This window comes from Kitasatospora sp. NPDC048662 (assembly GCF_055587065.1).
Genome location: NZ_JBVJHA010000001.1, coordinates 395505 through 441277, shown reverse-complemented (window position 1 = coordinate 441277; position 45773 = coordinate 395505). Strand labels below are relative to the sequence as shown.

Genomic DNA, 45773 nt, shown 5'->3' with positions numbered 1-45773 from the left:
CATGAGCGTGCCGTCGGTGCTGGCGCTGGCAAGCATCTCGCGGTTCCCGACATGCACTGCACACAATGCGGTAACCCAGCCCGTATGGCCTTCCAATGTCAGATAGGAACGGCCTGTTGTCGGTTCCCAGATTCGTACTGCGCCGTCAGCACCGGCGCTGGCAAGCATCTCGCGGTTCCCGACATGCACTGCACACAATGCGGTAACCCAGCCCGTATGGCCTTCCAAAATTCGCAGTGCGTGCCCGGTGGCGGGATCCCACAGACGAAGTGTGCCCGCGCTTGTATCGCTATAAATGTAGGACTCAGAGTCGCCGCCGTCGGCAGTGGCGAGGAGACTGCGGCCCCCCGCCTGGATCGCGCAAAGCGCAACGACCGAGTCCGTGTGACCCTCTAGCGTGTGCTGGGGACGTCCTGTTGCGGGGTCCCATAGTCGTACGGTGCTGTCGGCGCTGGCGCTGGCAAGCATCTGGCGGTTCCCGACATGCACTGCACACAATGCCGTAACAGAGTCAGTGTGGCCTTCAAACACGGCGTTCTCGGGCGTTGGAGGCAGTGTGGACCATGCTGCTCGATATGGTGTGCGATAGTCTGCGGCTCGGTAAGATCCACCTAGCCTTTGCTGTGCTTCAGTCACGCTAAAGAGTGCTACACGCAGACTTGCCGTCGCGTTTAGCGCGCGTGGTGTGAGTCTCAGTAGCCGTGCTCGGGGCCGGGTATTGGCTGACGCATGGAGATCTGCTAGCGGAATTAGACGATGCAGGTCAGCATGAAGCAGGTAGCTGTCGTCACTCAGCAACTTATCCAGGCATCCCCCGCGGGCCGCGTGACCTGCCAATGACCGCAGTAGATAAGTCGGGCATTGGTTCCATCCGGTGGCTCGGCCCAGTGTCTGCAGTGCATCAAACAATGCACGCTCGTCGGTTATACGGGTGCGCTCGATTATTAGCGCTTCATTGAGTGCTTGGTGGAAGAGTCGATATGTATCGGTGCGTGCGTGGTCGCTGGTTTCAATAAGGAAATTTGCGGCCGGGCCGCGAGCAAAACTTCTTAGCTTTTGTTCGGGAATCTCGATACCGCTAATTGCGAAGATAGCAGTCTGCCACAGCGTGGACGAGAATCCCGGAGAATCGGCGTATGCAAGGGCAGTGAGAACGGCCTCTGCGGAAGCGCCGTCGATCGGTGGAAGGCGGCGAAGGTAATCGCGCAGGGTTGACTCAACGGTCGGGGTGAAGGAAACCTGCTCTGCAGTAATGGCTTCCCGGTCGTGCATCCCGTGGGTCCGTGCAACCAGGCCGGCGATCAGGAAATTACCATCTGCAATTTGGGCGATTCGGTTGGCGACTGGATGTGCAACTTGATCATCTGTGTAGGGGTTTCCTTGTCGCTCATCGCCAAAGAGCTGCAGTGTGGCCTGCGCATAAGCCGCGAGGTCGGCACGCTCGAAGTATTGAGGAGAGTCGAGATCCACGATGTAAGCGGCTGGCCCGAACGCTGCCACTAGTTCGCCGGCTTCATCGCGTCGGCGACTTCCTATGACTACTCGAACTCCGATGTCTGCGCAAGTCTCCGTCAATGGCTGAACGATTCGAGAAATGATGGTGCGTGCCTCTTCTGGGGTCGTAGCCTCATCGAGTGCGTCAATCACCACGTTGAATGTCCGGCCATTTTGCTTACTTAGTGCAGCGCGCAAATCCCCAGGAAGATCTTCTGGGCTTGAAGGAAGGGCCGCTGACGCGGCTCGTGCAATCTCAGTGGCTACTTCGAGAGCCGTTTTGCCCTTTGAGTGTACGGCGCATGCCACTGAGTCGATTGGGGCTCTGACGACAGCATCTTCAGGGGGAAGCGCCGCTGCGATACGCGCATCGGCGGTGGTCACAATTCGGCCGAGTACCGCAGACTTGCCTACACCGGGAGAGCCGGTGACTACCAGTGCACGGCGTTCTCCGTCCCGCGCAAACCAGTTCACAATTTCCGTAAGTGCTGCTGTGCGGCCGCGAAAACGAAACCCCCGCTCTGTGTCTATGCTCACGCCGCGGGCGCGCGGGCGCCAGTGTCGACCTGCTTCCGGGTCGCGTTCCAGCGTCCAGCCCCAAGAGGCCACTGCATCCTGGCCGGCATCCTCAACGCGCCATCGACTGGCAAGGGCTGACACCTTTTCGCTGTCGCCCAGGCAGCGGTCAATCCACGACAGCGAAAGCGCCGTTGCTGTATTGGTGGCGGGACTAGCCTTCCCGATCATTCCGACAATTGCCCCATATGAGGGGCACCACAGTCCGGCCCCGCTGTAGCCGGGCTCCACCGGAAAGCGAGATTCGGTGTCCAGGCGGAGTGCGCCGTAACCGAGTTCTTCGCCGACAGTGCCCAAGGAAGAGTTGCCTTCCCATGCCAACTGTTGGGGGAACCCGAATGACCACCAGCCGTGGCCGCGCAGGTCGCCTCGATCGGGACAGCGCAATTGGGCTACCAAGTCGTCAGGCACGGCCTGCTCAAGGTGGAGCATCGCGACATCGTCGTCCCTGGCCTGGGGAGGTACGACGACTTTAGTTACTCGGATCCGATCCTCGACCAGCTCCCAAGCATGCGGAAACGCTACCCAGAGCGTTCCCCCCTGCTCGAGAGTTCTGTCCACGACATGCTTGCACGTGAGGACACGGGTGGTGTCCACCACGAACCCGGACCCCTTGGGAGTTCGGTCGTCCGGACTGCTGTGAACTGCAGCAACCCACAATGACGAGTCAGGTGTCGGCCCACCCGGCTCAGCCAGCGTCATGAGGTTGCCGTAGCTCCGGGCGCCTCGTCACTTGAGCGCCAAGTGAGCGTAACTTCGAAGTTGGCTTCACTGGCTGCCTTGGCAACTAGCCAGTTTGCAGTCCCATTGACCTTGATGCCGAACTTAACCTCAACCTCGTCCGGCTTCATCTCAGTGACTTGGCCCAGGACGGCGCGTGCCGCATCCACCGCCGGTCTCACGGCCTCCCGGACTCGGCCAGCGATCTGGTCAGCACCCACCGGCTGGAAGTCGCCGGTCGACTCGATCTCGAACCGCACCACACTCGTGTCGTCCAGCTCGTACGACACCACCTGAGATGACAAGCTCGTATCCCCCTTCGGCTCGGGCTTAGCCTAGAGCGACCGATGCCCGCGCGTGTGTAGATCGGCGAAAGTCTGGGCCGCGATACGGGTCCCCCACGACCCACTCAACGTTGGGAAGCTTTGCTGCGCGCCTGCATGCCAACTCGCTCACCACGCGGCTGCTGATCATCCCGCGCCGGTCAGCTCGCTCGGGCGTCTTGACTGCGTGAGCGATGCGTGAGCGGATGGGGTGGCAGAAGCCGTCCGGAGCTGGATTATGAAACCCACCGCGTGGTGCTGACCTGCGGGTTCAGCGCCACACGGCATCAGGCGTCACGTACCGTCATGATCCGGGTTCGTCTTGTAAAGCGGGGGTCGTCGGTTCGAACCCGACAGGGGGCTCCCCGCGTCACCCCGGATGAGCTGCAGCTTTGGTCTTCTGGGGGCTTGATCACCGGCCTCGGACGACTCGTCCGGGGCCGTTTGCGTGAGCGGGGGGATGGCGCGCAGGGGGGTATCGCGTCGGCCTGCCCGCGTTCGGGGTGGTCGGTATGATGACTGGTATGGCAACGAAGAAGTACACGGTGACGCTGCCGGAGGAGCTGGCGGAGGAGATCCGCGCCGAGGTGGGGTCGGGCGGGTTCAGCCGGTACGTCGCGCAGGCCATAGAGCGTCAGCGCGAGCGAGACCACCTGCACGAGTTCGTCGGCTGGTGGGAGGGTGAGCACGGTGAGGTGACTGACGCGGAGCTGGCGCTCGCTGAGGCCGAAAGGCTCGCGCTGCAACGGCAGCACGCGGAGCGCAAGGCTCGTTCTGTGCCGCATCGCAAGGCGGGTTGATGTCCGAGCTCGTCTACCTGCTCGATAGTGAGGGCTTGTCTCAAGCCGTTCTCGGGCACCGCGCGATGGGTGCCCGGTTGAAGGATGCGGATCGCTCCGGCATCCGGGTCGTGACCACGTCGATGACGCTCATCGAGGCCTATCACGGGCGCGTCAAGAAGGCCGCCTGGACATGGACCCTCTCCAAGATCGCCATCGAGCCGGTGACCAGGGAGATCGCAGGGGAGGCGATCGAGCTGCTGGAGACCGCCGGTCTGCACGGGCACAAGTACGCCATCGACGCAGCTCTTGCCGCTGTGGCGCTGCGTCAGCGTGGCGATGTCACGATCTTCACATCCGACGAGGAGGACATGAGACTTCTCTGCGGAGATCGTGTCGTGGTCAGAGGGATCTGACGTCGGAGTGACCTGGATGCGGGCTGGGCGGGGGAGCGGCTGTCGGGCGGCTCTGTTGCGTGAGCGATGCGTGAGCGGACGGTGCGACAGCAAACCGGGGTGGGCTCGCCTGCCCAGGACTGCCGCACACGGGCGACCTGCGGGTTCACCACCACGTGGCAGCGAATGTCATGTGCCGTCAGAATTCGGGCGGTGCTTGTAAAGCGGGGGTCGTCGGTTCGAACCCGACAGGGGGCTCCAGGTACGGAGGTTGACGGAGGGCCGGTCGCCGGGAGGAATCCCGCGGCCGGCCCTTCGGGGTTGGTGGGGTCAGGCGCTTTCGGTGGCGGCGATCAGGGCGTGGATCTCGGCGATCTGTTTGACGTTGGCGTTGGCGAGGCTGGCCAGGGCGGTGTGCCAGGCGGCGACGGCTTCGCGGTGGCGGCCGAGATCGCGCAGGACGAGGCCGTGGATGTGTTCGGCGAGGCCGGTGCCGTAGCCCTCGGAGATGGAGGTGGTCCAGTCGAGGAGCTCGTGGCAGGCCGTCAGGGCTTCGGCGAGGCGGCCCTGTCGGCGGAGGGCGTCGATGCGGCCCTTCTGGGCTTCGAGGCGGAAGTCCCAGGGGGCGGTGCCGGGCGGGAAGGCGAGGGCGGCGTCGAAGTAGTGGATGGCCTCGTCGTGGGCATCGAGTCGGAGGTAGGCGTAGCCGATGTTGGCCAGGCCGGAGACTTCGGCCGCGGTCATGCCGACGCTGCGGCCGGCCTCGATGCTGCGGCGGTGGTAGGCGATGGCCAGGTGCGGGTCGGTGGCCTCGACCAGGTTGCCGAGGTTGCAGTAGACGGTGGCCGCGCCGGAGGCGTCGCCGTACTCCTCGGCGAGTCCGGCGACGTGTTCCAGGACGGCCCGGGCCTCTTCGGTGCGGCCCAGGGAGGAGAGCAGCGCGCCGCGGTTGGCGGCGGCGTTGCGTTCCCGGTGCCGGTCGCCGAGCTGCCGCCACAGCGTCTCGCTCTGCTCGATCAGGTCGAGCGCGGGCAGGTAGTGGCCGACGTCGAAGTGCGCGCCGGCCAGGTCGCCGAGTGCGTACGCTTCGGCGGGGGAGTCGCCCGCTTGCCTGGCCACCCGCAGGGCGGTGCGGTTGAGCTGGGCGAGTTCCGGGTGGCGGCCGCGGGTGCGGAGATAGGGGAAGAGCCCCCGCACCAGCGGGAGCAGGTGTCCGGCGGCCCACGCTTCGTCGGCCAGCCGGTCCACCAGGACCAGCAGGTTGCCGTACTCGGTGTCGCCGAAGGCCAGCGCGGCGTCCCGGTCGAGTTCCGCGCCGGGGGCGACGGCAGGCAGGTTTCGGTCCGGGTGCTTGGACGCGTCCAGGGCCAGCGTCACGGCGGACGCCGCGGCCAGGTACCAGTCGAGTGCGGCGCGGGTGAGCCGGATGCGCTGCTCGGGGTCGGCGGTGAGTTCGCGGGCGTAGTCGCGGACCAGGTCGTGCGGCACGTAGCGGTCGAGTCGCGGCTCGTCGAGCAGGGCGACCTCGGTGAGGCGGTCGAGGGCGGCGGCGGCCTGGGCGGGGGTGAGGCCGAGGACGCCGGCCAGCAGGGGGGCGGTGTATTCGGGCAGGTCGAGGGCGCCGACGGCGAGCAGGGCGTCGGCGGCGCGCCGGTCGGGCCGGCGGGTGGAGTCGCGCAGCGAGTCGTGGGTCAGGGCGAGCGACTGGCGGATGCTCAGGTCGTCGAGTTCGAGTTCGTCGAGGCGGTCCGTGCCTTCCTCCAGCCGGCCGACCAGGCCGCGGACCGGCAGGGTGCGGCGGGCGGCCAGCCGGGCGCCGACGATCCGCAGGGCGAGCGGGAGACGGCCGCACAGGTGGACCAGCCGGGCCAGGTCGGCCTGTTCGATGGCGACCACGGCGCGGTCGGCGGTGGCGCGGCCCGCGGTGCGTTCGACCAGGGCGATGCTCTCGCGTTCGGAGAGGGTGTCCAGGCGCAGGTGGAGGGCGCCGTCCAGGGCGAGCATCGGGGTGCGGCCGGTGATCAGTACGGCGCAGCCAGGCCCGGCCGGTAGCAGGGGCCGGACCTGGGTGAGGTCGGCGGCGTCGTCCAGCAGCAGCAGGGTGCGGGTGCCGGAGAGGGTGGTGCGCAGCAGCGCGGCGGCGGTGTCCGGGTCCTCGGGCAGCGCGGAGGATTCGATGCCGAGGCCGCGCAGCAGGGCGGTGAGCGCGGGCAGGGCGCCCAGTGGGGTCAGGCCGGGGGTGGCGCCGCGCAGGTTCAGGAACAGCTGCCCGTCCGGGAATTCCTCGCGCAGCGCGTTGGCGCAGGCCAGGGCGAGGGCGGACTTGCCGACGCCGGCCATGCCGCTCAGGACGGCCACGGCGGGCCGGCCGGTGCGGGTCAGCAGGGCGCTGCGCAGGGTGGCGAGCTGGTCCTCGCGGCCGAGGAAGTGCGCGGGCGGGGAGGGGAGTTGGGCCGGTCTCGGGCGGCTTCCGGAGGGCTCGGCGGCCGGGGCCTGCGGGTCGGCGAGGATGCGCCGGTGCACCTCCTGGACGGCGGGGCCGGGCTCGATGCCCAGTTCGTCGACCAGGGTGCGGCGCAGCCGCTGGTACACGGCGAGGGCCTGGGCGCGCCGTCCGGTCTGGTCGAGGGCCTGCATGAGCTGGCCGTGGAAGGCCTCGCGCAGCGGGAGTTCGCCGACCAGGCCGGTGAGTTCGGCGATCAGGCCGTGCGGGCGGCCCTGGCGCAGTTCGGCGTCGAAGCGCCACTCCAGGGCCTGCAGTCGCTTCTCGCGCCACTGTTCGAGTTGGGCGGCGTGGTCGGCGGCCGGTTCCGGGACGTCGGCGAGCGGTTCGCCGCGCCACAGGTCCAGGGCGGCGGCGGTTTCGGCCAGGACTTGCGGGAGGTCCCCGGCCTGGTGGGCGGTGTGGGCCCGGTGTACCGCCCGTTCGAAGCGGAGGGTGTCCAGTTCGTCCTCGGCGACGTCCAGCCGGTAGCCGCCGGGGACGGCCCGCAGGCGTTGTCCGGGTTCGTCGCCGAGTGCGCGGCGCAGCCGGGCGACCAGGTTGCGGAGCGAGGCTTCGGCGGTGGCGGGGGCGTGGGCGCCCCACAGGGTGTCGATCAGGCGATCGAGCGAGACCGGCCGGTTGGCGTGCAGCAGCAGGACGGCGAGCAGGGCGCGGGCCTTGGGGCCGCGGACCGGGCAGTCCTGCCCGCCGTCCTGCGCCAGCAGACTGCCGAGCAATCCGAACCGCACCCGTGTGCTCCCCGTGCCGCGTGCAGGTCCCGCCGGCTGCCCACCGGTGCACGTGAGGGAGATGTTAGCTGCCGGTTATCGGCCCACCGCAGGCTGTTCTCATCGGAACGCGACCGGGACGAGGTACTCGGACCGACGACCGAGTCGTGGACCGTCCACCCGCCGGCGGCCGGCCCACGGGCCCGCCGTTCTCCTGGCTGTACCGAGCTGCTCCGGTACGGCACGGGGGTTGACGGAAGGGGGTGGCACGGCGGCAGGGGGGCCGTCGTGCTTGGGGGGCTTCGAAGCGGTACCCGCGGGGGGGGCGGGTACCGCTCCGACGCGCGTTCAGGACAGGAGCAGCGGCATGTCCCAGTCGTGCGGGGTGCCGCCGGAGGCGTAGGAGTCCAGGGCGAGTGCGACGCCGGCGGCGCCGTCCAGGTAGCCGGAGACGTCGGAGGCGAACGGCTTGGCGGTCATGCTGAAGCGCAGGCCGAACGGGGCGTCCGGGTCGAAGGCGTCGATCAGTCGGGCGGCGATCAGGTCGCGCCGCTGTTCGATCTGCGGATCCGCGAAGTGCTCGTTCAGACGGCCCAGTTGGTGCAGGGTGCCGGCCCAGCCGTGGCACAGGGCGTGGTCGGTGATGCCCCAGTCGTCGAGCGGGAGGGTGAGCAGTCGTTCCACCGAGTCGCGGGCGGTCGCCGTCCAGTCGGGGCGGTCGAGGACGGCCCCGGCGACCTGCAGGGCGCGGGAGACGCCGGGCGCCCCGTAGCACCAGGACGGCCAGCTGGCGGGCTTCCGGTAGGCGTCGGGGCCGGCCAGGTACTCGGTGAGGTTCAGGAAGCCCGGCCAGTACGGGCCGTGTTCGTCCCGCACCGCCCAGCGGACCAGCAGGTCGGCGGCGCTCTCCAGTGCCTCCTGGTGGCCGGGCAGCCGGATGCCGTCCCGCCAGGCCAGTGCGAGCAGCATCAGCGGGCCCGGGACGCCGTGCGACAGGCCCAGGTTGAGGTGGCCGTCGGGCAGTAGGTGTTCGGAGCCGATCCGCGGCGAGTCCAGCGCCCACCAGCGCGGGACGCGTACTCCGCGGTGCTCGGTCTCGCCGCGGGCCAGCTCGATCAGGTAGCCGAGGACGGTCTCCAGTTCCTCGCCGCAGGTCTCGGCGCGGGCCAGCAGGTACCGGCCGACGCCGGTCATCCCGCGCACCACCTCGTAGTGGCCGATGGTGGTCAGCGGCCCGTCCGGCACGGCGGGCATCGCGGTGTGCACCAACTGTCGCTGGTAGGCGTCCAGTCGGTGCAGGGCGGTGGTGTAGCCTCCGGTGGCCCGGTTGGCGATCAGCACGGCGAAGGCCAGTGCCCCGGGGCCCTTGAAGATTCCGCTGGGTGTGGTGCTGCCGTCGGCGGCGGCCCGGGTGGCGACGGCGAGCCAGCCGTGTGCCCGCGCCGTCCGGTCGGTGCCGGGCCGGGCGCCGCCGCTGAACGCCAGCGACAGGCCCGGGCTGCCGCTGCCGAGCGTCAGTTCCGCCCACACGCCCTCCGCCACCCCGTCGTCGGCGGCCTCGGCGGGGATTCGGGTGGCGGCGATGGTGGCGGCCGGGTCGGCGAGTCTGTCGAGGATCCGGTCGGACATCACCCCGGCCGCCTCGCGCAGCTCGGCCCGGTGCGTCGACGGTGCGGTGGGTTCGGTGACGGTCAACGGGGGCTCCGGGTGGTGGGGACGGTGACGGGACGGCGGTGGCGGGGCGTCACGAGGTGCCGCCCGCGTGGGCCCGGCGGCCCAGCAGGGCGCGGGCCGCGCCGCGCAGGACGGCGTAGCCGCGGGCCTCGGCGGCCGGGTCGGTGCCGAACAGGCGGTTGTGGCGCATGTGCAGCAGCGACATCAGTGCCTCGTCGCGGTCGGCCTCGGGCGCGGCCAGCAGCAGCCGGCCGAAGGCGCGCGGCGCGGGGGAGTCCGTCCAGAGTGTGCCCAGGGCGGGGACGCCGAGCAGTTCGGCGGCGTGCCGGGCGGCGTCGCCGGGGCGGATCAGCCGGTCGGTCAGGGCGCGGTGGCGCTGGTAGACCTGGTGGTCGGGGCCCTTGGTGAACAGGTGGTCGGCCCAGCCGCACCAGTCCCAGTCGCCGAGCGAGTCCAGCAGCACGGCGTGGCCGACGGCGGCCAGCACCTCGTCCGGCACGGCGGCCGCCCCGGCGCGGCGGGCCTGCAACTGGAGGACGGCGGACTGGCTGTCGGTCAGGAACAGCTCCTCGGCGGCCTGCTGGGCGTCCGGCCCGAGGTAGCGGTCGGTCTCCGGCCGGTACACGTCCAGCGCCATGGTGCGCAGCGCGCCGGTGCCGATCAGCTGCCGGACGCGGCGGCCGAGCGCGGGCAGCACCCGGCCGTTCAGGACGGTGGGGTCGCCGTGCAGGCGCAGCCGCAGGTGCGGTTCGGGGTCGCGGTAGCGCAGGAAGAACCAGCGGTCGATGTCCTCGCCGAAGTCGGCGAGCAGCGCGGGCAGATGGTCGGCGAGCAGCGTCTCGTGCGCCGACGGGTCGGCGTACAGCTTGACGAACAGCCAGTCCTCGCCGGGCAGATGGACGGCGGTCGGGGTGAGGCGCAGCGCCGACCTGGCGAGCGGCGGGCGCTCGTCGGCGGCGGGCTCCGGCGCGGGGGCGCGGAACAGCGGGACGACGATCTCGGTGCTGTGGCCGTGGTTCCAGCCGAGGCCGGCGCCGTCCGCGGTGAGGTCCTGGTAGAGCTGGAACCGCGGTTCGGGGGCGGTGAGTTCGGCGCGCAGCAGCTCGGCGTCCCAGGTCTCGCGCAGGTCGATCGGGAACATCCGGTCGTTGCTGGCGATCTGCAGCCGGTCGGGCACCCGGAAGCGTTCGCGCCACTCGCGCAGGCCCTGTGCCCAGGCGGCCGGCCCGGCGGTGCGGGCGGCGTCGCGCAGGCGGCGGCCGGGCAGCCAGCGGCGCGGGGTGGTGAGGACGCGGCCGTAACGGACGGCGGGCAGGTAGGGCAGGGTGTCCAGGCCCGCCCAGTCCCAGCCGGACCACACCCGGGGGCGGGCGGCGGCCAGGTCGGACAGGAAGCGGGCGACCGGCGGGGCCTGCCCGTCCAGGGCGAGCATGTGCGGGAAGACCGGGACGACCTGGCGGCCGGTCTCCGGGTGCAGCAGGCGCAGCCCGTCCTCGCCGGCGGCGACCAGCAGGGTGCGCCAGTCCAGGCAGTGCGGGTCGCCGCGGTCGGCGGGTACCCCGATCGGCAGGCGGTGCGGCAGCAGCTGCGGCACCTGGACGATGTTCAGCGAGCGCGGGTCGCGCGGGGCCAGTTCGACCTGGACGGGCAGCACTGCGTTCTCGGGGGACCCGGCGGACTCGTCGGGCCCGGCGGCGAGCGCGGCGAGGCCGTCCGTCAGCCCGGCCAGGTCGGCGAACCGGCCGGCGGTGGCGCCGGCCGTCCAGGAGCCGATGTGCGGGCTGCCGAGCAGCAGGAACTCGCCGCGGTCGAGGGCGTCGGTGGAGTCGGCGAGCAGCTGGAAGCAGAGTTCCAGGGTGCGCGGCGGGCGGCTGCTGCCCGGGGTGTGGCCGGCGGCGTCGGCGAGCCGGGCGATGTCGGCGTCGTCCAGCACCAGGTCCCGGCCGGACATGACGGCCTGCTGGACGAGCTCGGCGACGGCGTTGCGGCGCGAGCGGTCGGCGTCGTCGCCGGGCCCGGACCGCGAGTGCGTGGGCAGCGCGCCGCCGTACTCGGACGGCAGGCCGAGGCCGCGGTGCGGGTCGGCGAGGTCGCCGAGCGGGACGGCGCTCGCGGTGCCGTAGCGCTCCACGAACCGCTCCCGGTAGTCGCGCAGGTGCTCCAGCGAGGTCCACTCGGGCGTGATCGCCCAGATCGCGGCGGCGTACCGGCGCACCTCCTCGCCGATCGCCTCGGGCAGCACCAGATCGGTGGGCATCCGCAGATCCACCTGGACGGGCGGCCGCTCCCCGGCCCGGTCCTGCGGGTCGAGCGCCCGGACCTCGCGCAGCAGCGCCCGCCAGGACTCCAGCCCCTCGCCGGGCCGGTCGCGCTCATGGACGGCCGCAGCGGCGCGGACGGCGCGCAGCCCCTCGGCGGCGCCGGGCACCGCCCCTTCGACGGCGGACTCGATCCGGGTCAGCAGGGCGTCGTCGATCCGGTGCGGGGTCAGCGAGGTCAGCAGGAAACCGTGCTGGACGAGTCCGGCCAGCAGCGCGTCGATCCGTTCGGTGGGCAGCTGCGGGAAGCGCCCGGTCAGGTCGTCCAGCAGCGCGGCGTACCCGACCGGCCGGGCCGCCAGTTCGCGCACCCGGGCCACCAGCGCGTTGTCCCGCACCGAGAGCTCGCGTTCGCCGGTGTGCCGCAGCAGGCGGCCGTCACGCAGCACGGACAGGTCGTCCAGCACCACCTCGACCCGGCGGCGCACCTCCGGCACGGCCAGCCAGGCCAGCACCCGGCGGTGCAGCCAGCCGCCGTCCAGCCGCACCCGGACCTGGCCGGCCCCGGCGGGCGAGGACTTCGCGGCGGCCCCGAAGCTCGCCCGGCCGACGCCCGCGAACAGGCCGAACGGGGTGGGCCGGCCGCCCGAGCGGCGGGCGTAGCGGGTCAGGGTGCGGGCGGCGCTGACGGTCCGCTTGCGGCCGAGCGCGGCCGCGCCGTCGGGCTCGCCGAGGCGCTGCAGGCTGAGCGCGAGGCTGCCGCTGGCGACCTCGACGGCCTGCCGCAGCAGCGGGTTCGCGGCCAGTCGGCGCACCCCTGGGACAGGGTCGTCCGGGTCGATCCGGGCCTCGGCGCCGGTCCGGGGCGTGCTGGCCATCCGCACCAGCACCGGCTCGCGGATCTCGAACAGGTCCTGCTCAGGTCGCACGTTCGTGGTGTCCCTCACGGTCGGAAACGGCGGGCGTCCGCAGGCATCGGCGGGCACCGACGGGCACCGGCGGGAATCTGCGGGAATCTGCGGAAACGAAGAACGCGGGGCGGGCCGCAGCCCGCCCCGCGCAAGTGGTCTACCGACGTGACGTCAGCAGCAGGTGGGGCAGCGGGTGCCGATGGCGTAGCTGCTCGGGGAGGTGTAGGTGCCCTGGCCGAACGCCTGGGTCTCCTCCGAGACCTCCGCGATGCGAAGGTCGAGGTCGAGGTCGCTGTCCTGCTGCACGAGGATCTCGTTACGCATGTTCCCCTCCAGAGGGCTCGTCGGTTCGGCCGGAACGGTGTCCCGGCCGGAGCGCCGGCTGCGAACGGGGGTTCGCTTTCGGCGCCGAGGTCAACTTTTCCCGGCTTCCCACCATGTGGTGAGTGCTCTCCTGGCCAACCTGTCGGCGCCTGCCCGCCGGGCGGCCGCCGGCCGCCCTCACGGCCCGTGCCACCTGCGGTTCCTCGGCGATCGGCCGGTCGGCCGGGCCCGACCGGGCGGGTACGCACCTTGTCCATTTCCGACTTGTTCGCGAGCGGTCAGGTTTCAGTAGTGAAAACGATGAACACTCCTGCTCCCGGGTGGTGGGAGGGAGAGCGGTGTGGCCGGTGCGACAGGAGTCCATGACCGGTTCGACGAAGGTTCATCGTTTTGACTCAAACTTCGCCGCCCGGCGGCCGGCAACCGATCAGTCGGTCGCCCCGCCGGCCGCCCGCGACGAGTCCGACCGCCCCTGTGAAGCGTCCGCCGTCACCCGGTGCACGAACGACGCGGTGAGGAAGGACACCACCACGCAGACGATCACCAACGGCAGCGAATTCGCCGCCTGATCACCCAGCAGCGCCGCCGCCAGCACCGTGCTCGTCACCGGCAACCGGGTCACCGCCGCAGTGCTCGCCGCCAACCCCGCCGCCAGGCCCGCCGCCACCCCCAGCCCCGGCAACCCGCCCACCGCCACCCCGAGCGCCGCGCCCAGCAGCACCGCCGGAAAGATCGGCCCACCCCGCAGCGACCCCAGCGCCACCCCCCAGCCCAACCCCTTGAACACCACCAGCGCCAGCAACGCCCCCACCGACCACGCCTGCGGATCCGCCGCCAACTGCCCCAGCGTCGCCTGCCCCGACAACGCCGCCTCCTCCGGCGACCGGCCCGTCGTCACCGCGTACCCCGTCACACACAGACCCACCAGCACCGCACAGATCACCGTCCGCACCGCCGTGCGCTGCGCCGTGAACGCCGCGAACCGCTGGCCCAGCGTCTGCCCCGCGACCATCAGCACCGCGACCACCATCGCCAGCGGCACCCCCCACAGGAAATCCGCCGCATCCGGCAGCGACGCCTTCGGCACCTCCGGCAGCCGCAGCGCCCCGATCGTCAGCCCCGTCCAGTGCCCGAATCCGGTGAACACCAGCGCGCCCACCCCCGACGACAGCAGACACGGCAACAGCAGCAGCGTCAGCTGCGGCCCGCCCAGACCCGCCGCCTCGATCATCAGCACCGCCGCCACCAGCGGACTCCCGAAGATCGTCGAGATCGCCGCGGTCGAGCCGGCCGCACCCAGCATCGGCACCAGCAACGGACTCGCCTCCGGCCGCGCCCGGCCCACCGCCAGCAGCGCCAGGCCACTGCCCAGCGCCATCAGCGGCGCCTCCGGACCGAGCACCGCACCCAGCGGCAGCGCCGCCAGCGCCGCCAGCACCACCGAGGGCACCTCCACCGGCAGCGTCGGCGGCCCGCCCAGCCCGTGCACCGGCACGTGCCCGCCCCGCCCCGGCATCCGGGTCACGATCGGCGCCAGCAACAGACCCGCCAACGCCAAGGCCGGCAACGGCCACCACCACGGCGCCCGCCCGTACCCCAACGCCACCGGCGCCGACTCCCACACCCAGTGCTGCAACTCGTGCTCCAGGCTCACGAACCCGAACGCCGCCAGCGAGACCGGCACACCCACCAGCGCGGACACCAGCAGCAACCGCAGGTAACCGGGACTGCGGAGCAACTCACGGATCCCGGGCGTCGCCTGCTCTGCCATCTGCGCTCCCCTGCCTCACCCGCACACACCTCCTCCGACCGTCCTGCCGCCCGCCACCCCCGGCCATCCGGGCGCGCCGAACGGGCGAGCGGCGCTCGCGCGGGCCCACCGCACCGGTCGTACCGTGGACAAAAGGGGGCAGCCACCCGGGGGGACCGACCCGAGGAGAACCCGATGCCCGGCTCCATGACCATCGGCCACACCGACGCACTCGTGATGCTCAGCCACACCGACGCCGAACGGCTCGCCGGTGTCCTCTCCGGCCTTTCCCGCCTCGCCGCGACCGGCCAACTCCCCGCCCCCGCGACCGCCGCCCTCTCCGGCGGCGACCCCCCGGACCGCGCCGAACTCGCCACCTGGTGCCACAACCTGGCGGACTACCTCCGCGACCACCTCTGACCCGACGCCCACGGTGCGACAGCAGGTGGGCACGAACCCGGGGGCGCCGGGGGTGCTCCCGGGCGAAGCCGAAGGGGGTGGAACTCCCGCGCCCTGGTTTCGCACCCGCCGTTTCCTGAAGCCGGTAGGTTGGCGGCATGGAGCTGTCGTGGGTGACCGTTGCCACGCCCTTGCCGAGTGGGGCGATGAAGTTCGGGGTGACGGCGGACGGTGTGGCGGCGGTGACGTACGCGGGGGAGGTGTTCGCGGGGCGGCCGGTGGGGGTGCCGGAGTGCGGGGATCCGCGCAAGCGGGCGCTGGTGGAGGCCCGGGTGGGGGAGTACTTCGCGGGGCGGCGGCGGGAGTTGGAGCTGCCGATCGACTGGCGGTTCGCCAGCGGGCCCCAACTGACGGTGCTCCGTTGCCTGTTGACCGAGGTTGCCTACGGCCGCACCATCACGTACGGCGAACTCGCCACCCGTAGCGGGGTGTTCGAAGAACTGTCCGAGCCGGGGATCCCGGCCCGGACGGTCGGGCAGATGATGGGGGCCAACCCGCTGCCGCTGCTGGTGCCGTGCCATCGGGTGGTGGCGGCCGACGGGCTGGGCGGTTTCGGTGGGGCGTGGCACGGGGTGGAGGTGAAGCGGTGGCTGCTCACCCTGGAGGGCGTGCTGCCCCCGACCCTGGACTGGTCGGGGCCGGCGGACTGATCCGTGCGGCGCGGGCTATCGCAGCAGCGCCCCGTCGATCCGCTCCAGCGCGGGAGCCGCGGCCTGGCGCGGCAGGACCGCCTGAATGCCCGACACCAAGGTGTAGTCCCCGAGCGCGAGTTCGTCCACCGCAGGAAGCAACGGCCGTGAACCCAGCGCGAGTTCAAGGGCGGCCGAAGGCAAGTTGAGCCCGCAGAGCCGGAGTTGGTGCAGCCCGCCGGACGGCCGGGTGTTGATGTCGAGGATCACCGGCCGACCGCCCGCCTCGTGCCGGAACTGGACGTTGGACAGGTGCCCGACGCCGAACTGCTCGACCAGCCGGCGGGCCGGCTCCAGGTAGCGGGGCTCGGCGGTGAAGCTGCGCCGGCGGCCCTGCTTGGTGCGGCCGACGGCGGCCAGCAGCTGCCCGTCCTGGTCGGCGAGGCAGTCCACCGACACCTCGGGGCCGTTCAGGTAGGGCATCACCAGCAGGTCGGCGGGCGCGGTGGAGGACCTCAACGCGGCGAGTACCTGGTCGAGTTGGACCCGGGCATCGACGTACCCGGCGAGCCGGTGGAGGCCGAAGGGTTCGCGGGTGAGGATCCTGAAGCCCTCGCCGCCGGCACCGCTCGCGGGCTTCAGGCAGGCAGGGGCGCCGGTGGCCTCGATCTCCTCGACGGCGAGCAGCAGTTGGGCCGCGGTGTCGGCGTGCCGCCACAGCGGGGTGGGCAGTCCGGCGGCGTCGAGGGCGCGATAGCCCTCCGCCTTGCTGGCGAACAGGGCGATGGCGGGCGCGGGCGGGCAGATCAGCGCGGTGCCGAGCGCCTCGAATTCGCGGCGGCGCAGCGATATCGCCAACTGGTGCAGCCGGGGCAGGAATACGTCCACCTGGTGACGTGCGCAGAATTCCAGCGCGAATTCCACATAACTCTCGGCGGAGAGCCGGTCCGGTTCCAGCAGCCCGAGGTCGGCGGCGGCGAGCACCGGCGAGTCGGGGTCGACGTGGGTGGCCAGGACGTGCACCGGGCGCGGCGCGGACCGCAGCAGCTCGATGAAGAAGACGTTCTCGGCGTAGGTGCGGTTCAGCCAGACGCGGGCGGGCGCGGTCACGGAAGGTCTCCCCGGAGGAGGGCGTGCCAATGGGAGGTCACCGACCGGTCCGCCTGCGCTGTGGCGGCGGTCACCATGCGGTGTGGGGCCACCTTAGCGCTGTTCCGGAGCGACTCGAACAACGGGGCGGTGAGCTGTGCGGACGTCTCGAAATCCGCTGTCCCGAGGGGTAGTTCGGGGCGCGCGGAAGGGCGCCGGGAGGCTCGCGCGGATCGAACGATGATCGACCCAGTGCGCTGGTCGCACCATTCGGCTCGCACACCTGATTCACTCGCACGAGTGATTGCCGCGCGACCTGACCGACCGTCAGCATGGTTGCCGCAAACCGCCGTCGATGCGATCACGAGGCCCCTCGGACATGACGACCGAAACCACCGCCGAAATCACCCAGTCGAGGCCGCAGAGCAGCCTCTCGGTGGCGGCCGCGAAGAACCTCGCGTCGACCACCAAGTCGGCCCCGCAGATGCAGGAGATCAGCAACCGCTGGCTGCTGCGCGCCCTGCCCTGGGTGGAGGTCTCCGGCGGCACCTACCGGGTGAACCGGCGGCTGTCGTACGCGGTGGGCCGGGGCCGGGTGAGCTTCGTGCAGACCGGCCGGCAGGTGTCCGTCGTCCCGCCCACGCTCCGCGAGGTGCCGGTGCTGCGCGGCTTCGAGGATGACGGGCTGCTCACCGAGCTGGCCGGCCGGTTCGTTCAACGGGACTTCGCGGCAGGGGAGTTGCTGATCGAGCAGGGCCGCGAGATCGACGAGGTGTACCTGGTCGCGCACGGCAAGGTCGACAAGATCGGCACCGGCCGGTACGGCGACGCCACCGTGCTCGGCACCTTCGCCGACGGCGACCACATCGGCGACGAGGCGCTCACCGTCGCCGACCGCCGCTGGCCCTACAGCGTCAAGGCGGCCACCGCCGGAACGGTCATGGTGCTGTCCTGGCCGGCCTTCCAGGAACTCGCGGACCGTTCCCAGGCGCTGCGCGACCACATCCTCGCCCACGTCGCGGACTCCCGGCTCCCGCAGAACCGCAAGGGCGAGGCGGAGATCGGCATGTCGGCCGGCCACGAGGGCGAGTACGACCTGCCCACCGCCTTCGTGGACTACGAACTCGCGCCCCGCGAGTACGAGTTGAGCGTCGCCCAGACGGTGCTGCGGGTGCACAGCCGGGTCGCCGACCTCTACAACAAGCCGATGGACCAGACCGAGCACCAGCTGCGGCTGACCATCGAGGCGCTGCGCGAACGCCAGGAGCACGAGCTGGTCAACAACCCGGAGTTCGGCCTGCTGACCAACGCCGAGTACAGCCAGCGGATCCAGACCCACTCCGGCCCGCCCACCCCCGACGACATGGACGAGCTGCTCTGCCGCCGCCGCAGCACCAAGTTCTACCTCGCCCACCCGAAGGCGATCGCCGCCTTCGGCCGCGAGTGCAACCGCCGCGGCCTGTACCCGGAGACGGTGCAGGTGGACGGCAGGACGGTGCCCACCTGGCGCGGCGTCCCGATCTTCACCTGCAACAAGATCCCGGTGGTGAACGGCTCCACCTCGATCCTGGCGATGCGCGTCGGGGACGACAACCAAGGCGTGGTCGGCCTCCGCCCCAGCAAGCTGCCCGACGAGGTCGAGCCCGGGCTGAACGTCCGCTTCATGGGGATCGACGAGAAGGCGGTCATCTCCTACCTGGTCAGCGCCTACTACTCGGCCGCGATCCTCGTGCCGGACGCCATCGGCGTGCTGGAGAACGTGGACGTCGCCAACTGGCACGACTGACCGACCCGACCGACCGCGCGGCGGGCCCGCCGTTCCGGGCCGGCCCGCCGACCGCGCCGGCACTCGGCCGCCGCGGAGATCCGCCGCGCCCCGCACCCGGGGCGGGCCCAGGGGGAGGACTCACCATGGCCATCACCGTGTCCGAACGCGGACAGCACAGCGAGGACACCCTGCTCGTCGCGGACGCCTCGGCCACCGCCGAGGCGCTCGCCCTGCTCGGCCGGGCCCGCACCGCGGTGGACCCGGCCCTGCGCGACGCCGTGGACACCCTCCCGGACTCGATGCGGCAGATCGCCGGCTACCACTTCGGCTGGCTGGAGTCCGACGGCACCCCGAGCGCGGCCGGCGCCGGCAAGGCGATCCGTCCCGCCCTGGTGCTCGCCGCGACCCAGGCCGTCGGCGGCCGCCCGCAGGATGCCGTCCGGGCCGCCGCCGCCGTCGAACTCGTGCACAACTTCACCCTGCTGCACGACGACGTCCTCGACCGCGACCACACCCGCCGCCACCGCCCCACCGCCTGGCGGGTGTTCGGCACCACCGGCGCGATCCTGGCCGGCGACGCCATGCACTCGCTCGCCCTGCGGGTCCTTGCCGAGGACTCCCACCCCGCCGCCGCGGCCGCCGTCCGGCGCCTCGCCGACTGCGTGGTCGAACTCTGCGCCGGACAGCAGGCCGACTGCTCCTTCGAACAGCGCTCCGACGTCACCCTCGCCGAATGCCTCGCCATGGCCGAGAGCAAGACCGGCGCCCTGCTCGGCTGCGCGTGCGCACTCGGCGCCCTGTACGCGGGCGCGGACGCCGCCACCGCCGACGCGATGGACGCCTTCGGCCGCGAGATCGGCCTCGCCTTCCAGCTGATCGACGACCTGATCGGCATCTGGGGCGACCCCGCGGTCACCGGCAAGCCCGTCGGCGCGGACCTCGCCGCCCGCAAGAAGTCCCTGCCGGTCGTCCACGCGCTCTCCTCCGGCACCACGGCCGGCGCCGAACTCGCCGCGCTCTACGCCTCCGGCCGCCCCCTCAGCCCCACCGAACTCGAGGCCGCCGCCACCGCCGTCGACCACGCGGGCGGCCGCGCCTGGGCCCAGGGCGAGAGCTGCGAACGGATGGCCACCGCCATCAGCCACCTCGCCGCGGCCATCCCGGACCCGACCGCCACCGACGAACTCCTCGTCCTGGCAGAACTGGTGACCCGCCGCAGCTACTAGCAGGCGGGTGCGAAGACAGGGGCGCGTGGGGGTACCTCCCGGCCCGCCAGGGCTGGGGGGAGAACTGCGCGAAGCGGTAGGCACTCAACCGCGAGATCGCGACGCAGGACAATGACTTGCACGTGATCGCGACCCAGCCGGCGTGCACTCCTTGCCGCCCGCAAGTCCCCGCGCCCCCGGATGTTCATCCTCCCAACAGCGCCTCTTCCTTCGCCGGGTCGATCCCCAACGGCGTGTCCAGCTGCCGGTAGGCCACCTCCGCGCGCCCGCCGCCCTCCAGCCAGGCCCACGTGTCGCGAACCGTCTCCGCGAGCGGCCGGATCCGCAGCCCCGCCGCCATCGCCGTCGCCGGGTCCGCCTGCCAGGTGCCGTGCCAGCCGTCGGTCACGGGGGCCCAGAGCGGGAGCTCCACCCAGGGCGCGACCTCCGCGGCGAGCAGGGTGTCGTCGGCCGTCCAGACGAACTCCGCGTCCGATCCGGTCGCGGCGCGGCACGCCTCCAGGAACTCCCCCGTCGTCGCCGACCCGATCGGCGAGGTGGTCACGTACCGCCCCGTCGCCCCCGTCTCGGCGAGGTCGAGGCCGAACGCGGCGAAGTCCCGGGCGTCGATCAGGCTGAGCGGGTTCTCGGGGGCGCCGGGGGCGAGCACGCGGCCGCCGCGGGCGATCCGGTCGAGCCACCAGGGCAGGCGGCCGATCGGCTCGTGGGGGCCGATCAGCAGGCCGCAGTTGAGAATCGTCGCGGGGCCGAAGTTGTCGAGCAGGGCGCGTTCGCAGCCGGCCTTGAGGGCGTTGGCGAACGGCTGGTCCGGTCCGACGTCACCGGCGCATTCGAGGGTGGGGGAGCCGGCGTCCACCGGGAGGGCGGGCCAGTCGGCGAAGGCGTGGATGGAGGAGACGAAGCCGTAGTGGCCGGCCCGGTCGCGGAGCAGCCGGGCGGTGGTGGCGACGTCGTGCGGCTGCTGGCCGGAGGTGTCGATCACCGCGTCCCACTGTCGGCCGTCCACCAGCCGGTGCAGGTCGTCGAGCGAGGTGCGGTCGCCGTGGACGGCCTCGACGCCGGGCAGGTCGGTGCGGCTGACACCGCGGTTGAAGGTGGTGACGCGGTGGCCGCGGGCGAGTGCCTCGGCGGCGTAGGCGCGGCCGAGGAACTTGGAACCGCCGAGCAGAAGGATGTCCATGGGAAGAGCGTGTCCGCTCCGGCGGCCGGTCATCCGCACTCTTAGCTGCAGGCAGAGGAGAAAGCGTCGGAGGGTCGGGGCGCAGGTCGGGCGGCGGCCGCATAGCATCCCCGGTGTACCGGTATGTCTGAATGATCCCTTTTGCGGAAGATGGGTGGACGGCATGGGCGGCCCGGCCAGGCTGGATCCGGCGGCGGTCCGGCGGACGGCGGCGCAGGCGTGGATCCGGGGCTACCCGATGCTGGCGAACTACGCGACGCTGCACCCGCAGGCGATCGACGAGGCGGACCCCCGGTACATCGGGGGTTTCGGAGTGTTCCGGCACCACTCGCGTCCGTTCACCCCCGCCGACACGGACGTGGTGACGCCGAACAACGACACGCCGTACTCCTGGGCGTGGCTCGACCTGCGGGCCGAGCCGTGGGTACTGGAGGTGCCCGCCACCGACCGGTACCACGTGCTGCCGGTGCACGACCTGGACACCGTGTACGCGGGCTTCATCGGCACCCGGACCACCGGCAACGGCGGCGGCCGCCACCTGATCTCCGGCCCCGGCCACCGGGCCGATCCGCCGGCCGGCTTCGACGGGGTGGTGCGGACGGACACCAACCTGGTGGGCATCGTCGCCCGGACGTACCTGGCCGGGCCCGCCGACGTGCCGGCGCTGCAACGGGTGCAGGCCGGATACCGGCTGATGCCGCTCAGCGAGCACCTGGGCACCCCGCGGCCGGTGGCGGCCGAGCCGGTGTGGCCGGTGTGGCGCGGCGAGGAGGTGCTCGGAACGCTGGAGTTCTTCACCGTCCTGGACTTCCTGCTGGGCTTCGTCCCGGTCCTGCCCGCCGAAGCCGAACTGCGCGAGCAGCTGGCCGAACTCGGCGTGGGCTCCGGCGACTTCGAGCCCGCCGCGCTGTCCGCCGAGGTCCGGTCGGCGATGCTGGCGGGCGTGGCGGACGGCCGCGGGCAACTGGCCGCGGCGGCCCGGGGCGCGGCCGACGGCAGCTCTTTGTTCGGCACCCGGGAGCAGCTCGGCACCCGGTACCTGGACCGCGCGTGCGGCGCGCTCACCGGCCTGTACGGACTGCCCACCGAGGAGGCCTGGTACGGCGGTTGGGAGTCCGAGGCGGGCGGCCGGCTGCCGACCGTGCTGCGCTTCGGGCCCGGGCAGCTCCCGCCGGCCAAGTACTTCTGGTCGGCGACCATGTACCGCTTCCCGGAACGGCAGTTGGCGCCCAACGAGATCGACCGGTACTCGATCGGCGACCGCACCCCCGGCCTGGTGTACGGCCCCGACGGCTCGCTGACGCTGTACCTCCAGCACGAACGCCCCACGGACCCGGCCGAGTTGGCGAACTGGCTGCCCGCCCCGGCCGGCCCGTACCAGGTCGTGGTGCGCGCGTACGGGCCCGAGCCCGCGTTGCTGAACGGCAGTTGGCAGCTGCCGACCCCCACTCCCCGCTGAACCCGCCGAGCAGAAAAGGACGTTCGCCATGGTTGACGCCACGCCCGAGATGCTGGCCGCCGAGGCCTTCGTGTACGGCTACCCGCTGGTCGCCGACCTGACCATGGTGGACACCATCCACCGGCGGGGCATGGGCCCGGTCCCCCCGACCGCCTGGAACACCTTCGGGCACGGCACCGAACTGGCCACTCCCGACTCGCACTTCGTGTCGATCAACAACGACACGGTGTACTCGGTGGCCCTGCTCGACCTGTCCGGCGGCCCGCTGTTGCTGCACGTCCCGGACTCCGCCGGGGCCTACTACGTGCTGCAGTTCATCGACGCCTGGACCAACAACTTCGCCTACCTGGGCCGCCGTTCGTCCGGCACTGCCGAGCAGACCTGGCTGATCACCCCGCCGCACTGGCGGGGCACCCCGCCCGAGGGCGTGCCGGTGATCACCGCGCCGACCACCGTGGCGGCGATCGCGGCCCGCCACGCCTGCGCCGGCCCGGAGGACCTGCCCCGAGTGCGGGCGCTGCAAAGGGAGTTGACGCTCACCCCGGTCGAAACGGGACGGGAACTCGCCGGACTGCCCGAGCCGGCCACCGGCGTACCCGAGGAACTGGGCTTCCTGGAACGGCTGCGGGTGTGGACGGCGGCGTTCCCGCCCGCCCCCGCCGACGTCGAGTTCCAGCACCGCTTCGCCCCGATCGGCCTGCTCGACCGGGGCCGCTCCCCGTACCTGGACGGCCCCGCCGAGTGGACGCAGTCGCTCGCCAAGGGCCTGGCCGCGGGCCGCGAACGAGTCGAGGCCGCGAGCATCGGCACCGTCGAGCCCACCGGCGAATGGACCGTCAACCTGCACCTGTTCGACTACAACCTCGACCACCTCGGCCCCGGCACCCGCGACGAACCGCAGTGGAAGGTCGCCGACCGCCGGGCCACCTACCTCACCCGCGCCGTCGCCGCCCGCACCGCGCTGTGGGGCAACCACGCCTACGAGGCCGCCTACGCCACCACCTACCACGACGCCGACGGCCACCCGCTGGACGGCGCCCGCTCGTACACGCTGCGCTTCGAACAGCCGCCGCCGGTGAGCGCGTTCTGGTCGGTGACGATGTACGACACCCCCGAGTACCTGCTGGTCCCCAACGACATCGACCGGTACTCGATCGGCGACCGCACCCCCGGCCTGGTGTACGCCCCCGACGGCTCGCTGACCCTCTACCTCCAGCACCGACAGCCCACCGACGCCGCCGAGTTCGCCAACTGGCTGCCCACCCCGTCCTCCGGCTTCCGCCCGATGGTGCGGATGTACCAGCCGCAGGATGCGGTCCTCGACGGCAGCTACCGCCTCCCGGCGATCCGTCCGCGCTGACGCACGTCTTTTGGGGCCGGGAGACGGCAGCGGATGCGAACCGGGGGGCGCGGGGAACTGCGCGAAGCGGAAGGCACCCCCCAGCCAGATCGCGACGCAGGACAATGACCTGCACGTGATCGCGACCTTGCGGACGGGCCTTGCGCTTGTCGCGCAGTTCTCCCCCAGCCCCGCCGGGCCGGGAGGTACCCCCGCGCGCCCCGTCAGGACGGCGAAGCGGTGGGCGTGGCCGACGGACTCGGGCTCCCCGTGGAGGACGGCGTGGCGTCGGGCGTCGGTGTCGGCGTGGGTGTCGGCGTGGGTGTGGGTGTCGGCGTCGGCGTCCCGGGTGTGGGCATCCCACGAGTCTCGGTGCCGCCGCCTTCGAGGGTGACCACGGCGGTGGACGGCGGCAGTGCCAGGTGCGCCGTCCACTGGGACTGCGGGGCGCGGGCCCCGTCCACCGTCACGGTGACGGTGATCCGCTGGCCCGGTGCGAGGATGCCGTCGTCCCGGCTGAGCCGCAGCCAGTCCACGTCCAGCACGGCATGCCAGGCCAGCGCGGTGTCGCCGGAGTTGGTCAGGGTGAGCACCGTGCGGCTGCCGTACTCGCGGGCCTCGACGGTCAACTGCTCCCGGGCGGCGGACGGCGCGGCCGGGTCGGCGGTCGGTGCCGGGCCGGACAACCGGGACCCGCCGTGCCCGGGCGCCGCCAACGCCGGACCTTGAACCGGCGGCAGGGACGTTTCTGCGGCCACCGCGCCCGCCAGTTGCAGGGAGCTCACCGCCGGCGGCAGCGCCACGGCCGGCTGTGCCTCCTGGCGGTCCGCAGGCGCGTCCACCCGCACCGAGGACACGGCCGTTGCCCGGTCGTCCGGGCCGCCGCCCTGGTGCGCGCTCCACAGCGCCACCACCGGCGCGGCCAGCACCGCCGCCAGCACGCCCGTGGTCACCACCCGCTGGCGCACCGCCGAGCTGCGCTGCGGTACCACCACCCGGTGCCGGGGGAAGCCACGCCGGTCGAACTGCGGCTCGCCGCCGGCCAGGCCCTGCGCGGCCCGCCGACCGGCCGCCGCGCCGGACAGGAACGCGGTGCCGCCGGTCGGCGGGGCAGGGCGCAGCCGGGCCGGCGCCGTCAGCAGCGGCAGGCCCGGCAGCCCGGCCAGGCCATGCCCGAGTTGGCCCGCCACCCGCTCGGCGGTGCCCCGGCAGGTCGGGCAGTCCACCAGGTGCAGCACCAGCTCCCGGCGCAGCGCCGCGCCGAGCACCCAGCCCCGCCAGGACTCCGCGCCGACCCCGCCGAGTTGCGCCAGCTGCGGGCAGCAGCCCACGCCGAGCACCAGCAGCGCCGTCCTGGTCCGGCCGACCTCGGCGCCCGCGGCGTCCAGCAACGCGGTGGCGGCCTCGGGGGTGATGCCGAGCACCGCCGCGACCTCCCCGGTCTCCAGCCGGTGCCGGACCGCCAGTTCCAGTGCCTCGCGCTGCTCCGGGTCGGTGCCGGCCGCCTCCGGCCAGGCCAGCGAGGCGAGTTCGCGGCGCCGCTCGCGGAGCACGCCCGGTTCGGACGGCGTCTCCGCCGCGGGGGTGCCGGTGCCGTTCAGCCGGATCAGGCAGCGGTGCCGGGCCAGCGCGTACAGCCAGGCGCGCAGCAGCGCCGGTTCGGTGAGCCGCTCGCCGTGGCGACGGGCCAGGTCACGGACCTCCCGCACGGCCGCGGTGGCGGCGTCGTGGTCGCAGAGCACGGACAGGCAGTAGGTGAACAGCCCGTCGACGCAGGCGCCGTACGCCCGCAGGGCCGGGGACGGATCGACGGGGTGGAACTGGCCGGTGGTCACGTCATCGACCGTAGGCAGCCCAAACCCTCCGCCCGGTGGGTTTGGGCCGCTTGTCCTTCTTTCGGGTAACACCACCGCTCTCGTGTTCGCCCGGTTGACGCCGGCCGTTGACACCGCAGGTTGACGCCGCCCGCCGCCCGCCGCCCGCCGCCCGCCGCCCGCCGAACGCCGCCACCCACCGCCGCCCGCCGAACGCCGCCACCCACCGCCGCCCGCCGGACGCCGCCACCCACCGCCGCCCGCCGGACGCCGCCGCCCGCCGGGCACGGGCGGGTGCTGTCGGTGCGAGGCGCTACCGTGGCGCGCATGGCTGCCCGTACCAAGACCTCCGCCAAGCCGCGCCCGGCGTACCGCTGCACCGAGTGCGGCCACCAGCTGCCCAAGTGGGTCGGCCGCTGCCCCGAGTGCAACGCGTGGGGGACGGTCGAGGAGTACGGCGCGGTGCCGATCCGCACCACGGCGGCGGGCCCGGTCTCCGCGCCGGCCAAGCCGATCGCGCAGGTCGACGGCCAGGTGGCCACCGCCCGCTCCACCGGCGTGCCGGAGCTGGACCGGGTGCTCGGCGGCGGCCTGGTGCCAGGCGCCGTGGTGCTGCTGGCGGGCGAGCCGGGCGTCGGCAAGTCCACCCTGCTGCTGGACGTCGCGGCGAAGGCCGCCACCGACCGGCACCGCACCCTGTACGTCACCGGTGAGGAGTCCGCCGGGCAGGTCCGGCTGCGCGCCGACCGGATCAACGCGCTCTCCGAGCACCTGTACCTGGCCGCCGAGCAGGATCTCGGCGCGGTGCTCGGCCACATCGAGGCGGTCAACCCGGGCCTGCTGATCCTGGACTCGGTGCAGACCATCGCCTCCGCCGAACTCGACGGCGCCCCCGGCGGCCCCGCGCAGGTCCGCGAGGTGGCGGGCGCGCTGATCCGGGCGTCCAAGGAACGCGGCATGGCGACCCTGCTGGTCGGCCACGTCACCAAGGACGGCCAGATCGCCGGCCCCCGCCTGCTGGAGCACCTGGTGGACGTGGTGCTGTCCTTCGAGGGAGACCGGCACGCCCGGCTGCGGCTGATCCGCGGCGTGAAGAACCGCTACGGGGCGACCGACGAGGTCGGCTGCTTCGAGCTGCACGACGAGGGCATCGTGGGCCTCGCCGACCCGTCCGGCCTGTTCCTGACGCGCCGTGACAAGCCGGTGGCCGGCACCTGCCTGACCGTCACCCTGGAGGGCAAGCGGCCGCTGGTGGCCGAGGTGCAGGCGCTGATGGTCGACTCGCAGATCCCCTCGCCGCGGCGCACCACCTCGGGCCTGGAGTCGCCGCGGATCGCGATGATCCTGGCGGTGGTGGAGCGGCACGGCGGCGTGAAACTCGGCAAGCAGGACATCTACACCGCCACCGTCGGCGGCGTGAAGCTCACCGAGCCGTCGGCGGACCTGGCGATCGCCCTCGCGGTGGCGTCCTCCTCGACCGACACGCCGCTGCCGAACAACCTGGTGGCGATCGGCGAGGTCGGCCTGGCCGGCGAGGTGCGCAGGGTGACGGGCGTTCAGCGCCGGCTCGCCGAGGCGCACCGGCTCGGGTTCACGCACGCCCTGGTGCCGCCGGACCCGGGCAAGGTGCCGCCGGGCATGAAGGTGGTGGAGGTCTCCGACATCGGCGAGGCGCTGCGCGCGATCCCCGGCCGCCGCCCCCGTTCGAAGCCCCGTCAGGACGCCGCGCCGCAGGGCGTCCCGGCCGGCCGGGCCCCCGCCCGGGAGCGCGCCGCCGCGCCGGTTCCGGCGTACCCGGACGAGCTGATGGCGGGCTGGGAGCCGCTCGACTCGGACGAACTGGCCTGACCCTCGTCCCGCCGCTGCCGCACGCAGTTAGACTGCACCTGCTAATTGCCGTCAAGTGCAGTAATAACAGACAGACCGTCGGGCATCGTGGCCACACGGTCCGGGTCGGCCCAAGGAGTCACGTGGCAGCCATCGACCGGGCGGACAAGTCCCCCCGCGAGGAGGCCCTGCTGCGGGCTTCCCTGAGTGCGGTCGCGCCGGGCACGGCGCTGCGGGACGGGTTGGAGCGGGTGCTCCGGGCCAACACCGGAGGCCTGATCGTCCTCGGCTTCGACAAGAGCGTCGACGCGCTGTGCACCGGCGGTTTCGTGCTGGACGTCGAGTTCACCGCCACCCGGCTGCGCGAGCTGTGCAAGCTGGACGGCGCGGTGATCCTCGACAAGGACATCACCAAGATCCTGCGGGCCGGCGTGCACCTGATGCCGGACGCCAACATCCCCACCGACGAGACCGGCACCCGCCACCGCACCGCCGAGCGGGTCAACCGGCAGACCGGCTTCCCGGTGGTCGCGGTCTCGCACTCGATGCGGCTGATCGCCATGTATGTGAACGGCACCCGCCGGGTGCTGGAGGACTCCACCACCGTGCTGTCCCGCGCCAACCAGGCGCTGGCCACCCTGGAGCGCTACAAGCTGCGCCTCGACGAGGTGGCCGGCACGCTCTCCGCGCTGGAGATCGAGGACCTGGTCACCGTCCGGGACGTCTCGGCCGTGGTGCAGCGCCTGGAGATGGTCCGGCTGATCGCCGGCGAGATCGCCGGCTACGTGCTGGAACTCGGTACCGACGGCCGCCTTCTGTCGCTCCAGCTGGACGAGCTGATCGCCGGCGTCGAGCCGGAGCGCGAACTCGTGGTCCGCGACTACTTCCCGGACCGGGCCGCCAAGAAGGGCCGTACCGTCGCCGAGGTGCTGGACGACCTGGAGGCGCTCACCCACGCCGAGCTGCTGGACCTGCAGACCGTCGCCAAGGCGCTCGGCTACACCGGTACCCCCGAGTCGCTGGACTCCGCGGTCTCCCCGCGCGGCTACCGGCTGCTCGCCAAGGTGCCGCGGCTGCCGAACACCGTGATCGAGCGGCTGGTCGACCACTTCGGGGGCCTGCAGAAGCTGCTGGCCGCGTCCATCGACGACCTGCAGACCGTGGAGGGCGTCGGCGAGACCCGGGCCCGCTCGGTGCGCGAGGGGCTGTCCCGGCTCGCCGAGTCCTCCATCCTGGAACGCTACGTCTGAGCAGTCGTCAGTCCTTGGTGGGCAGGACGGCGTACATCAGCGCGAACAGGGTCACCTCGACCGCGTCGGGCTCGGCCGAGTCGTCCTCCGCGAACACCTCGTCCAGCAGCTCGTCCAGCCGGGAGCGCAGCCTGCGCAGCCGTTCCGGGGTGAGCCGGACGTTGGTGTGCGCGAACTTGTTCGGCAGCGGGTTGCCCTGGGCCGCCGGGGTCAGGTCGATCCGGCCGGCCAGGAAGTTGCGCCGGAAGTCGGCCCGCACCAGGTCCATCGTCGCCAGCACGGTGCCCAGCGCCTCCGGCGGCTGCTCGCCCTCCGCGAGGACCTGCGGCGAAAGCCGCAGTGACTGCTGCGCGGAGCGGTAGCGGCTCTCCACGATCCCGGACACCAGCCGGGTCTCCGCGACGTGCACCAGCCCGGTCTGCTCCAGCTGTTTGATGTGCCGGTAGAGCTTGGTCGGCGCCTCGTCCAGCTCGGCCGCGATCTCCTTCACCGACATCGGCTGCGGGTCCCGCTTCATCAGCGCACTGAGCACGGCCAGGCGCAGCGGGTCGGCCAGGGCCTTCAACGTCGCGACGTCGGTGACCTCGCGTTCCTTCATCTGATCAACCACGTTCACATTCAGCCACAGCGTTGGCCCTTGTGCAATCATTCGCGCCCGTGCAACCATTCACGCAGACGTGAATGGTTGCGCGATACGTGAACGGGGTGGAGTGATGACGGTGACCGAAAGCCCGACCAAGGCCGTGTCCGAGGCGGTGCCGCTGCGCCGCAACCGGCGGTTCCAGACGCTGTGGGCCGGCTCCGCGGCCGCGATGCTCGGCACCTGCGTCGCCGACACCGCGTACCCGCTGCTGCTGCTCGCCATGACCGGATCGCCCACCCTCGCCGGGGCGTTCGGTGCCGTCCAGTTCGGCGCGTCCGTGCTGTTCGGCCTGCACGGCGGCGCGGTCGCCGACCGGCACGACAAACGGCGGGTGTTGATCCTCGCCGACACCGTCCGGCTGGTCACCGCGCTCAGCGTGGCCGTCGCGCTGTTCACCCACCGGCTGACCGTCCCGCACACCCTGCTGGCCGCCGCCGCCATCGGCGCCACCATGGCCTACGGCGGCCCCGCCCGGATGCTCGCCCTGCGCGCCGTCGTCCCGCCCGAGCAGCTGCGCCAGGCGCTGTCCCAGGACGAACTGCGGGTCAACGGCGCGGCACTGGCCGGACCGCCACTGGCGGGCTTCCTGCTCGGCCTCGGCCGGGCCGTCCCCTTCCTCGCCACCGTGCTGGCCTCCGCGGCCGCGCTCGGCGCGTCGGTGGCCGTCCGCTTCGATCCCGAGCCGGCCGAGGGGCAGGCGGCGAGCGGCGGGAAGGAGAAGGGCGCGGTGTTCGCCGGGCTGCGGTACCTGTTCGCCGACCCGACGCTGCGTGCCACCGTGCTGGTCACCGTCGCGCTCAACCTGGCCGGCTCCGCGATGCTGCTGGCCGTCATGGTGCTGCTGCGCGACCACGGCACCTCCGAGGCCGGCACCGGCCTCGCCCTCACCGGCGAAGCCGTCGGTGGCCTGCTCGGCGCCCCGCTGGTCACCCGCCTGCACCGCACCCTCGCCCCCGGCGTGCTGCTGCTCGCCGTCGCCTGGACGGCCGCGCTGCTGTTCCTCGTCCCCGCCCTGGCCGGCGGCCCGGTGGTGGTGTTCGCCGCGCTCGCCGTGATGTCGCTGGGCGTGCCCGCCCTGCGCGTCATGCTCGACGTGCTGGTCTTCCAGCAGGTCCCCGAGGCGATGCGCGGCCGCGCGGTGGCCGCCACCATGACCCTGCTGATGGCCGGCCTGCCCGTCGGCACCATGACCGCGGGCCTGCTGCTCGACCGCCTCCCCGCCACCACCGTGCTGCCGCTGCTCGCCGCCCTGCTCGCCGGTGGCCTGCTCCCGCTCACCCTCGGCCGCTCGCTGCGCGGCACGAGCTGGCCGAAGGCGTGAGCTGCGGCTCCGGATCAGTACCCGGCGGTGAAGCGCCGCTGCACGTGACGGGGCAGTTCGGCCTCGTCGACCAGGACGATCGCGGCGTCCTCGGCGGAGATCCGGCTCTTGCCGTCGGCGTCCACGACGGGCTGGTCGCCGCCGAGGCGGAAGCGGCCGGTGCGCTCGCCGGGGCCGATCTGCTCGGCCGGGCTGAAGTACGTCCACAGCCGGTTGGAGGTGCGCAGCACGTCGAGCGCGTCCCGGTGGCCGCGGACGGCGGCGGCGTACTCGCGAGGCAGGCCGAGCTCGTCGAGCAGGGAATGCAGCAGCTCGTCGTGGTCGGCACGCACCACGCCCGGCTCCTGTTCCAGGCTGCCCGCCCCGCCGATCACGATCAGCCGGACCCGCGGGCGCGAGTCCAGTGCGGTGAGCAGCGAGCGGGCGGCCCGCGCGTAGACGCCCGGGTCGGCGATCGAGCGCCGGACGGTGTCGTGGAAGTCGAGCGAGGCGTTCCCCGGCTGGAAGCCGCTGATCAGCACGTCCAGCCCGGGCGGCAGCGCGGCGGCGACGCTCTCCGGGTCCAGGACGTCGATGCTCGCCCAGTCGAGGTTCTCCCGCCGGTCGGTGATCGCGGACGCGTCCCGGCTGAACGCCGTGACCCGGTGCCCGCGTCCGAGGGCTTCGGTGACGATCCGGCTGCCGATGGTGCCGGTGGCTCCGATGACGCCGATGTGCATGGTTCTCCCCTGATCTCATGCCTGCGGACAGCCGAGCGCTGCACGCCGTGCAGTGACTATACGGCGTGAAGTTTCTGCACGGCAATCAGAGCGGTGACGCTGTAGATTCGACCCGTGGCAGCCACCCCCAGCACCGGACGGCGCGAACGACTGCGCGCCGAGACCACCGCCGAGATCAAGCGCACCGCCCTGGAGCTGATGCGCTCCGGCGGCCCCGACGCGATCACCCTGCGGGCGATCGCCCGCGAGATGGGCATGACCGCGAACGCCATCTACGGCTACTTCGCGACCCGCGACGACCTGGTCACCGCCCTGATCTCCGACGTCTACACCGCGCTGGCCGACGCCGTGGACGCCGCCTGGGCCGACTCCGCGGCGGACACCCCGGCAGCGCGGATCCAGGCCTGGGCGGGCGCGTTCCGGGCCTGGGCACTGGCCAACCCCGAGGGCTTCCGGCTGGTCTACGGCGACCCCGTCCCCGGCTACCGGGCCCCCGAGGGCGGCGCCGCACCGGACGCCGCCCGCCGGGTCTGCGTCGGCATCGCGGCGCTCGCCGACGCCGCCTGGGCGCACGCCGAACCCGCGCACGGCGGCGCGGACTTCGACTGGGACGACTTCGACACCGGCCTGCTCGACAAGGTCCGCCCGGCCTTCCCCGCGCTGCCCCCGGCCGGCGTGGCCCTGGCCCTGCGGATCTGGGGCCACCTGCACGGCCTGGTCGCGCTGGAGGTCTACGGGCACCTGGGCGCGCAGACGACCTCGCCGGAGAAGCTGTTCCGGGTCGAACTCGCCCAGCTGGTCAGGTCCTTGGGCCTGTCAGGCTGAGCCGTCAGCCCTCCAGGCGGACCGCCGTCAGCCCTCCAGGCGGACCGAGGTGCGGGCCGACAGCGGGCCGCCGGCCGGGCCGGTCAGGTCGGCCTGGACCAGGTAGTTGCCGGGCTGGGCCGGCGTCGGGTCGGCGCTGGCGCACTGCGGCTTGGAGCGGCCGCGGTCCCAGCCGAAGGTCTCGGTGACACCGCTGTTGCCGGCGATCTGCGCCCAGGCGTCGACCTTCTCCGGGACGCAGTCGGCGGACGACCAGATCCGCTCATTGGTGCTGGAGGTGATGGTGAGCGCCGAGTTCTCGCGCGAGAGGTTGACCCGGCAGCCGGAGCCCGAGGAGTTGCGAATGGTCAGGGCGAGGCGCGGCTTGTCCTTGGCGGCGAAGGAGTTCTGCGCGGGGGCCAGCTCCAGCGACAGCTGAGAGGTGGCACAGACCGGGAGGGCCATCACCTCGGGCGTGTTGACGGCCGGCGAGGGGCCGGGCGAGGCGGCGCGCCCGCCGCTGCCGCCGGAGCCGTTCGAACTGCTGCCACCGCCGTTGCCCGTACCACCGCCGTTGCCGGAACCGCCGTTACTGCCCGAGCCGCCGCTGCCGCCGCCCGTCACGTTCAGCTCGCCGGCCGCGCCGCCGCCCGAGCCGCCGCCGTTGCCGCCGGGGCGGGTGGTGATGGCGGGGCCGCTGGGGGAGGCGCCGGGGGTGATGGACTGGGCGGGCGCGGGCTGTGCACCGGTGGCTTCGGAGGCCTTCTTCTGCTTCTCGCCGTCCCCGCCGGTGCCGAACGCGAGCCAGCCGACCAGCAGCAGAACGACGGCGAGGACAGCGAGGACCACGACGCGGCGCCGCCAGTAGATCGAGGCGGGCAGCGGTCCGACGGGCTGGCGCAGAGAAGGCACGGGCAAACTCTACGAGACCTTGTGCGTCTGTTGACGCATCAACACCGCAGCAGAGGCACTTCTTTCACATGATCCGCCATTTGCTCCGGTCGGGGGACTCGACACGACGGTGCGCCGCCCTATAGTCGCCCTCATGGCCTCCCCGCACGACTCCGCTCCCGGCACCGCGACCCTCGACCCCGCGCAGCTGATCGCCGAGGCGCGCAGGGCCTTCTTCACCATGTTCGGCTTCCTCTGCCTGATCTGGATCGTGCAGGTGGCGAACTGGGCGATGGACGAGCAGATCGCCCTGCAGCACGGCATCCGCTCGCACCAGCTGGACAGCCTGCCGAACCTGCTGACCGCGCCGTTCCTGCACCTGAACTGGCAGCACCTGGAAGGCAATTCGGGCCCGCTGTTCGTGTTCGGCTTCCTCGCCGCCTACCGCGGGGTGCGCAAGTTCCTCGCCCTGACGGCGCTGCTGGTGGTGACCAGCGGCATGGCGGTCTGGCTGTTCGAGCGGGACGACGTGGTGACCGTCGGCGCCAGCGGAGTGATCTTCGGGTACTTCGGCTACGTGGTGCTGCGCGGCCTGTTCGACCGCAACCTGATCGACACGCTGATCGGCCTGGTGATGGGCGCGTCCTTCGCGTACCTGCTGACCACGGCGATCCCGGGCACCCCCGGGGTGTCCTGGCTCGGGCACCTGGGCGGCCTGGTCGGCGGTCTGGCCGGCGCCTGGATATTCCGGGCGCGGGAGCCGAAGCGGACGGCGGCTCCCGCCGCAGGCGCCGTACCGGCCGTCGGTCCGGCCTCCGTTCCGGCCGCCGGCCCCTCCACCGCTCCCGCCGGTTCGCGGGCCGACCTGCTGAAGGAGCTGGACGACCTGGGGCTTTAAGCCCGCGCGGCACCTCGTGGCAGGATCGAGGGGCCATGGTTGCCACTGCTTCGACTCTCGCCCCCGTCGCCGTACAGGCGCTGCACTCCACCGTCATCGGCTGGTACGAGGCCCACGCCCGCGATCTGCCCTGGCGGACCCCGGACGCCTCGCCCTGGGCGGTGATGGTCAGCGAGTTCATGCTCCAGCAGACGCCCGTGAAGCGGGTGCTGCCCGCATACGCGGCCTGGCTGGAGCGCTGGCCCACCCCCGCCGACCTGGCCGCGGACGCGCCCGGCGAGGCGGTCCGGATGTGGGGCCGGCTCGGCTACCCGCGTCGCGCGCTGCGGCTGCACGCGGCGGCCACCGCGATCACCGAGCAGCACGACGGCGTGGTGCCGGACGACCACGCGGCGCTGCTGGCCCTGCCCGGGGTGGGCGAGTACACGGCGGCCGCGGTCGCCTCGTTCGCGTTCCGGCAGCGCCACGCGGTGCTGGACACCAACGTGCGCCGGGTGTTCGCCCGCGCCGTCACCGGCGTCGAGTACCCGGCGAACGCCACCACCGCCGCCGAGCGCCGCACCGCGCACGAGCTGCTGCCGGCCGGTGACGAGCGGGCCGCGACCTGGGCGGTCGCGGTGATGGAGCTGGGCGCCCTGGTGTGCACGGCGCGCGGCCCCGAGTGCGGAGGCTGCCCGCTGCTGGCCGAGTGCGCCTGGCAGCGGGCCGGCTGCCCGCCGTACCAGGGCCCGGCCCGGCGCGGCCAGACCTACGAGGGCACCGACCGGCAGGTGCGCGGCAAGCTGCTGGCGGTGCTGCGGGACGCCCACGGCCTGGTCACCCAGGGCCAGCTGGACGTGGTGTGGCCGGACGCGATCCAGCGCGCCCGGGCCCTGGACGGCCTGGTCGCCGACGGCCTGGTGGAGCCGGTCGGCCCCGGCACCTACCGGCTGCCCCAGTAGACGCGAAACGGCCCGGGACCAGTCGGTCCCGGGCCGTCCCTCAGGCCTCGCGGGCCGTCACATCGCGCCTTCCAGCGCGGCCTCGGCCTTCGCCTCGGCGGCGTCCGCGCCACCGCGCAGCTTGACCTCGCGGAGGAACAGCGCGGCGACGACGGCGACCAGGCTGATCACCGCGCCCCACAGGAAGACGGTGTGCATGCCGTTGGAGATGCCGTGCTGGTAGGCGTTCAGCACGTCGGGCGGCAGCTTGCTCAGGGTGGCCGGGTTCATCGCCGACATGCCCTCGCCGCCGCCGCCGGCCTGCTGCATGTGCTGCAGGACCTCCGGCGGGAGCTTCGCGACGCTCTTGTTGACCTGGTTGATGTACAGGGTGCCGAACAGGGCCACACCGAAGGAGCCGCCGATGGTGCGGAACAGCGTGGCGGAGGACGAGGCGACGCCCATGTCCTTCATCTCCACGCTGTTCTGCGCGACCAGCATGGTGACCTGCATCAGGAAGCCCATGCCGGCGCCGAGCACCACCATGTAGCAGGACGAGGCGAAGCTGGAGGTGTCCACGGACAGGGTGGACAGCAGCAGCGAGCCGCCGCCCATCACCACGGTGCCGATGATCGGGTAGATCCGGTACTTGCCGGTCTTGGTGATGGCCTGGCCGACCACCAGCGAGATCACCAGCATGCCGAACATCATCGGCATCAGCAGCAGGCCGGAGTTGGTCGCCGAGGCGCCCTGGACGATCTGCTGGTAGGTGGGCAGGAAGGTGACCGCGCCGAACATCGCGAAACCGACGATGAAGCCGATGATCGAGACCATGGTGAAGTTGCGGTTGCGGAACAGCCCCAGCGGGATGATCGGCTCGGCGACCCGCTGCTCGACGTAGCAGAAGCCGATCAGCGAGGCGACGGACAGCGCGCCCAGGCCGAGGATCTGCTTGGAGCTCCAGGCGTACTCGTGGCCGCCCCAAGTGGTGATCAGCACCATCGAGACGATGCCGATGGTGAGCAGCGCCGCGCCGAGATAGTCGATCTTGGCGTTGGAGCGGATCTTGGGCAGCTTCAGCACCACGACGATGAAGATCAGCGCGATCGCGCCCAGCGGAAGGTTGACGTAGAACGTCCAGCGCCAGTTCAGGTGGTCGGTGATGAAGCCGCCGATCAGCGGGCCGCCGATGGTGGCCAGCGCCATGACGGCGGCGAACATGCCCTGGTACTTGCCGCGGTCACGGGGAAGCACCAGCGCACCCATGATCGACATCACGCCGACCATCAGACCGCCGGCGCCCAGGCCCTGGACGGCGCGGAAGGCGATCAGCTGGGTCATGCTCTGCGACATGCCGGACAGCGCCGAGCCGAGCAGGAAGATCGCGATCGAGACCAGGAACGAGCCCTTGCGGCCGTACAGGTCGCCGACCTTGCCCCAGATCGGGGTGGAGGCGGCGGTCGCCAGGGTGTACGCCGTGACCACCCAGGACATGTGCTCGGCGCCGTTCAGCTCGCCGACGATGGTGGGCATCGCGGTGCCGACGATCAGGTTGTCGAGCATGGCGAGCAGCATGGTGATCACCAGGCCGATCATCACCAGGCGCACCTCGCGGTGCGGCCGCTGCTCGAATCCGTCGTCCTTCCCGAGGACGACGATCGGCTCCTCCGGAGCCGCCTCGGACTGCTGGGTTGTCATGGTGCGTCTCTCCCGGGGCGCAGGTGCCGCGGTGCTGTCCGCGACGGAACTTACTTGACGACCGGCTAGTTAATCGCCGTTCGGCACGGTAAGTTGTTCCCTAGCCGGTCGTCAAGCCAGTTTCGAAGCAGCCCCCCTGGGCAGGGAGAATGCGACCAAGAACCGGACCTTGACACCCGTCCGCACTTCACGAGGCAGGCCGCCAGCGATGACCACTCCCCAGAGCCCCCGCAGCGACACCAGAGCGCGGATCATCGACGTGGCACTGGAGTTGTTCGCCGAGCACGGCTACGAGAAGACCTCGCTGCGCGAGATCGCCGACCGCCTCGGCGTCACCAAGGCCGCCCTGTACTACCACTTCAAGACCAAGGACGACATCGTCCGCGGCATCGTCGAGAAGATGGCCGCCCCGCTGGACGACGCCATCGCGTTCGGCGAGGGCAAGGACTGGTCACCCGAACTGCGCGACGAACTGATCCGCCGGTTCGCCGCCGGCATGGGCGAGCGGGCGCCGCTGCTGCGCTTCTTCCACGAGAACCAGCCCGCGCTGCGGGAGTCCGCGGCCGGGCTGGCGTTCAAGGAGCGGATGATCAAGATGATCACCCTGCTGCACGGGCCGGAGCCGAGCTTCCGCGACAAGCTGCGCGCCACCGTCGCGCTGACGTCCATGCACTCGGCGATGTTCCTGCTCAAGGCCGACCTGTGCGAGCCCGGCCAGGAGCGCACCGGCCCGGTCACCGGCCTGGACGAGGCGATGGAGGCGGCCCTGGAGGTCGCCCTGGAGGTCGCCGCACACATCGAGCCGCCCACGCACTGACGCGGACGGCTCGACGGGGCAGGGCCCGGGTGGCGGATCAGAAGTTGTTCGCGCCGTGGCCCTTCAGGTAGCCGATCGGGTCGGTCACCTTCGCGTACTGGTTGACGGTACGGATCTCGAAGTGCAGGTGCGGACCGGTCGAGTTGCCGGTGTTGCCGGACTTGCCGATCCGGTCGCCCGCGTTCACGTGCTGCCCGGCCTTCACCTCCAGCTGCGACAGGTGCGCGTACTGGGCGAAGCGGCCGTCGGCCAGCTTCAGCACGACCTGGTTGCCGTACGCGCCGGCCCAGCCGGACGACACCACGGTCGAGTTGCCGACCGCCAGCAGCGGGGTTCCCACGGAGACCGCGAAGTCGGTGCCGGTGTGGTAGCCGGCCGCGTACGACGGGTTGGTCTTGTGGTACGGGTTGCTGATCCGAGCGCCCGGGGCGGGGGAGGACCAGTCCATCTTGACCGGCTCGGGCGCGGGTGCCGGCGCGGGCGCGGGAGCCGGCTCGGGTGCCGGAGCGGGCGCGGGAGCCGGCGCGGGCGCCGGGGCGGGGGCGGGAGCCGGGGCCGGCTGCTCGGCGGGAGCGGGCTGCTCGGCCGGGCCGGCGGGCTGCTCGGCCGGCTGCGCCTGGTCCTGGTGCTCGCTCGGGGCGTGCTCGACGGCCGGGTGCCCGTCGGCGGGGTGCTCGTCCGCCTGCTTCGCCAGGTGCTCCAGGTTGGCGGCGACCTTGGCCATCGGGCTGCTGTCGTCCTGGTGGCGAGCCGGAGCGGACAGCTCCAGGTCGCCGCTCTCCAGGTGGGTGTCCGCCGCGGCGAACGGGGAGCTGCCCAGGGCGGCCGGGACGGTCTGCGCGGAGGCGTGTCCGGCAGGGATCAGCACGGCGCCGAAGGCGGCCACAGCGGCGCCGGCGACGACCGCCTTGGTGGGGGTTCGGCGGGCCGGGGCCGCAGCGGCGGCAGCGCCGGAACCGGTGATGGCGTGGATGTGGCGGGTGCTGATCGCCTGGAGAATCCGGCGGCCGGTGGCGGGGAAAGAACGCATCGGGAGTCGGTACCTCACGGACGGGGCCAGAGCGGGGCCGAGCCGGGGGGCTCGCCGAACTGGTGGAACGACTCCGGTGTAAACGACCCCCCGGGGCAGGCCCAAGCGTGTGACGTACGACGGCGGGTAGTGGACGAAGCTCACGGAATACCGACCCGGAGCCTCCCGCGAACCGGCATATTCGCCCTCGAACCTCCTACTTCCGGTCGTAGGTCGCCGAGGCCCTGTGACCAGCGCCACCGGGAAGCGGCCGGTTTGACCCCGGAGCGCCCCGGGTAGAACCGGCTTTCGAACCAGCTGCGCCATCCGATCCACCCAGCCGTCGGAGATGATCAGCTGATGAATGACACCCCGGTGCAGGACCGCCGCTTCACCGCCCGCCGCCAGGCCCACCGCCTGCTGTCCGGCGGCCGCCCGCAGACCGTCCGCGAATCCCTCGCCGAGCTCGCCGCACTGGCCGACGGCCCCTACCCGCTGGACGAGCCCACCGACCTGTACGGCAACGGCATCGTCCGCACCCTGGAGCGCCGCACCGCCGAGCTGCTCGGCAAACCCGACGCCGCCTACTTCCCCACCGGCACGATGGCCCAGCAGGCCGCCCTGAAGACCTGGGCCGACACCCACGGCCCGGTGGTCGCGATGCACCCGCTCGCCCACCCCGAGGTGCACGAGCGCCGCGCCCACCAGGTGCTCAGCGGCCTGCGCTCCGTCCCGCAGGCCACCGGCCGGCAGCAGCCCACCGCCGCGGACCTGGCCGCCCTGGACGAGCCGTTCGACGTCCTGATGCTGGAACTCCCGCTGCGCGACGCCGGCTTCCTGCTGCCCAGCTGGGAGGAGCTGTCCGCGCTGTACGACTTCGCCGCCGACCGCGGCCTGCCGGTCCACCTGGACGGCGCCCGGCTGTGGGAGTCCGCCCCGCACCTGGGCCGGAGCCTGCCGGAGATCTGCGCCCGCGCCGGGTCGGTGTACGTCTCCTGCTACAAGTCGCTGGGCGGGCACAGCGGCGCGCTGGTCGCCGGCGAGGAGGAGTTCGTCCGCCGGATCAAGGTCTGGCGGCACCGCTACGGCGGCAAGCTGTGGCAGCAGTGGCCCGCGGTGCTGTCCGCGCTGGCCGGCCTGGACCGCGAGCTGCCCCGGCTGCCCGACTACGTGGCGCACGCCAAGGTGATCGCCGCCGCGCTCGCCGAGACCCCCGGCGCCCGGATCAACCCGGAGCCGCCGCACACCCACCAGTTCCAGCTCTGGCTGCCGTACCCGGCCGAGCGGCTGGTCGAGGCCGGCCACCGGCAGGCCGAGGAACAGGGCGTGTCGCTGTTCGGCGGCTGGTGGGAGCCCGGCCCGCAGCCCGGCGTGGCGCTGACCGAGGTGACGGTGGCCGCCGCCGCCCTGGAGTGGAGCGCCGAGGAGGTCAGCGCGGCGATGGCGGGTTTCCTCGCGCTGCTCCGATAGCCGAGGAGTTCAGGAACGGCGAAGAGCCCCGGCGGTCCGAAAACCGCCGGGGCCCTTCGTTCAGTACTGCCGTTCAGCCGTGCTCAGGCAAGCGTCACTTGGAGCGCTTGACCTGGATCAGGGCCTCCAGCTCGTTGTGCGACTGCCACAGCACCTGGATCTGGGTACCGGTGTTCGGCACCTGGACGGAGCTGTACTTGTTCGATGCGTCCCAGTAGCTGTTGGTGCGGTCGTTGAAGACCGTCACGCCGCGCTCGCTGGGGATCTTGGTGAGCGCGTCGGCCTTGTGCAGCTGCAGGCCGGTGGTGCGCTCGAAGCGGAAGGTGGAGTCGTACGCCTGGAAGCGCGGACGCATCAGGCTGCCGTCGTTCCACTTCAGCGGGGCCGGGTGGGCGTCGATCGGGAGGATCAGACCCTGGCCGGGGTGGTTGGCCACGTTGTTGTCCGACTGCGAGGAGTCCCACAGCCAGATCAGGATGCCGTTCTGGTTGGCGTAGTGCTCGACCCAGTCGGGGCGGGCGGCCGAACCGAAGTTGTACGGGCCGGTCTTCAGCGTGGTGTCGAAGGACACGTACTGGCGGTTCTCGACCAGGTAGTGCTGGTCGTAGTCCTTGTTGAACTTGCCGGAGATCCGGGAGAAGCCCGACGCGGTCCAGCCGTTGTCACCGTTCTCGGCACCATCGGTGAAGATGGCCGCACCGTTCGCGGTCACCGCGATCTCGTCCAGGGCCAGGCCCTTCATGTGGACGCCCGGGTCGGTGGTGTTGTGGAAGCGGACCTTGATCGCCTTGCCGGCGTACGCGTCCAGCGAGAACGCCAGGTCGCCCCAGCCGGCCGAGTTGCCGGTGATGGAGTTCTCCGGCAGCGCCTTGCCGTTGAAGGTGCCGGCCAGCGAGGACCAGTTCTTGCCGCCGTCGGTGGACACCTCGGCGTACGCGAAGTCGTAGTCCTGCTCCAGGTCGTACCAGGCCTTCGCGGTGAGCGAGGCCGAGGTCTTCCCGGTGAGGTCGACGTCACGGGTCAGGGCGACGTTCAGGTTGTCGGCGCTGCCGCTCCACCACTCGTTGCCACCCGCGAACGGGGTGTTGATCTCGGTGGTGACGGTCTTCGCCGGCAGGTCGACGATCAGACCCTGCTTGCGCTTGTTGTTGTACTCGGCCGGGCCGAGCAGGCTGACGGCGTTCTTGCCGGCCTTGGCGGTGTCGTAGTCCAGCCAGCCCAGCTTCAGCTTCGACCAGATGTCCAGGTCGTTCGGCATGTCGCCGATCTCGTTGCGGCCCTCGCCCAGCCAGGAACCCGAGGACATCAGGGACCAGAAGCCGACCGAGTTGTCGATGCCGGTGCCGGAGGTGTCGTACAGGTCCGGCAGGCCCAGGTCGTGGCCGTACTCGTGGGCGAACACGCCCAGGCCGCCGTTCTCCGGCTGCATGGTGTAGTCGCCGACCCACAGGCCGGTGCCGCCGATCGGGGTGCCGCCGAGCTTGTTGTTCTCCGGACCGGTCTTGCCGGCCTGGTTGGCGTACACGTACGAGCGGTGCGCCCACAGGGCGTCGGTGCCCTGGACGCCGCCGCCGGCCGACTGGTCCTCACCGGCGTGGACGATCTGGAAGTGGTCCAGGTAGCCATCCGGCTCGTTGAAGTTGCCGTTGCCGTTGAAGTCGTAACGGTCCCACTGGTCGTACTGCGCCAGGTCGGCCTTGATGTCCGCGTCGGTGCGGCCCTTGGCCTTCTGGTCGGCGACCCAGGCGTTGATGCCGTCGCGGATCAGGTCCTGCGCGTTGGCGCAGACGTGCTGGCCGCAGTAGTCCGAGCCGTAGCGGGCCTCGTTCCACGGGACCCGCACCCAGTCGGTGACCAGGCCGTCGACCGAGTAGCGGCCCGAGGACTGCTTCTCGTAGTAGGTCTTCAGCGACGGCTTGTTCGCCGCGAAGTACAGGTCCTGGTAGTGGGCCTGGTTGTAGTCCGCCTGCCAGGCAGTGGAGTTGTCCTTGGTGCGGTCCGGGGAGGCGATCTGGTTGTGCGCCGGGCCGGGGGTGCCGCCGTACTTCACCTTGCCGTCGGGGGTCTTGGTGGTGCTGTCCACCTGGTCGCCGAAGTCGACCAGGATGGTGAAGATCCGGTCGGTGCGCTCACGGGAGAGCTCGACGTACTTGTCGCGGCCCAGCTTGACCGCGCTGCTGCTGCCGTGCTTCTCGACCTTCGCGGTGCCGTTGACCAGCTGCTCTATCGCGGCCTTCTGCTCGGCCTGCACCTTGTCGGTCAGCGGGCTCTGCAGCTCGCGCGGCACCGTGTCGTTCTGAATGGCGTCGGCCGGGTCCTTGGCGACCGGCGTCGCCGGGGCGGCGGTGGCCGTACCCGGCAGCATGCCGACGCCGAGCGCGGCGGTCACCGCGATGGCGGCGGAGGCCGCGGCGACCTTCTTGGTCATCTTCAACGTGGGACGTCCTCCCCTTACCGGTGCGGCTGATGGCCGAGCCGGTGAACCAATGCAAGACAGGTGGACGACATTGGACCCAAGGTCGGGTAAAAAAGAAAGACCTTGACCGTGCCATGGCCACGCCGCTATGCTCCGGCAACTCAAATTATCTGACGATCCGTCAATCTACCTACGGTGTGGGCCGCTTGCGGATCGGTCGCACTCACACCGCGCCGGAGCCCACCCGTTCGGCCTCCACGGCCCCCGCATTCACAGCGCACGGAAACCTAAACAGTTTTTCAACTGAAAACCCGGACGCGAAAAAGCCACCGCCCCCGACCTGATCAGGTCGGAGGCGGCGGCTTGGAACGCGCTTTGTGGATCTATTACTTCGTCAGATCCGGACCGGTCGCCGAGACCGCCGCCGGAGTGTCCGCCACCGGGGACTTCTCCTCACCGCGGAAGGTGAACTTGGCTTCCTTGCCCTCACCCTCCACACCGACCACCACGATGTGGCCGGCCCGCAGCTCACCGAACAGGATCTTCTCGGACAGGTGGTCCTCGATCTCCCGCTGGATCGTGCGGCGCAGCGGACGGGCACCCAGGATCGGGTCGTAACCGCGCTTCGCCAGCAGCTTCTTGGCCTCGACACTGAGCTCGATGGCCATGTCGCGGTCCTTCAGGCGCTGGTCCACCTTCGCGATCATCAGGTCGACGATCTCGATGATGTTCGCCTCGGACAGCTGGTGGAACACCACGATGTCGTCGACACGGTTCAGGAACTCGGGGCGGAAGTGCTGCTTGAGCTCATCGCCGACCTTCGCCTTCATCCGCTCGTAGCCGGTCTGGACGTCACCCGTGGCCGCGAAGCCCAGGTTGAAGCCCTTGGAGATGTCCCGGGTGCCGAGGTTGGTGGTCATGATGATGACCGTGTTCTTGAAGTCCACGACCCGGCCCTGGGAGTCGGTCAGGCGACCGTCCTCCAGGATCTGCAGCAGCGAGTTGAAGATGTCCGGGTGGGCCTTCTCGACCTCGTCGAACAGCACCACCGAGAACGGCTTGCGGCGCACCTTCTCGGTGAGCTGGCCGCCCTCCTCGTAACCCACGTATCCGGGCGGGGAGCCGAACAGCCGCGACACGGTGTGCTTCTCCGAGAACTCGGACATGTCGAGCGCGATCAGCGCGTCCTCGTCCCCGAACAGGAACTCCGCCAGGGTCTTGGACAGCTCGGTCTTACCGACACCCGAGGGGCCGGCGAAGATGAACGAACCACCGGGGCGCTTCGGGTCCTTCAGACCGGCCCGGGTACGGCGGATCGCCTGGGAGAGCGCCTTGATGGCGTCCTCCTGGCCGATGACCCGCTTGTGCAGCTCGTCCTCCATGCGCAGCAGACGCGAGGACTCCTCCTCGGTCAGCTTGAAGACCGGGATACCGGTGGCGGTGGCCAGGACCTCGGCGATGAGCTCCTCGTCCACCTCGGCCACGACATCCATGTCGCCGGCCTTCCACTCCTTCTCCCGCTTGGCCTTCGCGGTCAGCAGCTGCTTCTCGCTGTCGCGCAGACCGGCGGCCTTCTCGAAGTCCTGCGCGTCGATCGCGGACTCCTTCTCGCGGCGCACCTCGGCGATCTTCTCGTCGAACTCGCGCAGGTCCGGCGGCGCGGTCATCCGGCGGATGCGCATCCGGGAACCGGCCTCGTCGATCAGGTCGATCGCCTTGTCCGGCAGGAAGCGGTCCGAGATGTACCGGTCGGCCAGGGTGGCGGCGGCGACCAGGGCCGAGTCGGTGATCGAGACGCGGTGGTGCGCCTCGTACCGGTCGCGCAGGCCCTTGAGGATCTCGATGGTGTGCGGGAGCGAGGGCTCGGCGACCTGGATCGGCTGGAAGCGGCGCTCCAGCGCGGCGTCCTTCTCCAGGTGCTTGCGGTACTCGTCCAGCGTGGTGGCGCCGATGGTCTGCAGCTCACCGCGGGCCAGCATCGGCTTCAGGATGGAGGCGGCGTCGATCGCGCCCTCGGCGGCGCCCGCGCCGACCAGGGTGTGCAGCTCGTCGATGAACAGGATGATGTCGCCGCGGGTGCGGATCTCCTTGAGCACCTTCTTCAGGCGCTCCTCGAAGTCACCGCGGTAGCGGGAGCCGGCCACCAGGGCGCCGAGGTCCAGCGTGTAGAGCTGCTTGTCCTTCAGCGTCTCCGGGACCTCGCCCTTGACGATCGCCTGGGCCAGGCCCTCGACGACGGCGGTCTTGCCGACGCCGGGCTCGCCGATCAGCACCGGGTTGTTCTTGGTGCGGCGGGACAGCACCTGCATGACCCGCTCGATCTCCTTCTCGCGCCCGATCACCGGGTCGAGCTTGGCCTCGCGGGCGGCCTGCGTCAGGTTGCGGCCGAACTGGTCGAGCACCAGGGAGGTGGACGGGGTGCCCTCGGCGGGGCCGCCGGCCGTGGCCGACTCCTTGCCGCTGCCGGTCGAGTAGCCGGACAGCAGCTGGATCACCTGCTGGCGCACCCGGTTCAGGTCGGCGCCGAGCTTCACCAGGACCTGGGCGGCGACGCCCTCGCCCTCGCGGATCAGGCCGAGCAGGATGTGCTCAGTGCCGATGTAGTTGTGGCCGAGCTGAAGGGCCTCGCGGAGCGACAGCTCCAGCACCTTCTTCGCCCGGGGAGTGAAGGGGATGTGGCCGGACGGGGCCTGCTGGCCCTGGCCGATGATCTCCTCGACCTGCTGGCGGACCGCCTCGAGCGAGATGCCGAGGCTCTCCAGCGCCTTGGCGGCGACACCCTCGCCCTCGTGGATCAGGCCCAGGAGGATGTGCTCGGTGCCGATGTAGTTGTGGTTGAGCATCCGGGCTTCTTCCTGTGCCAGGACGACAACCCGCCGCGCGCGGTCGGTGAACCTCTCGAACATCGTTAATCGCTCCTCAGAGCGGTCGGTCAGTTCGGGGGCCGTCCCCGCCCTGTCCTTCCGCATGCTAGTCCCGCTCAGCGGCGCGGCTACGGAACTCCCACCGGAGCGGGAGAAACATGCTGCGCGACCAGCCGACACCTTTCCCAACCTGATGCTGGGAGACGGTGTTCCCAGCGGCGGGCCCGATGCACCGGATACCGCTACGCCAACGGCGAACACAGTCCGGTGGAACCGGTGGACCGGCCCCGCGCAGTGCTGCGGCCGGGCTCCTGCGACCCCGTCCACCTGCATTCATACCCGGTTGGGCGGCGGGTTTCGCGCGGTTTCCGGGGGGTGCTTGTTCGCCTGGCGAGAAGTCGGCCGACCGGGCACCCGGAGTGACGGCCGGTCAGGCCGACCCCGCGTGACGTCCCGCCACACCGGCGGCGGTCGTGACCGGGTCGCTCACTCCAGCGTTGCACAGGTCGTGACCAGTTCGCCGCCGGCCGCCGCCCGTACCCCTTGGACGCCTCGGCCGACCGGGATCGGTCGGTCCGGAGCGGACCGGGTGATCGCACCGCTGCGGCCCGCACTGGCCGCCCTCGGCCGCCTCGACCGGCTCGGCCGCACCACCGGACCGGTGCTGCGACACGGCGGCCGGGCCGCCTTCCTGCTCGCCCCGGGGGCCGCCGAGCCGGTGCCCGACCTGTTGGGCTGGCTCGGCTGGGGCCCCGAACTGCGGCTGCCGATCGACGCCGTCACGGCGCACCCGGGAGAGCCCCGGGTGCCCGAACCGCGGACCGCCGACTGGCTGCGGGCCGGCTC

34 protein-coding genes (1 of these 34 only partly in view) are annotated in these 45773 nt (G+C 71.8%); 17 read left to right on the top strand and 17 right to left on the bottom strand.

The window, feature by feature from the left end:
• Together ACZ6R9_RS02035 and ACZ6R9_RS02030 are read right to left on the bottom strand one after the other, a co-directional pair.
• On the bottom strand, positions 1-2772 hold a 2772-nt coding region (locus ACZ6R9_RS02035), incomplete at its 3' end, for a trypsin-like peptidase domain-containing protein (protein ID WP_465535877.1).
• Positions 2769-3080 carry a CU044_2847 family protein gene (locus ACZ6R9_RS02030; protein WP_465535875.1) on the bottom strand — a complete coding sequence of 104 codons (312 nt, stop codon included), beginning with the start codon at positions 3078-3080 and terminating at the stop codon, positions 2769-2771. The genes ACZ6R9_RS02035 and ACZ6R9_RS02030, both read right to left, overlap by 4 nt.
• A gap of 557 nt (positions 3081-3637) precedes the next feature.
• On the opposite strand from ACZ6R9_RS02030, the gene ACZ6R9_RS02025 reads away from it, so the two are divergent.
• Positions 3638-3913 carry a hypothetical protein gene (locus ACZ6R9_RS02025; RefSeq protein WP_380484212.1) on the top strand — a complete coding sequence of 92 codons (276 nt, stop codon included), beginning with the start codon at positions 3638-3640 and terminating at the stop codon, positions 3911-3913.
• Positions 3913-4308, top strand: a complete 396-nt coding sequence (locus ACZ6R9_RS02020) for a PIN domain-containing protein (protein WP_465535873.1) — start codon at positions 3913-3915, stop codon at positions 4306-4308. Before ACZ6R9_RS02025 ends, ACZ6R9_RS02020 begins: the two co-directional genes overlap by 1 nt.
• Before the next feature lie 309 nt (positions 4309-4617).
• On the opposite strand, the gene ACZ6R9_RS02015 is transcribed toward ACZ6R9_RS02020, so the two are convergent.
• From ACZ6R9_RS02015 to ACZ6R9_RS01995, 5 genes are all read right to left on the bottom strand, one after another.
• Positions 4618-7521, bottom strand: coding sequence for an AfsR/SARP family transcriptional regulator (locus ACZ6R9_RS02015; RefSeq protein WP_465535871.1), 2904 nt, complete (start codon positions 7519-7521; stop codon positions 4618-4620).
• Positions 7522-7848: 327 nt separating this feature from the next.
• A complete protein-coding gene (locus tag ACZ6R9_RS02010; RefSeq protein WP_465535869.1) occupies positions 7849-9195 on the bottom strand; it encodes a lanthionine synthetase C family protein in 1347 nt (448 codons plus the stop codon).
• A 49-nt stretch (positions 9196-9244) separates the two neighbouring features.
• Positions 9245-12310: a lantibiotic dehydratase gene (locus tag ACZ6R9_RS02005; RefSeq protein WP_465536779.1), complete on the bottom strand. Its 3066-nt coding sequence runs from the start codon at positions 12308-12310 to the stop codon at positions 9245-9247.
• Positions 12311-12514: 204 nt separating this feature from the next.
• A complete protein-coding gene (gene lanA, locus ACZ6R9_RS02000) occupies positions 12515-12667 on the bottom strand; it encodes an SCO0268 family class II lanthipeptide (RefSeq protein WP_380484221.1) in 153 nt (50 codons plus the stop codon).
• A 427-nt stretch (positions 12668-13094) separates the two neighbouring features.
• A complete protein-coding gene (locus ACZ6R9_RS01995) occupies positions 13095-14438 on the bottom strand; it encodes a chloride channel protein (protein WP_465535867.1) in 1344 nt (447 codons plus the stop codon).
• A 174-nt stretch (positions 14439-14612) separates the two neighbouring features.
• On the opposite strand from ACZ6R9_RS01995, the gene ACZ6R9_RS01990 reads away from it, so the two are divergent.
• Entirely contained in the window at positions 14613-14837 is a 225-nt protein-coding gene (locus tag ACZ6R9_RS01990; protein ID WP_380484225.1) for a hypothetical protein, read from the top strand.
• Positions 14838-14989: 152 nt separating this feature from the next.
• Complete coding sequence (locus ACZ6R9_RS01985; protein WP_465535864.1) at positions 14990-15526, top strand: methylated-DNA--[protein]-cysteine S-methyltransferase; 537 nt, start codon at positions 14990-14992, stop codon at positions 15524-15526.
• Between the two features lie 15 nt (positions 15527-15541).
• Here ACZ6R9_RS01985 and ACZ6R9_RS01980 read toward each other — a convergent pair whose 3' ends face one another.
• Positions 15542-16615, bottom strand: a complete 1074-nt coding sequence (locus ACZ6R9_RS01980; RefSeq protein WP_465535862.1) for an ATP-grasp domain-containing protein — start codon at positions 16613-16615, stop codon at positions 15542-15544.
• A gap of 358 nt (positions 16616-16973) precedes the next feature.
• Between ACZ6R9_RS01980 and ACZ6R9_RS01975 the strand changes: the two genes are divergently transcribed.
• Both ACZ6R9_RS01975 and ACZ6R9_RS01970 read left to right on the top strand, forming a co-directional pair.
• Entirely contained in the window at positions 16974-18380 is a 1407-nt protein-coding gene (locus ACZ6R9_RS01975) for a family 2B encapsulin nanocompartment shell protein (protein ID WP_465535860.1), read from the top strand.
• Between the two features lie 125 nt (positions 18381-18505).
• Complete coding sequence (locus ACZ6R9_RS01970; RefSeq protein ID WP_465535858.1) at positions 18506-19588, top strand: family 2 encapsulin nanocompartment cargo protein polyprenyl transferase; 1083 nt, start codon at positions 18506-18508, stop codon at positions 19586-19588.
• 184 nt (positions 19589-19772) lie between these two features.
• Here ACZ6R9_RS01970 and ACZ6R9_RS01965 read toward each other — a convergent pair whose 3' ends face one another.
• Positions 19773-20768: an NAD-dependent epimerase/dehydratase family protein gene (locus ACZ6R9_RS01965; RefSeq protein WP_380484235.1), complete on the bottom strand. Its 996-nt coding sequence runs from the start codon at positions 20766-20768 to the stop codon at positions 19773-19775.
• A 163-nt stretch (positions 20769-20931) separates the two neighbouring features.
• Here ACZ6R9_RS01965 and ACZ6R9_RS01960 point away from each other — a divergent pair, with 163 nt between their 5' ends.
• Entirely contained in the window at positions 20932-22227 is a 1296-nt protein-coding gene (locus ACZ6R9_RS01960) for a DUF1254 domain-containing protein (RefSeq protein WP_380484487.1), read from the top strand.
• A 28-nt stretch (positions 22228-22255) separates the two neighbouring features.
• Complete coding sequence (locus tag ACZ6R9_RS01955) at positions 22256-23587, top strand: DUF1254 domain-containing protein (RefSeq protein WP_380484237.1); 1332 nt, start codon at positions 22256-22258, stop codon at positions 23585-23587.
• Between the two features lie 203 nt (positions 23588-23790).
• Here ACZ6R9_RS01955 and ACZ6R9_RS01950 read toward each other — a convergent pair whose 3' ends face one another.
• On the bottom strand, positions 23791-25401 hold the full coding sequence (locus ACZ6R9_RS01950) for a BACON domain-containing protein (RefSeq protein ID WP_465535856.1): 1611 nt from the start codon (positions 25399-25401) through the stop codon (positions 23791-23793).
• Positions 25402-25707: 306 nt separating this feature from the next.
• Between ACZ6R9_RS01950 and radA the strand changes: the two genes are divergently transcribed.
• Both radA and disA read left to right on the top strand, forming a co-directional pair.
• Positions 25708-27228 (top strand): DNA repair protein RadA, encoded by a 1521-nt coding sequence (gene radA / locus ACZ6R9_RS01945; protein ID WP_380484242.1) that lies wholly within the window; start codon positions 25708-25710, stop codon positions 27226-27228.
• Between the two features lie 122 nt (positions 27229-27350).
• Positions 27351-28457: a DNA integrity scanning diadenylate cyclase DisA gene (disA, locus tag ACZ6R9_RS01940; RefSeq protein ID WP_380484244.1), complete on the top strand. Its 1107-nt coding sequence runs from the start codon at positions 27351-27353 to the stop codon at positions 28455-28457.
• Between the two features lie 7 nt (positions 28458-28464).
• On the opposite strand, the gene ACZ6R9_RS01935 is transcribed toward disA, so the two are convergent.
• A complete protein-coding gene (locus tag ACZ6R9_RS01935) occupies positions 28465-29067 on the bottom strand; it encodes an ArsR/SmtB family transcription factor (RefSeq protein WP_465535853.1) in 603 nt (200 codons plus the stop codon).
• A gap of 103 nt (positions 29068-29170) precedes the next feature.
• On the opposite strand from ACZ6R9_RS01935, the gene ACZ6R9_RS01930 reads away from it, so the two are divergent.
• Positions 29171-30421, top strand: a complete 1251-nt coding sequence (locus ACZ6R9_RS01930; protein ID WP_465535851.1) for an MFS transporter — start codon at positions 29171-29173, stop codon at positions 30419-30421.
• Between the two features lie 14 nt (positions 30422-30435).
• Here ACZ6R9_RS01930 and ACZ6R9_RS01925 read toward each other — a convergent pair whose 3' ends face one another.
• Positions 30436-31140 (bottom strand): NAD(P)-dependent oxidoreductase, encoded by a 705-nt coding sequence (locus ACZ6R9_RS01925; RefSeq protein ID WP_380484251.1) that lies wholly within the window; start codon positions 31138-31140, stop codon positions 30436-30438.
• 114 nt (positions 31141-31254) lie between these two features.
• Between ACZ6R9_RS01925 and ACZ6R9_RS01920 the strand changes: the two genes are divergently transcribed.
• Positions 31255-31965 (top strand): TetR/AcrR family transcriptional regulator, encoded by a 711-nt coding sequence (locus ACZ6R9_RS01920; protein WP_465535848.1) that lies wholly within the window; start codon positions 31255-31257, stop codon positions 31963-31965.
• 27 nt (positions 31966-31992) lie between these two features.
• Here the strand turns inward: ACZ6R9_RS01920 and ACZ6R9_RS01915 are convergent, their stop codons facing one another.
• Complete coding sequence (locus tag ACZ6R9_RS01915) at positions 31993-32856, bottom strand: hypothetical protein (RefSeq protein ID WP_465535846.1); 864 nt, start codon at positions 32854-32856, stop codon at positions 31993-31995.
• 133 nt (positions 32857-32989) lie between these two features.
• On the opposite strand from ACZ6R9_RS01915, the gene ACZ6R9_RS01910 reads away from it, so the two are divergent.
• Together ACZ6R9_RS01910 and ACZ6R9_RS01905 are read left to right on the top strand one after the other, a co-directional pair.
• Complete coding sequence (locus ACZ6R9_RS01910) at positions 32990-33733, top strand: rhomboid family intramembrane serine protease (RefSeq protein ID WP_380484257.1); 744 nt, start codon at positions 32990-32992, stop codon at positions 33731-33733.
• Positions 33734-33768: 35 nt separating this feature from the next.
• Entirely contained in the window at positions 33769-34674 is a 906-nt protein-coding gene (locus tag ACZ6R9_RS01905) for an HhH-GPD family protein (RefSeq protein ID WP_465535844.1), read from the top strand.
• A 57-nt stretch (positions 34675-34731) separates the two neighbouring features.
• Here the strand turns inward: ACZ6R9_RS01905 and ACZ6R9_RS01900 are convergent, their stop codons facing one another.
• Complete coding sequence (locus tag ACZ6R9_RS01900) at positions 34732-36351, bottom strand: MDR family MFS transporter (RefSeq protein ID WP_465535842.1); 1620 nt, start codon at positions 36349-36351, stop codon at positions 34732-34734.
• Between the two features lie 208 nt (positions 36352-36559).
• On the opposite strand from ACZ6R9_RS01900, the gene ACZ6R9_RS01895 reads away from it, so the two are divergent.
• Positions 36560-37168: a TetR/AcrR family transcriptional regulator gene (locus ACZ6R9_RS01895; protein ID WP_380484263.1), complete on the top strand. Its 609-nt coding sequence runs from the start codon at positions 36560-36562 to the stop codon at positions 37166-37168.
• 37 nt (positions 37169-37205) lie between these two features.
• Here the strand turns inward: ACZ6R9_RS01895 and ACZ6R9_RS01890 are convergent, their stop codons facing one another.
• Positions 37206-38198, bottom strand: a complete 993-nt coding sequence (locus ACZ6R9_RS01890; protein ID WP_465535839.1) for a M23 family metallopeptidase — start codon at positions 38196-38198, stop codon at positions 37206-37208.
• A gap of 339 nt (positions 38199-38537) precedes the next feature.
• Here ACZ6R9_RS01890 and ACZ6R9_RS01885 point away from each other — a divergent pair, with 339 nt between their 5' ends.
• Entirely contained in the window at positions 38538-39647 is a 1110-nt protein-coding gene (locus ACZ6R9_RS01885; RefSeq protein WP_380484267.1) for a threonine aldolase family protein, read from the top strand.
• Between the two features lie 94 nt (positions 39648-39741).
• Here the strand turns inward: ACZ6R9_RS01885 and ACZ6R9_RS01880 are convergent, their stop codons facing one another.
• Together ACZ6R9_RS01880 and ACZ6R9_RS01875 are read right to left on the bottom strand one after the other, a co-directional pair.
• Complete coding sequence (locus ACZ6R9_RS01880; RefSeq protein WP_380484489.1) at positions 39742-42075, bottom strand: immune inhibitor A domain-containing protein; 2334 nt, start codon at positions 42073-42075, stop codon at positions 39742-39744.
• Between the two features lie 374 nt (positions 42076-42449).
• The gene (locus tag ACZ6R9_RS01875) at positions 42450-44969 is read right to left on the bottom strand and encodes an ATP-dependent Clp protease ATP-binding subunit (protein WP_380484269.1); all 2520 of its coding nucleotides are present in this window, start codon (positions 44967-44969) and stop codon (positions 42450-42452) included.
• 547 nt (positions 44970-45516) lie between these two features.
• On the opposite strand from ACZ6R9_RS01875, the gene ACZ6R9_RS01870 reads away from it, so the two are divergent.
• Positions 45517-45773: the 5' portion of a hypothetical protein gene (locus ACZ6R9_RS01870; RefSeq protein WP_465535837.1), read on the top strand. Its footprint extends 109 nt past the window's final position; the window shows 257 of its 366 coding nt (coding positions 1-257); its start codon is at positions 45517-45519; its stop codon lies beyond the right edge, outside the window.

Excerpts from the sequence above, each read along its gene's own strand:
- ACZ6R9_RS01960 (WP_380484487.1), top strand. The coding sequence starts at position 20,932 with ATGGGCGGCCCGGCCAGGCTGGATCCGGCGGCGGTCCGGCGGACGGCG.
- lanA (WP_380484221.1), bottom strand. The coding sequence starts at position 12,667 with ATGCGTAACGAGATCCTCGTGCAGCAGGACAGCGACCTCGACCTCGAC.
- ACZ6R9_RS01975 (WP_465535860.1), top strand. The coding sequence starts at position 16,974 with ATGACGACCGAAACCACCGCCGAAATCACCCAGTCGAGGCCGCAGAGC.
- ACZ6R9_RS01995 (WP_465535867.1), bottom strand. The coding sequence starts at position 14,438 with ATGGCAGAGCAGGCGACGCCCGGGATCCGTGAGTTGCTCCGCAGTCCC.
- ACZ6R9_RS01970 (WP_465535858.1), top strand. The coding sequence starts at position 18,506 with ATGGCCATCACCGTGTCCGAACGCGGACAGCACAGCGAGGACACCCTG.
- radA (WP_380484242.1), top strand. The coding sequence starts at position 25,708 with ATGGCTGCCCGTACCAAGACCTCCGCCAAGCCGCGCCCGGCGTACCGC.
- ACZ6R9_RS01885 (WP_380484267.1), top strand. The coding sequence starts at position 38,538 with ATGAATGACACCCCGGTGCAGGACCGCCGCTTCACCGCCCGCCGCCAG.
- ACZ6R9_RS01875 (WP_380484269.1), bottom strand. The coding sequence starts at position 44,969 with ATGTTCGAGAGGTTCACCGACCGCGCGCGGCGGGTTGTCGTCCTGGCA.
- ACZ6R9_RS01890 (WP_465535839.1), bottom strand. The coding sequence starts at position 38,198 with ATGCGTTCTTTCCCCGCCACCGGCCGCCGGATTCTCCAGGCGATCAGC.
- ACZ6R9_RS01910 (WP_380484257.1), top strand. The coding sequence starts at position 32,990 with ATGGCCTCCCCGCACGACTCCGCTCCCGGCACCGCGACCCTCGACCCC.
- ACZ6R9_RS01900 (WP_465535842.1), bottom strand. The coding sequence starts at position 36,351 with ATGACAACCCAGCAGTCCGAGGCGGCTCCGGAGGAGCCGATCGTCGTC.
- ACZ6R9_RS01905 (WP_465535844.1), top strand. The coding sequence starts at position 33,769 with ATGGTTGCCACTGCTTCGACTCTCGCCCCCGTCGCCGTACAGGCGCTG.
- ACZ6R9_RS01895 (WP_380484263.1), top strand. The coding sequence starts at position 36,560 with ATGACCACTCCCCAGAGCCCCCGCAGCGACACCAGAGCGCGGATCATC.
- ACZ6R9_RS01955 (WP_380484237.1), top strand. The coding sequence starts at position 22,256 with ATGGTTGACGCCACGCCCGAGATGCTGGCCGCCGAGGCCTTCGTGTAC.
- ACZ6R9_RS01990 (WP_380484225.1), top strand. The coding sequence starts at position 14,613 with ATGCCCGGCTCCATGACCATCGGCCACACCGACGCACTCGTGATGCTC.
- ACZ6R9_RS02020 (WP_465535873.1), top strand. The coding sequence starts at position 3,913 with ATGTCCGAGCTCGTCTACCTGCTCGATAGTGAGGGCTTGTCTCAAGCC.
- ACZ6R9_RS01930 (WP_465535851.1), top strand. The coding sequence starts at position 29,171 with ATGACGGTGACCGAAAGCCCGACCAAGGCCGTGTCCGAGGCGGTGCCG.
- ACZ6R9_RS01880 (WP_380484489.1), bottom strand. The coding sequence starts at position 42,075 with ATGACCAAGAAGGTCGCCGCGGCCTCCGCCGCCATCGCGGTGACCGCC.
- ACZ6R9_RS01925 (WP_380484251.1), bottom strand. The coding sequence starts at position 31,140 with ATGCACATCGGCGTCATCGGAGCCACCGGCACCATCGGCAGCCGGATC.
- ACZ6R9_RS02025 (WP_380484212.1), top strand. The coding sequence starts at position 3,638 with ATGGCAACGAAGAAGTACACGGTGACGCTGCCGGAGGAGCTGGCGGAG.
- ACZ6R9_RS01965 (WP_380484235.1), bottom strand. The coding sequence starts at position 20,768 with ATGGACATCCTTCTGCTCGGCGGTTCCAAGTTCCTCGGCCGCGCCTAC.
- ACZ6R9_RS02005 (WP_465536779.1), bottom strand. The coding sequence starts at position 12,310 with ATGGCCAGCACGCCCCGGACCGGCGCCGAGGCCCGGATCGACCCGGAC.